The organism is Sphingomonas sp., from assembly GCF_050725575.1.
GTDB lineage: Bacteria > Pseudomonadota > Alphaproteobacteria > Sphingomonadales > Sphingomonadaceae > Sphingomonas.
Genome location: NZ_JBOHHW010000006.1, coordinates 111,824 through 166,316, shown reverse-complemented (window position 1 = coordinate 166,316; position 54,493 = coordinate 111,824). Strand labels below are relative to the sequence as shown.

Genomic DNA, 54,493 nt, shown 5'->3' with positions numbered 1-54,493 from the left:
GAGATCGAGCATGCCGCACGGCTCGCCAATGCCGATGCGTTCATCGCCCGGCTGCCGCGCGGCTATGCGACTTTGGTCGGCGAACGCGGCGTGAAGCTGTCGGGCGGCGAGCGGCAGCGCGTGGCGCTGGCGCGCGCATTCCTGGCCGATGCGCCGATCCTGATCCTCGACGAGGCGACCTCGAGCCTGGACTCGGAATCGGAAAGCCTGATCCAGCAGGCGATGGACCGGCTGATGACCGGGCGCACCGCGATCGTCATTGCCCACCGCCTGTCGACGGTGCGCACGCTCGACCGCATCCTGGTGTTCGACCAGGGGCGGGTGGTCGAGGATGGCGATCACGAGGCGCTGCTCGCCAACCCGGCCGGCATCTATCGCCGCTTGTTCGACCGGCAGTCGGGGCTGATCGGCGACGTGGCGGAAAGCAAGCGGGCGGATGATGATGCGGCGGACGAGTCGCTGTTCATCGACGCATAATGGCGTGATCCTCCTCTCCGGCATCGGGGAGGAGGATCATTGCCGCCATTCATGCTATGCTGCCGGCCTCGCTCGACGACCCTGGAGTCCTGTCATGCGCGGTGCCGCTATCCTGGCGCTTCTGCTCGCCCTGTGGGGGCTGGGCTATGGCTGGTTTGCGCTTGGCTGGGATGCGGGCACTGGCCGCGCCTTTGCCGATCATGTCCTGATGGGCGCGTCCGTGCTGCTCGGCATCGCGGCGTCCTGGATCATCGTGCGGCGCGGGTCGGGCAAGGCCGTGCCCGTGCTCGCCGGGGTGTTCGCCGCGCTGGTCCTGTTTATCCTGTTCTTCGGACAGCCCTGAAGACCCACCGCCCGACAATAGGCCTCCAGCGCGCCGATCTCAGCGGTCGAGACGATCGCTCCGACATAGCCGTCGGGACGGATCAGCACCCACTCCCCCGCCGCCAGCGCATAGGCATCGCGCAGATGACAGCCATCATCGATGATGTCGCCGCGTGAGCCGAGGCTATGGATGTGCAGACCGGCGCGCGGCGGCATGAGAGCGCGATCGACGTCATGGCCGATCAAGGTCCAGTGCGTGCCGCGAAGCAAGTCGAACAGCCGTAGCGGATGCCCGGCCGCCCCACGTATCGGGGCATCGGGCGCGCGGTCGCCGGCAACCAGATCGCCGCCGCGTACCGGTTTTTCCAACGCGAGCGACGAGTTGGGATAGCCGAGGTCGAGCTGCTGCACATCGCGACCGCGCCGGATGTCGCCGCGCTTGGCGGCGTCGAGCAGCCTGGTCGACAGGCCGAGCATTTCCGCCGCGATCGGCCGGCGTTCCTCCTCATAGCTGTCGAGCAAGGCATCGGGGGCGCCGGCGATGACCGCCGCCAGCTTCCAGCCAAGATTATAGGCATCCTGGATACTGGTATTGAGCCCCTGGCCGCCGGTCGGCGGATGGATATGCGCGGCGTCGCCGGCGAGGAACACGCGGCCGACCCGGTAGTGATCGGCAAGCCGTGCATTCATGCCATAGGCCGATGCCCAGGAGACCGAATGAACCCGGATATCGTCCCGGCCGGTGCGGTCCGCCACCATCGCCGACAGCCCTTCGGCCGACAGGTCGACCTCGCCCTCAAGCGGGATCGGCGCCTGGATCTGGAACAGCTCGGTCCCGGCGAGCGGGCAGATCGCGATCTGCCGCTCCATCGATCCTTCGCCGAAGCGATGCCACGCATCCCGGCCCAGGCCGGTCAGCATGACATCAGCGGCGACCGCGCGGATGCCCAGCGTCTTGCCCGGAAAGCCGATATCGAGCGCATGGCGCACCACGCTGCGGCCGCCATCCGTGCCGACCAGGTAGCGGACGCGGATCGTTTCCTCACCGCCGTGTCGGCGCAGTCGCGCGGTCACGCCGGTATCATCCTGGTCGAATCCGATCAGTTCGCAGCCGAATTCCGCCCGGTGCCCGAGTTCGGCGAGGCGATCGCGCATCACCGCTTCGGTCAGGAATTGCGGTACCATCAACGGGGCCTGCCAGGGCTCGGCGGGCGTAAGGCCATGCGTTTCGATGATGGGCGAATCTGCATGGCTGCCATCGGCACGGTATTGGCGTTGCGGCGGATAGGGATCGCCGATCGCGGCAATCCGGTCGATGATGCCGAGATCCTCGAAAATCTCCAGCGTGCGCGGCTGAACGCCTTTGCCGCGCGATCCCGGAAACGGGGCATCGATCTTGTCGATCAGGCGAAACGGAACGCCGCGGCGGGCCAGCTCGATCGCCAGCGTCAGACCGGCTGCGCCCGCGCCGCAGATCAGGATCCCGGTTGCGAATTCTTCTGTCATCACTGACTCCTTGTGTGTAATATGCACATAATTGGAGGGCAGGCATGGCGTCAAGAAAAAATGTGCAATATACACATAATTCCGGTCGGATCAGGATGCTGCATGGCGCGCTGATCGATATCGTCAGCGCGATGAACCGCCCGCAGCGCGATGAGCAGATGGTACGCGAAGCGGGCATTTCGCTCGACCGCGCGCTGTTTCCGCTGCTGGTCGGGATTGAGCGGCTCGGCCCGATCGGGGTGGTCGATATCGCCGACCGGGTTGGCCGCGATTACACCACGGTCAGCCGGCAGGTTGCCAGGCTGGAGAGCCTCGGCCTGGTCGCGCGCGAAGCCAGCGCTGCCGACCGCCGCGTGCGGGAGGCAGTGGTGACGCCAAAGGGCAAGGCGATGACCGACGCGGTGGACCTGGCGCGCGAACGCATCGGGGCGGCGATCTTCGCGCGCTGGGACGACCATGATGTCGAGGAACTGGTCCGGCTGATGCGCAAATTCGCCGATGCGGTGAATGAGGTGCCGGACGGGCCTGCTGCCGGCTCCTGAACCCTAGTCGCCGGCCTTGACCAGTTCGAGGTCGAACCCGCCTTCCTCCTTCACTGCGCCGTGCACCTGTTTGAGGAGCGTTGCGCGATCGGCGAAGAAGCAGCTCGCTCCCGTTTGCGGATCGCGAGTGACATGGCCGCCGCTGCGTTCCGCCGCATCCTTCGCATCGCCGTCGCAACGCGGCGAGGAAACGCGCCAATTGCCGCTGCGGGCGTCAAGCAGGACGAAGCCGGCGCTGGCCGCAGGGAGGGCGGAGGCTTCCTGCAGCTGCACCAGGAAGCGGCCCGGTTGCGCGGCATCGATCGGCACGATGATGGCCCGCCACGGCGTATCCGGACCCGTGATGCGCACGCTGTTGTCGGCCTGGCGGGTAAGAGTCAGTATATCGCCGCTATTCGGCGGACCACCCGTTTCGACGAGGCGGTAACGGCCATCGGGAATCGCCGCCACGCCATCCGATGCGGTGAACCAGGCAGGCCCCGACCAGCAGCCGGACAGGAGCAGTGCAGCGAATGCCGGGACGAGCCACGAAGCGCTGCGCCACATTGTCATATCGCCTTCTTCCCTTATCGACGGCCGGACGGTCCTAATAGCGTATCGTTGCAGGATGCGCATGGCCGGTTCCCGGCCGCCGCGCACGGATCGGCGGATCTATCGACCGGTTCGCGGCATGGGCCGGCGGCTATGCCTTCAGCCGAAGCGATACGGGTCGAAGCACGCGGCATCGGGATCGGGCGTGCCGGACAGCGCGGCGGCGATCAGTTCGGCACCGAGGGCGGCGAAGCTGACGCCGTTGCCGCCGAATCCGGCGGCCAGCCATAGCCGGTCATGATGCGCCGCGCGGCCGATTGCGGGCAGGCCGTCGGGCGAAGCGCCGAACGCCGCCGCCCAGGCGCAATCGACCGATACGTCCGCGACATCGATCATTGTCGCGAGCTTTGCCGCGATCGTGCCGCTCTTCGTACCGATCAGCGCGTCGCGCCGCCGGGCATCGGCGAAATCCTCATCCTCGCCGCCGGCGATGATCCGGCCGTCCGCCGTCGCGCGGGTATAGAGATAGGGTGACGAGGCTTCCCAGATCATCGCATTGTCGCGCCATAGCGGTGCGGTGCCCGGCGCAGTGGCGATGGCGTAGCTGGCGCCGACCGTGAACGCGGCCGGCAGGAACCAGGTCGCGCGTTCATAGCCCGAGGCGATGATCACGTCGCGCGCGCGCAGCGACCGGCCATCGGCAAGGTGCAGCGTCAGTGCCACGTCCCCGGGTTCGATCCGGATCACATCGGCGGGAAAACAGGCGCGCGCCCCGGCACCGCGTGCCCGGGCGAGCAGGCCGAGCGTCAGGCGTACCGGATCGACCTCGAAACAGCCTTCCGACAGCAGCGCGGATCGCGCGGCGATGCCGAACCGCGCTGCCACGTCGGCGGCGTCGATCCAGAGGGAGGGCAGGCCGGCGCGGCGCCGCGCCGCGCCCTCCGCGGCGAGCGCGGTATCGTCGAGCAAGGTGCCGGCGAGATAGAGCTCAGGCCGGTCGATCCGTCCGCAGTCGATGCCGCTCGCATCGATATGATCGGCGAGCCGCCGCACTGTGGCGAAGACCCGCGTCCAGCGCCGTGCGGCTTCATCGGCCCCAATCCGCGCGGCGAGGTGAGTCAGCGGCACATCCGCCCCCCACATCACCAACGCGGTCGAGGCGGCCGTGCTGCCATGCGCGGGCGGACGACGGTCAAGCAGCACCACTTGCCGTCCCGCCGCCGTGAGTCGGTCGGCGAGCATCGCCCCCATCACGCCCGCGCCGATGATCGCGATCTCCGCCTCGCCAGCGGGGAAGGAGTCAGGCGTGAGGGTGTTGTCGCCGGCGGCGACCCAGCAGGGTCGGCCGCCGCGCAGATCGCGGTGTTCGGTCAGTTCCATGGCTCGTTCCTGACGCGAAGCCCCGATACAGGGTGCGTGCTTTCAGGAGGGAGAACGCGTCGCGGTCCGGACGTGTCCCACCGCCGGATCAGTCCTGTGCGCCGCAATAGGTGCGCCAGGCCATCGCCACCGTGCCGGCCTCTTCGGCCAGCGCATCGCGGCGGTCATGTTTCTCGTCCGACCAGTTCCACGGCGCAAACCCCTCGGCCACCAATTGTTCATCGATCCACGCGTCGCGTTGCTCGGTAAGCAACTCCCACAGCGATGCCGCCGCACCGCCATTGGCCCGGGCCGTCCAGACGGTACGCATCGGTCCGCTGAAATCATTTTCGTAGACGCCGGTGACCGCGCCGATCTCGCCACGCACGCCCTCCAGCCCGGCGGCCGGGTCACCATAGCAATGCGCGGCGATGCGATCGTGCAGCGCGTTCAGGTCGCGCAGCATCGCGAACATCGCGGCGATGCGTGGCGCGGTGGTCCAATGATGCGCGGGCTCTCGCGAGTCGGGCTGGGGATCAGGGCTGGAGTCGGGGTGGGGGTCGGGCTGGGGATCAGGCCAGGGGTCAGCCTGGGGGACAGCGTGAAGAAGCGCCCTCGCGATGATCGCGGCGGGCCGGGGTGACTGTTGAGCGAGTGTTTGCAATCGCGCCTCCATAGGAAATTTCCTATACTGTTCTTGCAATGTAGGAAAGGAAATAAGAGAACAAAAGGGGAATATTGGAGTCGAATCACGATGAATCACACCATCATGTCGCCCCCGGGCGGCGACGCCGACCGGTCCGTCCGCACTAGGGTCGTTTCCCGCAGCAGTGAATCGGCCGCGATGCGCGGCGCGGCGCCGTTCTCCGGCGAGGAAGAGGCCGAGGCCGCGCGGGCGCAGGCGCTGCGCAGCGCCGCCGCGCTGTCGTGCCGGCAGCTTCATCAGGCGATCGTGCGACTGTTCGCGCGCACCGCGGCCGAGGCCGGCGTTTCAGTCGAAGGCGCGCGGCTGGCGGCACATTACAGCCCCGCACAATTGCGCCGCATGACGGGCGTGCGCTGGACGGGGGGCTTTAAACCCACGACGCCGGGAGCCGCGTCATGAACGCCCCGCTCTCTTTGTGGGAACGCCGCATCTTCGCGACGATCGTCGTGGCGGCCGAAGTGGGGCGGCTCGCGCCGACCGCCGACGAGCTGCAGGCGGTGTGCGGCTGCAATTCGGTCAGCACCACGGTCAACATCGTGCATCGGCTCGAGCGGCGCGGTCTGATCTGGGTCGAACGCTATCAGCGCTCCCGCCGTATGTTCGTCATCGCAACCGGAAAGGCGACCGCACCTGTGTCCAATAAGACCCCGCATTGGCGCACCCAGTCGCGCCCCAAATCGGTCCCGGCGCTGAGTCTCCAGCACGTGCGCCAGCGTCAACCTGACCTGGCGGCGGAGATCATCCGCGCCGCGCACCGCGAAGGCATGCGGATCGACGATTTCATCGCCGATCTGGTGTGGAGCGGATGGCAGCAACGGATCGCCGCGGCCGAGGTCAGGGGCGAGTTCAGGGACGAAGGCCGGGGCGAGAGCGGCTGAACACCGCGCCCCATCCCACCATCTCACTATTTTCATGAGGTATATATGACCAGCAAACCTACCCGTTCGCGCCGGACCACCCCCGATGGCCGGACCATCGCCGATATCGCGATCGGCCATACTGAAAAGGCGCTGACCGCGCTGACCGGCATTATCGACCGGGTTGAATCGTCCGACGCCGCGAAGGTGTCCGCCGCCAATGCCATCCTCGATCGCGCCTGGGGACGTCCCGGGCAGTTTATCGATGAGCCGAATGATGGGGATGACGATCTCGCCGCGCTGCTCACTGCCGCGCGGCAGCGCGTGCTGCAGGGGCGCGAGCCATGAGCGACGCACCCGAAATGATCCGTGAGATGGCGCGGCTGACGCATGATCCGCTTGGCCATGCGCTGTTCGCCTATCGCTGGGGGGAGGGCGTATTGAGCGGCGTTACCGGGCCGCGCGCCTGGCAGCGCGACGTGCTGACGGCGATCGGCGAGCATCTGCGCGATCCCGCGACACGCCACCTGCCATGTCGCATCGCGCGCGCGTCCGGCCATGGCATCGGCAAGTCCGCGCTGATTGCGATGGTGGTCAAATGGGCGCTCGACACTTGCGTCGACACGCGCATCATCCTGACCGCCAATACCGAAAGCCAGCTGCTCACCAAGACCGGGCCGGAGATCGCCAAATGGGCCAATCTGTCGGTCACCTCGAACTGGTTCACTGCGACCGCGACCGCCTTGTCCTCGACCCGGAAAGGGCATGAACGGTCATGGCGCGCCGATCTGGTCACCTGGTCGGCCAACAATAGCGAGGCGTTCGCCGGCCTGCACAATATGGGCAAGCGCATCGTGCTGGTCTTTGACGAGGCGAGCGGCATCGACGCGAAAGTGTGGGAAGTGGCGCTGGGCGCGCTGACCGATGCGGATACCGAGATCATCTTTCTCGCCTTCGGCAACCCGACCCAGGGCACCGGCACCTTTCGCAACCTGTTCGGCAAGCTGCGCGGCCTGTGGAACACCGCGCAGATCGACAGCCGCGATGTGGAGGGCACCAACAAAGCCTATCTCGATGAACTGGTCGCAACCTATGGCCTGGACAGCGACCTGGTGCGGGTGCGCGTGCTGGGGCAATTCCCCAGCGCCTCGTCGATGCAGTTCATCGATCGCGCGGCGGTGGTCGCGGCGCGGGACCGCGATCCGGCCCCGGCGCTGGGCAACGACCCGGTGATCTTCGGGGTCGATTGCGCGCGCTTCGGCGACGATCATTCGACGCTCGCGATCCGTTGCGGTCGCGACGCGCAATCGCGGCCATGGCGGCGCTGGCACCATATGGACAGCATGTCGCTTGCCGGCGACATCGCGATCGAGGCCGCACGGTGGAAACCCGATGCGATCTTCGTCGATGCCGGCAATATCGGCGCGGCGGTGATCGACCGGCTGCGCCAGCTCCTGCCCGACATGCTGATCAGTGAAGTCTGGTTCGGGTCGACCCGGGTGCGCGAGGCGAGCTGGATCGGGGGCAGCCGCATCCGCGTCGCCAACAAGCGTGCCGAGATGTGGAGCAATATGCGCCACTGGCTGGAAAGCGGCTGCATCCCCGATCACCAGGGGCTGGAGGATGATCTGACCGGCCCGGAATATAGCTTCGACGCCGAGCAGGCGGTGATGCTGGAAAAGAAGGAACATATGAAGGCGCGCGGGCTGGCGTCACCCGATGACGGCGATGCGCTGGCCTGCACCTTTGCCGAACCGGTGCAGCCGCGGGAGATGCCGGGGTGGCTCGACCCGGGGCGTTACGGGCAGGATCGCGGCGGGGATGATGAGGAGGATTTATATGCGGAGCTGTGGGAGTGAGGGGGCAATCAGGGCCGGCTGCCGCTCCGTCACATTTGCTGTGCGCTAGTCTGGCCGTGCTCGCGACCCGTATTTAGCTCTTGGGCTGCGGCAACGATCGGGTCTGGCTGTCCACGATGTCGACGATCTCCGACACGGTGATGGTGAAGACGCCGCCCTCGGCTTGTTTCCATGTCTCGATGCCGCGCTGTGTATCGGCCAGCGGGAAGTCCTGCTTTGTGTCCGACAATGTCGTCACGCTTGCGTCCAGCGTCTGATCGGACACGGGAATATGGGGCAGGCGGTCAGCAATGCCCTTTGCGCCCAGGTGCACGCCGGCGATGCTCAGGTGATAGACCTTGCCGGGGCCATAGGGTTCGATCTTCTGGATTTTCAGCAACGATCCGACATCCTGCGTGCGTGTGCGGTAATGCCAAATCTGACCCTCGACATATTTCGGCGCCGGTGCCTGTGCGGACAATAAGGACGCGGCGGCGGTCAGCATGATCAGATGCAACGGTCTCATCGCATTATCCCTTCGACTGCTATACCCAGGCCAGCACACTGCACCGGTTGGACCACTATCCCGCGACACGGACCAGGTTCAGGTCCACGTTCTGCCCGACCGGAGGAAGATCGACATGGGTGTCGGTGATCCAGATCAGCCGGCCCGTACCATCCGTGATCCGCGCTGACACCGCATAGCGGTTGCGCGGCACGATGCGTGCCGCATCATAGTCCAGCGTGAAGGCAAGCGGCGGCTGCCGTCCGGCGGTGGGGATATCGACCTTTGCGATGAGTGGTGCCGGCGCATCCATCAGGCTGACGTCACGGATCTCGACCGCCAGGCGGGCATCGGCCGGCAGGGCAATACGCTCGCGGTACGATGCGGTGCCGGACAGCGACACGCCCCGGGGCGGTTTTGCGCTCTCCGCCGACTTGTCCTTCGGGCTTGAGGTCTCGCACGCGGCAAGGCCGGCGAGCAGCGGCAGCAGGAGGACAGCATATCGCATGATCGGGCTCCAATTATCGGGTCGGCACCGGAGATCGCCCATGGCGCAGTGAAGCGTCGTCGAACAATCGAGTCATGGTACCCGACAAGTAGCGAACGGGTCCAGCGCAGGTGTGCGTCTTTCCTTCGTTTATAGTGCCTGAAGACCGCCAGTTCCCCTTGAGGCCAGACGCCAAGAGAGTAAAATCACCCGGAGTCGAAACATCGACGGATGGGAGAGAATGCGATGATCAGGATCATGGCCATTTTGGCAATAGCGATGGGTGCCGGCGTGGCGTTACCGGCACAGGCGAGCGGCACCGGCGCCTTCGCCTATTGCACCCTGAAGGATTACGACAAGGAGCAGATCCATTTCTCGTCAATCTATCAGGGCCCGAGCGACAAGGCGACCGCGGACGCCTATCAGAAATATCTGACCAAGACGGTGCCGGGGGTCAGCGGACAGGCGATCTGCTGGGCGAGCGCCACGGCCGCCGACGCCGCGGCGCATATGGCCGACAAGAAGGACAGCGAGTCGGGCTGGAAGATGGTCGACAATGACTGGAAGCCGGGCACGGAATAGGCCGATCCCGCCTTACCCCGGACACATGACGGCGAAGGCCGGCATGATTTTTTTGGCCGTCGATTCAACCTGACGATTGATCGTGGGAGAGCGGTAGCGGGCGCGAAGCCTTTCGGGTTTTCGCCCACGCTCTTTCTCATGACTGGAATACTTTCTGTTGCTGGCTGTTCCGCCCCGAACAGCCAGTGTGCTGGCTGTTCCGTTGGCTGTTCCGTTGGCTGTTATGCTGGCTGTTAACTGGCTGTTATTCGGGAACAGCCAGCACGGCCCAGATTACTGAAATACCTATATATTTTGTCCAGAAAATCCAACTTAACAGCCAGCAAAATTCATTTTTCGAAATAACAGCCAGGAACAGCCAGCAGGTCGCTACCTAACCCCGTCTCAGGGCACATCCTTGCGCGCTGCCGCCAACGGGTCGGCCTCCCCGGCAAAGGCGGCGCGCAGGAAGCCGAACATGCGGCGGCGCAGATCGACGCCGTGCCATGGCTCCTGGCTGACCAGTGCGCGGAAATTGCCGCCGGTCTCGCCATGGCCTTCGCGCGGATAGACGACCAGAGCGACCGGCACATTGCTCTGCTTCAAGGCGCGGTACATTTCGAGCGACTGGCCGAGCGGGTCGGTGACGTCCTTGTCGCCCTGCAGCAGCAGGAACGGCGTCTTTGCGGTGGCGACGGTCGACAAGGGGCTCTGGCGCCACGCATCGGCGAAGTTGAGCCAGGGCTTGCCGTAATACCAGCGGTCGTAGAAGCTGCTGTCCTCGGTGCCATATTCGCTGAACTGGTCGATCACTGGCGCGCCCGAGACGATCGCCTTGAACCGGTCGGTCTTGCCGACGACGAAGCCGGCCATTTCGCCGCCATAGCTATAGCCGATCAGCGCCATGCGACTGGCGTCGAGCGGATGGGCTTTCAGCACCGCGTCGACCCCGGTCATCACATCGCGGTAATCGGCCCCGCCCATGTCGTTCCTGTTCGCCGCGGTGAATGTTGCGCCATAGCCGGTGCTGCCGCGGATATTGGGCTGGAACACTGCCCAGCCCTCGGCGACCAGCATCTGGACGAGATTGTCATAACCGTCCTGGAAGCGCCCCGCCGGCCCGCCATGGATACTGACCACCAACGGCGCTTTCCGGCCCGGCGCGATACTGGGCAGATAGAGCAGCCCCTCGATCGTCAGCCCTTCATTCTGCCAGCTGACCAGTTGCGACGGCACTTTCGGCCAGCGCGCCGGGACCAGAGCGGGGGCGGTCAGTGCGACCGGCTTCGCGTCGAGCCCCTGCATCAGCATCGCGGTGGTCGGCTGGGTCGGCCCGGCGGCGAGGAAAGCCCAGCCGGTCTGGCGTGCGTTGGTCGCAGGGGCGAAGGCGATCGGCTGGCCGGTCTCGATCCAGCTCACCGCGCCGGTGCGGGTCGACAGGCGGGCCAGCCGGGTGCGCGTGTGCACGCCAATCGCCATGAGCAGATCGCCATCAGGCAGTATCTCATAATCGCCGGGAATCTCGCCGTCGAACCCGCGGGTCAGGTTCTTCACCTGCCCGCTGCCCAGGTCTTTCACGATCAGGTCGTTGCAACGCGGCGGGGCGTCGTCGGCGCATTGATCAGTATAGACCAGCCGGCTCCGGCCGGGGAGGAAAGCGACGCCCTTCGCGGTGCGCGGCACATCGATCGGCGTGGCGGCCAGCGTGGTCGGATTGACTCGCCAGAAGCGCGCATCGGGACCGGTTTCGTCGGAAGCGGGGTCGGTCGAGGCGACAAGATCGGCGCCGTCGAACGACCAGTCGACCGTGCTGAACACGCCGTCGATCGGCACCGCGCGCGCTGCACCGGTCGCGGCGTGGACCAGATAGAGATGCGTGCGGTGGTCGGGGATGTCATGGGCATAGCCATCGTCCTTGCGCTCGCGCCGCGCCTTGACCTCGGGCGTTTCGGGATCCTCGGCCCAGAGCGCAATGCTGCGGCCGTCAGGCGATACGGCGTAGCCGGAAATGGCGAGCGCATCCTTCATCACTGCGCCGTTCCACCGTGCCGTCAGCACCGTGCCGGCCTTGCCGAGCTTGTACTGGTCGGGCTCGCCGCCGCCGGCGGGCAGGCGGTAGAGCGCGCGGCTGCCGTCGCGCGTCGCCAGGAACAGGATCGATCCATCGGGCAGGAACCGCCCCTCGCTTTCGCCGCGTTCGCCGGTGCGGAAAGTCAGCTGGCGCGGCGCGGTGCCGGGCACGAGCAGCCAGAGATGCGGCAAACCGCCGTTCGCGGTGGTATCGGTGATGGTGGCCAGGACGCTGCGGCCGTCGGGCGCCACCGCGATCCCGCGCATCGCCCGCACCTCGGTGCGGACCTCCTCGTTCATGGCGAAGGGCGGCGGATCGGCGGCCACCACCGGCCACGCGGCGGTGGTGGCCAGCATGAACAGCGCCGCCACCCGCACGCGCCGCCAAGTCCCGTTCCGCAACCCCGTCGGCATCCCGCACGCTCCCCGCTTCTTTTCCGGCACTAGCAGACGAGTCCGGACGTGAAGTAAACCGCTATCGAAGCCCGAAATCATGAGAAATCAGCGTGCGGTATCATCGGTGACCAGTGCGTCGGCATGATCACACTCTCTTTCCTTCATATCCCGGTGCAAGCAGTGCGAGCAGCGCAACATAGAACAGGCAGACCGTCGGCAGCAGATAGCGTGCCGGATCTGCAACACCGAACACGAGCAGCATCCCAAAATTGCCCAGGCCGAGCGCGGCCGGGAGCAGCGCGCCGAGCCGGACGCCCGTACGTCGCCGCAGCCAGCCGAACAGCAGTATTGCCAGCGAACCGACCAGTGCGACCGACTGCACCCTGGGATAGCGCAGCAGATGCACCTCCAGCCATTGGAACGGCGCAGTCGCGGGGCCCGCCTGCCAGAGCTGGACCGGGTGGTTGGCATGGAGCCGTGCCATCATTTCGCGGCGTTCCGCCAATGCCGTCGCCGAGGCCGCAGCATTGACCGCGTCGCCGGCAATGCCCCAGCTCGCATGGTCCTGCGAGCGCACCAGATATCCCGCATAGGTCAGCCGATGCCCGCCATAGGCGAGCGGGTGGGCGAGGATTTCGAATGCCCAGCGGCGCTTGAGCGGCGCGTCGAGCGGGTCATAAGCAGCCGAATAGCCGGCACAAGGGCCCCATGGCGCGAACGGATCCCACATATTGGGCAGGAAGCAGGTGGCGATCGGCGGCAGCTGCGCTGTGGGCCAGGCGGGAACCTTAGCGAAGGCATTGGTCCCCGTGCGCAGCGAAATCGCCGCAAGGTCGAAGATCACCAGCTGCTTGTCGGGATGCACGTCTTTCGCGCCGAAGAGATGGGCGTCGACCGCACGGTTCAGCGGCACGGCGAGCACGCCGAGCAGTAGCGCGGCTGCGACGAAGGCAGCATAAAGCCTGAATGAGCGCAGGAAGAAGGGGAGCAGCAGGGCGAAGGCGAGTACGAAGGTCAGGAAGTTGGGCGATTTGATCAGCAGCACGAGCGCGGTCAGCGTTGCAAGTGCGGTCCCGAGTGCGTAGCCGGGCCGGACATGCAGGGCATGGCGGAGCAGCTGGACGAGGATCAGCAATGCGCCGAGGGTGACGATATCCTTGCCGATCGAGCCGAAACTCCCCGCCAGCACGACTCGCAGCAGCAGCTCGAGCGCAAGCGTCAGCCGGCCCCTGAATGTCGGGGACACGTGCGGCAGGAAACCAGCGAACAGGCCGAGCAGCAGCGACTGGACCAGCAACGCTCCGGCCGGCTGTCCGAGCGGTCCGCCGGGCAGGCTCCATAGCCAGCCAAGCGTCGGCGAGTGCCAATTGCCGAGCTCGCCGCGCGCGGTCATCGTGATGACAGCGTAGAGCGAATCCTGGTTGAGCCGTCCCGGATAGCTGACCGCGAAGCAGAGCGCGGCAAACGCGATACCGGCCGGCCAATGGAATGCGAGTGCCGGATCGGAGAAGCGGGGACTGGTGATGCGCTCGCCGATCGTGCGCGGCATGGCGGGGCTCCAGCCTATCGGTCGCACGGTGATGTCCGCACCCTGTGCGATCCGTCCATGACGATCCTTCCCCGCAATCCGATTGCCCGAGAAGGACCATATCCGCGGCAATGCAAAGGCGCCAGCAGCACCCTTAGGGAGTCGTTGCTGCGATGGTCAGACAATGGCGGGCGCGAGCCAGCCCGCCTCGCGCAACAGGCCGACACGGGCGCGTGACACCGGCGCCTCCAGGCCGCCGGTCAGCCGGAGCCGTAGTTTCCGTCCGTCCTCGACCACGCCGGTAATGGCTGATTGCGCGACCCACCATGAACGGTGCGTCTGCACGCCCTCGATATCCGTCAGCCCGGCCATTGCCTGGGATAGTGACATCAGAACCAGCGCCGAGCCATGCGGGGTGTGCACCCGGACATAATGATCCTCCATCTGCAGGCACTTTATGTCCCGGCCGAGATAAGCGGGCAGGCGATCGCGAAGATCGGCCGAAGCGGGGCCGGATGTCGGATCGGGTCCGGTCTCCGGGTTGGTGCTGAATGCTGCGGGACGCTTCACCGCCCGCGCACGCAAAAGCATGCCGATGGTGAGCAGCACGCTGAGCAGCAGGCATTGGCCATACCATTCGAACCAGCCGACCCGCGCGACCATCGGCCAGAGCCTGAGCGCGAGCATCCGGCTGGCGATGGCGGGCAGGATCGCGAGGATCGCGATGACCGGCGGCGCCCAGAGCCAGGCCGGGAGTGCGCGGCGTTGTGCCCAACCCGACAGCAGCGGCACACCGAGGCCGAACACCAGCCAGCCGATCCACAGGCAGGCAACCCAATAGGCGATCCGCACCGGCAGCGCTCCGTTGAGATAGCTGCCGAACGGCCCGATCGCGCCCAGCGTCACGCCGAGCAGCGTGGATATGACAAGGCCGGCCCCCACCTCCCGCCAGCCGTTCCGCATCATGCCCGCCGATTCCATAGCCTGACTCTAGCCGCGGATGCCGCGATGCGCAGCCGGAAGATGATAGCGACGATCGGGACCGTCCATTCGCCCGATCGCGAACCCGTTCGCCCATTCGCGCAGAACCGTTGGCTGGCAAGCGAACGCTGCGTCACGACTGGCCCCTCATCCTGTCAGCCATTGAAGAAGACCCCGATGCCCGCCCTGTCTTTATCCGTTCTTCCCGCGATCGCCGCGCTGACCGTGCTGTCTGCATCCGTCGCGCCGGCTGCCGTATCGGCCCAAATTGCCCCAGCCGCGGTGGCGCCGGTTGTGGTCTCGTTCACGCGGATCGTCGTGCCCGATGGCGATGGCCCGGGGATCGAGGCGGGCATCTGGGCGCCGCGCGATACATCGCCCGGAGCCCGGCCGCTGGTGGTCATTTCGCACGGCACCGGCGGGGATTTCCATAGCCATCACGATACGGCCGCAGCCCTGGCGCAGGCTGGGTTCGTCGTCGCCGCACTGACTCATACCGGCGACAACTGGCGCGACCGCAGGCGGGCGACGGACATGGCAGAGCGACCGCGTCAGCTTTCGGTTCTCATCGATTATATGCTGGGCAGGTGGGAGGGGCGCAGCGGAATCGATGCAAAGCGCATCGGCGCGTTCGGTTTTTCGTCCGGTGGTTTCACCGTGCTGGCGGCAGCCGGCGGTATACCCGACCTCTCTCGCATCGCCGAGCATTGTCGTGCCAATCCGGCATTCTACGATTGCACCCTGACAGCGGCTCACCCGCCGGGGAGCGGGGTGAGCCAGCGCTGGACTCATGATATGCGCATCAAGGCGGTTGTGGCGGCGGCGCCGGCGCTCGGGTTCACGTTCACCCGCGCCGGTCTTGCCGGGGTGAAGCAGCCGGTCCAGTTATGGCAGGCTGAAAAGGACCGTGTCCTGCCGTCGCCCTGGTATGCCGAGCCGGTGCGCGCGGCGCTCTCCCGAGCGCCGGAGTTCCACAACGTCACGGGTGCCGATCATTTCGACTTCCTGCCACCTTGTGCACCGGCGCTCGCGGTCGCGGCGCCCGCGATCTGCACCGCTACGCCGGGGTTTGACCGCGCGGCGTTTCACGAGCGTTTCAATCGCGAGGTAACACGCTTCCTGTTGGCCAGGCTGTAACCGAGCAGCCCATGGGCGTCAGCGGACTCGCGAATATTCCAGTCTGACGGTCAACATTTCCGGACCGCCATGGGCTTCGAAATATTCATAGGTAAAATGATCGCGGTCGATGATCGCCATCACCTCCCGCACCGGAATCTCGCTGCCGCCCGGTGTCGGCGCGGCCATGCTGCCGCGAAAAATATAGGTCCGGGTGCCCGCGTCGAAGCGACCGCGCGCGACCACCATGCCGGGGAAATTGACGTCCATCCAGGTGCTGAAGAACTCGCCGGTGCCGTTGTCATAGCCGATATAGCCCAGGCCCTCGAAATGGGTCCCGTCATCGATGCGCAATGTCTGCCGCAGATGCTGCCGGTTGAGTATCATCGCGAATTCGGCCGTGCCCCGATCGATCTTCGGCGCCGCACTGGCCTTGCTCCAGAAGCTCTGTCTGACCGACCAGGTACCGGCGAGGCTTGCCAGTTCGCGGTGGTGCGGATCGATCGGCGCAGCCGGCGATGCCGGTCGTGCCGCGACTGCGACAGGGACCATGATGGTTGCCGCCATGAGGGATATCAGCAGGGGATGGGTGAACTTCATCGGTGTTACTCCGCATGCGAGATTGAGCGAGTTCGCATCCGGGCCTACAGCTTTCAACTACCTCCCGGGTCGTTGCGCTGTGATCGTGCAATGCAGAACAAGGCAGGACAGATGTCGTCCCTGGACAGGAAGCTTTATCCGCCGATCGGCATGTTGTTGCGCGAATGGCGTGGCGTACGCCGGATGAGCCAGCTCGACATGGCGTTTGAGTGCGGCATGTCCGCGCGGCACCTGGGCTTTGTCGAGACGGGCAAGGCGCGGCCGTCGCGCGAGGCGGTCGGGCGTTTCGCTGACGCGCTGACGCTGTCGCTGCGCGAGCGCAACGCGTTTCTTCTCGCCGCCGGCTACGCGCCGCAATATGCGGAGCGGGATCTCGCAACACCCGCGCTGGAGCGCATGCGTCATGCGGTGGAGCTGATCCTGCATCACCAGAATCCCTATCCGGCCTTTGTCCTCAATCAGCATTTCGACGTGCTGATGACCAATGACGCGGCGCTGAACGTCAACCGGTTTGTCATGCAAGGGCGCGAAAGCCGTCATACCAACCTGCTCCGGCAGATCTTCGATCCGGACGATTTCAGGCCGGTGATCCTCAACTGGCCCGAGGTCGCGATCGGCTTTCTGCGGCGGCTGCACCACCATCTCGCCGCAACGCCCGGCGACGAACAGGGGCAGGCATTGCTGACGGAGCTGCTCAGCTATCCCGATGTGCCCGCCGCATGGCGCTTTAGCGGGATCGGCAGTGAAGCTGAACCGATCCTCACGCTCAATTTTCACAGCCCCGCCGGGCCGCTACGCTTCTTCGAGACGATCACGAGGTTCGCCGCGCCGTTCGATGTGACGCTCGACGAGCTGCAGATCGATTGCGCCTTTCCGATCGACGGGCCGACCGCTTCGATCTGCTCGTCGCTCGCGGCCGGCGAAACGCCGTAAGGGACTCACAAGGCGGGTGGGTCGAGCCGCTGGGCATTCACCCGCTGGATCAGGTCGGCCATCAGTGTGGCTGCGTCGTGCGCTTTCAGGTCATGGATGTCCGGGCCGTCGAACATGCCGGCGCCCGCCGTGTCGATCCGTACGCTGGCCAGGCCAAGCCGGCGCTGGATCCAGCCGCAACTGAGCGAGATCGACTGGATACGCGCCATCGGCACCAGCCACAGGGTGCGGCCGACCACACCGCGTTGGACCTGGAGCAGGTCGCCATTGAGCGCGTAGCGGTGATGCTTGCGCCGTAACAGCGCGACGGCAAGCAGCGGCAGGAGCAACGGCAGGGCGAACAGCGCGGCGACCTTCCACAGTGCTGCTGCAGCGATCACCACAGCTGGGAGAGCAATGTTGCGCAGCACTGCGCGCCAGACGTGCCGGTGCGACACTTGAATCATCTCGGCCGGATCGACCCGACTCAGCCGGAGCACGGCCAGCAACCGGTCGACTTCGTCGGGCCGCGCGAGCGGCGCGAGATCCTGGCGCCCGGTCGCCCCTTCACCGCCGAGCAGCTGGCCGCGCAGTTGCTGCCAGCCGAGCCGACGGCGGACCGGCCCGGAATCGATCGCGGCGAGCTGGATGCGCGGCAACGCGATGACTGCCTCGCTGCGCGTCAGCAGCCCGCGCACCCGGCGCAAACGCCCGCCATCACCCGACAGCGTGAAGCCATAATCGCGCAGCATGGTCCGGATCAGGCCCGCCACCACGCCGAGAACGACGACCAGCGCAGCACTGCTCGCAATGGCCGCCGCCAGCGAACCGTTGGAGCGCGAGGCGATCATGCCGGTGCGGGTGGCGATGGTGTGCAGCAGGGTTTCATTGTCGAGGCCCAGCAGCGGACCGAGGAATTGCAGCGCGCCCAGACCGACCGCGATCCAGACCAGCGAGAAGTTGAACAGGCCCCAGAGCAGCACGCGTCCCGTGTCCATCGCGAACAGGACTGGCGTCAACGAGGCTTGGGTGAGGTCCGTTTGATCCTTGGCCGTTTCCGCTCCGGACGGCGCCGCGCGCTCCCGGCGCAGCACCGCCCGCAGCTGTTCCGCCTCGGCCACCGACACGCTGTCGAGCTTGCCCTCATCCTGCCCCGATCCACCGGTTTCCAGCGACAAGGTGGCCAGCCCGAACAGCCGCTGCAACAGGCCTTGTTCGATCCCGGCATCGGCGATGCGTTCATAGGGAATGGTCCTGCGATTGCGGCTGAGCACGCCGCTTTCGATCACCACCGCGTCATCGGTCAGCACATAGGTAAAGCGCCGCCACGCGACCCAGCGCAGTGCTGCCGCACCCAGGAACGCGGTGGCGGCAATCGCGAGCACCAGCGCGAGGTTCATGCTCGACGTGACCGCCAGCACGGCCGGCAGGCCGAGCAGGGTCGAGGGCGCCCCCCGGATGATCGCCACCAATATGGTGGCCGGATGGAGGCGCTTGGGTTCCCCCTCCACGCCGGTGTCGCTCACCATTGTTCGGCCCTGATATGAGCGCGAATGGTGTCACGCAGGCTCTCGGCAGTCGCCCGGCTCACACCCGGAAGCGTAACGGTTGCATGCGCAGTGCCGGCGGTATGGAGGATGAGGCGCGCGACGCCGAGCGCGCGTTCGAGCGGCCCTTGTGCCACGTCGATATGCTGGACCCGGCCGAGTGGCACCACCGTATGGATGCTGGTCCAGACGCCGTGCGCGACATGCAGCTCATTCTCCTCCAGCGCCCAGCCCCATGCCGCCCAGCGTCGGCGCGGCGCGACCAGCAGTGACCAGAGCGCAATCAGGCCCAGCCCGAGCGCGAAGGGCCAGCCCGGCCAACCGAGTTCGGCATGTGCGGCATAACCCGCCGCCACGCCGCCGGCGATAAGCGCAAGAGACGGGGTCAGCGCGCCCACATGCATGACGATGCGCTGGCCGGTTTCGAGCGGGGTGAGGGGAACGTGGTTCATCGCGGCTTTGCTCTCGTTGCAGCGGCGCATAGCCGTCGCTGTCACTGAAGGAATTGACCTGCCCGTCAACCGGTCCGCCACGGTGTCCATGGGCGCTGGTCCGGTCAAGCCCGAACCCGCTCCGGACGATATCGGGAACAGCAAGTGTCGACAGAGAACGCCGGACCCGAAAACCGCTATTTGAAATCTTTCAACCGCTCGACCGCGCGAACCTGATCCTGCGCGCAGGATTCGACCATTACCCAGTCCGGAATCCCATCGCTTTCCCAGCGCGCGCGACACACCGAAAACGCGACGGCGATTGCCTTGTCCTGATATGCCTGTTTGAGCAACGCGAAGCTGCGATAGCCGATTGCCTGGTCCCGGACGCATTCCCCGGGCGCCTTGGGCAGGCGCTGGATGCCGGGGGTGGTTTCGGTTTCCTGGGCCTTGCACAGACGATCGGCAGCGGCGGCATCGAACGCGCCGGGAAGCCGCACGGCATCGGTCAGCGGCGTGCTTTCTTCCTCCAGGCAGGAGGCAGACATCTGCCAGTCGATCAGCTGATCCTCGGTCCATTTCGCTAGGCATCGCCGGCTGACCGGCTCGGCGTCGGCACCGAGATGCGCAGCGAGCAGGGCAAATCGCCGCTGGCCCTCCAGTTGGCGTTCCATGCAGGTCATCTGCTCGTTCAGATCGCCCTCGCGCGCATCTTTCAGGCAAACCTTGGTCGCCATGGCGGAATCGAAACCGGGCTGAGCCGTGGCGGCCGCCGCGAGAGCGATAAGGGACAAAAACATGAGGCCTCGCAAACGATCCGGGGATCGTGCGATTAGAACAACATTTAGGCGCGTGGAACTGCTTTCCCCCATCAACCCTGAATCCGATCCGGGCTTATCGACATGGTCCTGAAGCTACGCCATCCCGGAACAAGTCCGGGGTGACGATGAGGTGTTGCCCAACACCCAGGCCCGGGAGTGCGGGGCGCCGCCATAACGGCGCCCCTTAACTCTCACGCCGCCTGGGCTGCCTCCTGCGGCGCATCCTTGGCGCAGGCCGCGGCGTGCGCCGGGCGGTCGGCGATGCGCGCAAGATAGGCGTCGAGCACCGCATTCTCCGGCAAGACTTCGCGACCCCAGCCGATCGTCGCGCCGATCATCACGTCGACCGCAGTGAAGCGATCGCCCATCAGATACGGGCCGGCGGCCAGCGCCTGGTCGATCCGCTGCATCACCGCGACCAGCGAATCCGCCGTGCGCGGATTCTCCAGCGCATTGGGGACGAATTTGAGCATCGCCACCAGCGGTTCGAACTCGCTGGCGTTCCAGGCAAGCCAGGTCAGGAAAGCGCCGCGATCGGCGGTACCGACCGGCGCGCCGATCCCGGCGCCAGGATGGAGATCGGTGAGATGGATGGCGATCGCGATGCCCTCGGTCACCAACGTGCCGTTATCGACAATCGCCGGCACCTTGCCGTCGGGATGGGCATTGCCCGCGGCGCGCGATGCGGCGCCGCCATCGCCCGCGCCGCCGCCATAGACGATCGGCACATAACGCGTCTCATAAGGCACGCCGAGTTCCTCGATCAGCCACATGGTGCGGCCCGAACGGCTTTGCGGAGCGTGGTAGAATGTCAGCATGATCGGTCTCCATGGCCGCCGGCGGTGTGCCGGGGCGGTGAAGCTTGACTAGAACAGGGCTGCTGCCACCATGCTGTCAGCATCCTGCCATTATGCGGATTTTCATGAGACGCGCAGACCGCCTTTTCCAGATCATCCAGGTGTTGCGGCGAACCCGCCACCCAATCACCGCCGACGCCATCGCGCTTGAGCTCGAGACGTCGAAACGCACCATTTACCGCGATATCGCGACGCTGATGGGGCAACGCGTGCCGATCCGCGGCGAGGCAGGCGTTGGCTATGTGCTCGACGGCGGGTTCGACATGCCGCCATTGATGCTGACATCGGACGAGCTGGAGGCGGCCGTGCTCGGTGCGCAATGGGTGCGCACGCAGGGCGACCGTGCGCTGTCCAAAGCGGCCGACGATCTGATCGCAAAGCTCGCCGCGACAGTGCCGGAAGCGCTGCGTTCGCTGCTGCTCGAACCGGTCGTCGCCACGCCGCCGCGCTGGCGCACCGCGCCGCCCGAGAGCATCGATGTCGGGCAGCTGCGGCTATGGTGCCGGCGCGGCAGCAAGCTGGCATTGGTCTATGCCGACGATCAGGGCCGTGGCTCGACCCGCACGATCTGGCCGTTCCTGGTCGGCTATCGCGACGCGGTGCGGGTGATGATGGCGTGGTGCGAACTGCGCGAGGATTTCCGCACCTTCCGGCTCGACCGGGTGCAGGAGGCGGTGTTCCTGGAAGAACGCTATCGCGAGCGCCCTGCCGCGCTACGCGCGCGCTGGATGAAGCTCATGAAGGCACGTCATCAGGAGGTGATGGCGGCGCGGGGCGAGGGGGCTTAGGCTCTGCGGACGGTATTTCCGGCGGCATTCGTGAGAATAGGACTCGCCCGCCTCTCAAGCTACGTCACCCCGGACCTGTTCCGGGGTCCACCGCGCCGCGCGAGCCGCACTTGCCGTTTCTGCGGCCCAGTGGACCCCGGAACAAGTCCGGGGTGACGACGGGATTATTGGCCGGCTCCTCCATCAAGCCCGCAGTCGTATTGTACGAATAACCGAACAGCCTGTGCCGATTCGGACCAATTATCGCACGAGCTCCTGCTGTCTATATCGCCGCTCAGCATTCAGGAGACAGTAAATGACCGACATCCCGACCAATCCATCGCGCATCGCCATCGTCACCGGCGGCAGCCGCGGGCTGGGCCGCAATACCGTGCTCAACCTTGCGCAGCGCGGTATCCAGGTGATCTTCACCTATCATTCCAATCGCGCGGAAGCCGACAAGGTCGTCCGGGCGGCCGGGGAGGCGGGCGGACGCGCCGTCGCGCTGCAGCTCGACACCGGCAATGCCGGCAGCTTCGATGCTTTCGTCGCCGCGCTCCGGCCGGTCCTGGCCGGCTTCGGCACGGATCGCTTCGACTATCTCGTGAACAATGCCGGCATCGCGCACCATAACAGCTTCGCCGAGACGACCGAGGCCGAGCTCGATCATGTCTTCAACGTCAATTTCAAGGGCGTCTTCCTGCTGACGCAGAAGCTGTTGCCGCTGATCAATGATGGCGGGCGGATCGTGAATATCTCGACCGGCCTGACTCGCTTCACCACCCCGAACAGCATTCCCTATGCGTCGCTGAAGGGCGCGCTCGAGGTGTTCACCCGCTACCTTGCCAAGGAGCTCGGGCCGCGCGGAATCACCGTCAACACCGTCGCGCCGGGCGCGATCGCCACGGATTTCAGCGGCGGCGTGGTGCGCGACAATCCGGCGGTCAACAAGATGGTCGCGGACATCACCGCGCTTGGCCGGGTCGGCGAGCCCGACGATATCGGGCCGATGATCGCGTCCCTGCTTTCCAACGACAATCGCTGGGTCACCGGCCAGCGCATCGAGGTGTCGGGCGGCATGGTTCTCTGACCCGGGGCAGCCGCGATGCCATGGCAAGGGCCGCGAGGCGATCAGTTCGGGTCGTCTTGCGGCTTGCCCGCGTCACGTTTCGCCTTGAGGGAATAGGACGCGCCGATCGCCACGCCCACGGCGACACCCATCGCCAGGTTGCCGATGATCGCGCCAAAGACCAAGCCAATCGCCAATCCCACACCCAGGCCTCGATATGCCATCGTCCGACTCCAATCCACTGTGTTGGTCGGCTATAACACGGAGTGACGCCTGTGTCGCTCCTTTTCCAGACTGCCCTTTGCCGCTCGTGCCATTTGAACGCCAATGGCGATTGCATTCGTTCCGCCGGACCTTATCCAGCGGTGCAATGAAGATGATCGGCCTGATCGGGGGCATGAGCTGGGAAAGCTCGGCCGAATATTACCGCCTGCTCAACCAGGGGGTGCGCGACCGGCTTGGCCCGACCGCATCGGCGCGCTGCCTGTTATGGTCGTTCGATTTCGCGGAAATCGAACGGCTGCAGCATGCCGGCGACTGGCCGGCGCTGACCGGACTGATGACCGATGCCGCACGCCGGCTCGAAGGCGCGGGGGCGGAACTGCTGCTGATCTGCACCAACACCATGCATTTGATGGCGGATGCCGTGCAGCAAGCCGTGTCGGTGCCGCTGCTGCACATCGTCGATCCGGCGGCGGAGCAGGTCAAACAGGCCGGCTTTCGCCGCATCGGGCTGCTCGGCACCGCCTTCACCATGGAGCAGGATTTCTACACCGGGCGACTGGCCGAGCGGTATGGGCTCGACGTGCTGGTGCCCGATACGGACGACCGCGCGATCGTGCACCGCATCATCTATGACGAGCTGATCGCCGGTGTGGTTACGCCGGCATCGCGCGACGCATACCGCGCGGTGATCGCGCGGCTGGTGGCACGCGGGGCCGAGGCGATCGTCCTGGGCTGCACCGAGATCATGCTGCTGGTCCGGCCGGAGGACAGCGCCGTGCCGCTGTTCGACACCACAACGCTGCACGCCCGCGCGGCCGTCGTGCAGGCGCTTGGTTAGAATGTCGCCTATCCCGTCAAAGGCTTAGACAGCGCGTCGCGCAGCACGGTGATCAACCGGTCATCGTCCGACTGAGCGACGTTGAAGCGGATAAAGTCGCCGGCCGATTGCGCGACGCTGAACACATTGCCCGGCGCGATCACCACGCCGTGGTCCAGGCAATAGCGGGCGATATCGGCTGAATCCTGCCCCTCGGGCAGGCGGCACCAGAGATAGAAGCCGCCGCGCGGCATGAGCCACGGACTGATGCCGAGCGGGGCGAGCCGATCGGCAACCGCCTGGCGTGCATGGCTCAGCCGGCGGCGCAGTTCCTCGACATGTTTGCGATAGCTGCCGCCGGCGAGGATCGAGGCGATCACCTCGGTCGCGACCGGGCTGGGGCCGCCAAAGCTGGTGGCGACCTGCAGATCGACCAGTCCCTCGATCCAGTCGGTGCGTCCGGCGATATAGCCGCAGCGCACCGAGGCCGAGAGCGTCTTGGAAAAGCTGCCGATGCGAATCACGCGCTCGAGCCCGTCGAGAATGGCAAGCCGCGGTGCGGGCGACGGTTCGAAATCGGCGAAGATGTCGTCCTCGATGATCGTCGTTCCGTGCGCGGCGGCAAGGCCGAGCAGGCGGTGCGCGGTCTGCGGCGACAGGCTGGCGCCGGTCGGGTTATGCAGCGCGGAATTGGTGATGTAGAGCCGTGGATGCTCCGCGGCCAGCGCGGCCTCGAACGCGACAAGGTCCGGGCCATGGGGCGTGAAGGGTACGCTGATCAGCCGCACCTGATGCGCGCGGAGCAAGGCCTGGAAATTGAAATAGCATGGGTCGTCGACCAGCACTGTGTCGCCGGGCCGCAACAGGAAGCGGCAGATCAGGTCGATCGCCTGGGTGCCCGATCCGGTCAGCATCAGCTGGTCGGGGGCTGCTTCCAGCCCTTCCTCGGCAAAGCGCGCCAGCAACAGCCGGCGCAACGCGGCCGACCCGCGCGTGCTGCCATAATGCGAGAGCAGGGCGCTGTCGGTCCGGGCGAGCGCGCGCAGGGCGCGGCGTAGCGCCGCCTGCGGCATCCAGTCCGCCGGCAGCCAGCCGCATCCCGGCATCAGCGCCGATGGATCGGCGTCGAGCGACTGGCGCGACACCCAGAAGGGATCCAACGCCGGATCGCGCCGCGCGCCCATATCGGCCAGCGCCATGGGCGGTGCCTTGTTGCCCGAGACATAGAAGCCGGCACCGCGCCGGGCATGGATCAATCCCTGAGCGGCAAGCCGGTCATAAGCCTCGACCACCGTCGAGGGCGAGACGTGCATCGTCTCGGCGAAGCGGCGCACTGAAGGCAGGCGCTCGCCCGCGCCAAGCGCGCGATTGGCGATCCGCGCAGTGATCGCCGCCATCAGCGCCTCGGTGCGCGTCGTGGCTGCTTCTGTCATGCCGGACTCCACATTGTATCGGTCAATGAACCCATACAGTTTTATCGAACTGTACCATAGTGTCCCTGTCGATATCACCTGTACAGGCCTAGCCGGGTCGCGAAAGCGAGGACTTATGGAACGGACGACGGCAGGCTGGGGCAGCGGATTTCTGGGCGTGCTCATCTTCAGCGGGTCGCTGCCGGCGACGCGTGTCGCGGTAGCCGATCTATCGCCTTTGTTCCTGACTTCCGCGCGTGCCGTGATCGCGGCGCTGCTTGGCGCGCTGTTTCTCCGCCTGCTGCACCAGTCGCGGCCGGCCCGGAGCGATCTGGTGCCGCTGGCGATCGTCGCGATCGGCGTCGTGCTCGGCTTCCCGCTGCTCACCGGGCTTGCGCTGCGCCATATCACCGCTGCGCATTCGATCGTGTTTGTCGGGCTGTTGCCGCTGGCGACTGCGATCTTCGGCGTGGTGCGCGGGGGCGAGCGGCCACAGCCGGCTTTCTGGCTGTTCTCGACCATCGGCGCGGCGACCGTCGCAGGTTTCGCTTTGTATCGCAGGGATGGTGGAGAACTGGCCGGTGACTTGCTGATGATCGCGGCGATCCTGCTTTGCGGCCTTGGTTATGCCGAAGGCGCAACGCTCTCGCGCCGGCTTGGCGGGTGGCAGGTGATCAGCTGGGCATTGCTGCTTGCGCTGCCGCCGATGATGCTGATTGCGCTGCTCACCGTACCGGCGAGCTGGGCCGGGGTTGGCGTGCCGGCATGGATTGGTCTCGCCTATGTCTCGATCTTCTCGATGCTGATCGGGTTCGTCTTCTGGTATCGCGGACTGGCGCTGGGCGGCATTGCCGGGGTCGGCCAGTTGCAGCTGCTGCAGCCCTTTTTCGGACTGGTGCTGGCGGCGCTGCTGCTGCACGAGCCGGTCGCCTGGACGATGATCGCGTCGACCGTCGTCGTGGTATTATGCGTGGCGGGGGCGAAGCGCTTCGCCTGATGGTCAGTGCAGCGCCATAATGCGTTCGGCGACGATCGCGACGGCGGCGCGCTGATCAGTCTCGGCAGTGCAGAGATAATGATGCGCCGGATTGTCCAGCGCCTGGCCGTCCGGCAACAGCACCAGCGCGCCGCTGTCGAGCGATGCCTGGGCGGTCGGCAGGCGGAGCAGGGCGATGCCGAGCCCGGCGGCGGCGGCGATCAGCAGCGTGTCGTAATCCTCGAAGCGGCGGTCCTGCCAGCGCGGGTGATAGCTCAGCCCGGCGGTGCCGAACCATGACCGCCACTGCGCGGTGTCGGAATCATGCAGCAATGGATGGTGCAACAGATCGGATGCGCGCCATGCCGGCCCGAGCTTCGCGGCCAGCGCCGGGGAGGCCGCCGGGACCAGCCGCTCGCTGAGCAGCAACCGGGCGGTCAGCCCCTGCCAGTTTCCGCGGCCATAGCGGATCGCCACATCTGCCTCGCGCGCGCCGAGATCATTAGGGCGGTGGTCGGTCAGCAGGTCGATATGGATATCGCCGCGCTCGATCTCTGCCAGGCGCGGGATCAGCCAGAGCCGGGCGAAGGACGGCACTGCGCTCAGCCGCAAGGTCTGGCGTCCGCGCCATGGTCGCCATTGCTGCGCACTGCGCGACAGCGCGCCGAGGCTCGTGCGGGTCTCGGCGGCGAAGCGCCGGCCGGCCGGGGTCAGCGTCACGCCGCGACCGTGTCGTTCGAACAATGCGGTGCCGAGCCACGCCTCAAGCCCGGCGATCCGCCGGCTGACCGAGCCATGGGTGATGCCAAGCGCCTCTGCCGCGCCGCTGAACGATCCGGCATCGGCGGCGGCGAGCAGCGCAGTCAGGCCATCAAGCGGCGGCAAGGCAGCATCGCTGTGCATTCCATGCACATCTCACCATCGATTGGTGCGCTATGTCAACGCCTCGCGCCGCCTAGTCTGGGGGCATGACACTGCATTCCTCCTGTCTCGCCCTGACGTCGCTGGTCCTCGCGATCGCCGGACTCTTCCCTGCGTCGGCGCTGGCGCAGCGTGTGCAGGACAATGCCGTCACCGATGCCGAGGACGCGTTCGGGTCCAATGACGGCGGGGAGGAACTGGGCATTTACGGCCCGACCGACGTGCGCGGCTTTTCGCCGATCGATGCCGGCAATGTTCGGCTCGAGGGACTGTATATCGACCGACAGGGCGATCTCAGTCCGCGGCTGGTCGAGGGCAACCGGATCCGCATCGGGCCGTCCGCGATCGGCTATCCTTTTCCCTCGCCCTCGGGGATTGTCGATTATCGGCTGCGCACGCCCGGCGCGCGGCTGGCGGTGAGTGCGGTGACTCAGCTTCACAGTTTCGGCGGCGCATTGATCGAGGTCGATGCGCAGGTGCCGCTGACCGGCGAAACGCTCGGCCTGGGGATCGGGGTGAGCCAGGCGCACAATGAATATGCCTCGGGCAATAATGCCGATATCCTCAGCACCGCGCTGATCGGCGTGTGGCGGCCCGCGCCGTCGATCACGATCAAGCCGTTCTGGAGCCGGGTGCGGATCGTCGACGAGGACATCTTTCCGATCATCATCGGCAATGGCGCCACCCCGCCGCCGCGGATGCGTCGTCGCCAGTTCGTCGGACAGCACTGGGCCGATGTCGAGACCGAGCGCTTCAACTACGGCGTGATCGGGCAAGGCCGGATCGGCGATTTCAATGTTCGTGCGGGGGCGTTCCGGTCGGTCACGCGGATCCTGGAATCGCACAGCGTGCTGCTTGATGCGGCAGCGCCCGGCGCGCTGGCGGCGCGTCGCGTGGTGGGCGCGCCGCCACGCTCCAACGCCTCGACCAGCGGCGAGATCGGCGTGTCGCGTGTTTTCGGGACCAAGGTCGCGCAACACGAGCTGATGCTGACGGTGCGAGCCCGGTCGCAACAGCGCCGCTATGGCGGGTCGGACTCAGTGTCGATCGGCGCCGCGCCATTCGACACGCCGCTCTATGTGCCGCGCCCCGCGTTCGACTTTGGCCGCAGCAGCGACGACCGGGTGCGGCAATGGACCGTCGGGATCGGCTATCTCGGCCGTGTCGCCGGGCTGGGGCAAGTCAGCCTCGGGCTGCAGCGCAGCAACTACCGCAAGGCCGTGATCGCGCCAAGCGGGCCGTTGCCGGTCTCGCGCGATACGCCCTGGCTGTTCAATATCGCCGCGACCGTCGACATCACTCCCGCCATCGCGCTCTATGGCGGCTATACCCGCGGGCTGGAGGAAAGCGACGTCGCGCCGGAGACCGCGTCGAACCGCGACGAGGCGCCGCCGGCGATCCGCACCCGCCAGATCGATGCCGGGGTGCGCCTGCGGCTTGGCCCGATGACATTGATCGCGGGCGGGTTCGACATCGCCAAGCCCTATTACGGCCTCGACAGCGCCAATCTGTTCCGCGACCTCGGCACCGTCACGCATCGCGGGGTCGAACTGTCGCTGAACGGGTCGCCGGTGCGCGGCCTGACCATCGTCGGCGGCGGGGTGCTGCTTGATGCGCGCGTCTCTGGCGTGGAGGTCGCCAGCGGCGTGATCGGCAAGCGGCCGATCGGCACGGCGAAGCACACGCTGATCGGCAGCCTGGACTGGCGCCCGGTGCACTTCGACGCCTTCTCCATCGATCTGGGCGTTGAGTATCGCGGAGCAAGCCTGGGCGATGCCGCCAATCTGGTGAAGGTGCGGCCCTACACCACGGTCGACCTGGGTATACGCTATCGCTTCCGGCTCGGCGGACGGGCGGCGATGGCGCGGCTGCGCGCGACGAACCTGTTCAACAGCGATGGCTGGGACGTCAACGGCAACAACGCCTTCACCTATATCCAGTCACGCCAGCTCATCGCGCGGCTCGCCGTCGATTTCTAACCCAGCCCGGCGAGCGCATCGACCAGCCGGTCCACCCCCGTTTCGGCGGCGGCGATCGAGGCGGCGAGGCGGTCGTCGGCGAACTCGTCATATTCGATCGCGACCGTGTCGGCGTTATGCAGCCCGAGATAGGCGAGCGGCACTCTCAGCCCGGCCTCGACCAGGTTCATCGCCGCCAGCCGCTGACCCGCGTCATAGCCATAATCACCCCGCGAAGTCAGGATCACCAGCCGCTTGCCGGCCGGCAGCATCGGCCAATAGGGTTCGCCCGACCGCGCCCGATCGAACCCGAAAGTGACGCCGACCCGCACCACATTGTCGATCCACGCCTTGAGCGGGGCGGGCACGCCGAAATTATACATTGGCGCGCCGATCACGATCAGGTCGGCGGCGACCAGCTCGGCGGTGAGCCGATCGCTCTCCGCCAGCACGTCGCGCTGCGCGGCTGTACGACAGTCCGGCGGAGAGAAGGCGGCGGCGATCCAGTCGCCGCTGACCGGGGCCGGGGACAGGGCGCCGACATCGCGATAGGCGACCTGGTCCCGCGGGCGCAGCGCCGACCAGCGATCGACGAACCGCCGGCTCAGTCGCCTGGTGTGCGAGCCATGCCGGTCGCGGCCCGACAGGCCGGATCGTGCGCTGGCGTCGATATGGAGAATGCGGCGACGTTCGGGAATATGCATGTAAAATCCAGCTCATCTGTTATACGGTGTGAGCCGCAGATAGGGATCCCGCACGGCTGATGACGAATGCGAATTACTCAGCCGATGGATGATCTGGATTCATCCATGGCGCGGCATCGCCGACTCCCGCCTCTGGTTGCCTTGCGTGCGTTCGAGGCGGCGGCGCGGCATGAGAGTTTCCGCAAGGCGGCGGATGAACTGGCGGTCACGCCGACCGCGATCAGCCATCAGATCCGCCTGCTCGAAGAGATATTGGGGCTGGCGCTGTTCGTCCGTCGCACACGACAGGTCGCGCTGACCGAGGCGGGGTTGCGGCTCTACCCGACGCTGCGCGACGGCTTTGATGGTTTTGCCCGCACGATCGCCGCGCTGCGCCCGCACGCCGGGCGCAGCGCGGTGACGTTGAGCGCGACAACCCTGTTCACCGCGCGCGTCCTGCTCCCGGCGCTGGGTACATTCCAGGCGCTGCATCCCGATTGCAATCTGCGTCTGCATGCTTCTGACGAAGTGGCCGATCTTGGTGCGGGCGTGGCCGATATCGCGGTGCGCTATGGCGCGGGGCCCTTTGCCGGGCCAGTGGCGGAGGCGTTGCTGACCGATCGCTTCGGCATATTGTGCAGCCCACGGCTCGGCCTGTCGGCCCCGGCCGATCTGCGTCATGTCACCTTGCTCCACACCGAATGGAAACGCCGCGCCGGCGCGCCCGACTGGCGGCAATGGGCGGGCCTCGCCGGCATGGACGATCTCCACGTCGCGGAAGGGCCACGCTTCACTGAGGATGGCCATGCGCTGCAGGCCGCGATCGCCGGGCATGGTGCGGCGATCGCCAGCCTGGTGCTCGCTCGCGCGGAGATCGAGGCCGGGCTGCTGGTCAATCCCTTCGGTCCGGTGATCGAGGGCGCGACTTATCATGTCGTCGCGATGCCGGAGGCGCTGGCGAGTGCCGATGTCAGCGCCGTGCGCGACTGGCTGAAAGCGATCGTCGCGCCGGTCTGACCGCCGGTCCGATCAGGCGCGCATCACGCGCAGCCGCTCGCCAATCCCAATATCCCCGTGACCAGGAACAGGGTGGTGGAGGGAAAGCGCCACGGCCGGATGCCGCCCTTCAGCGCGACCGCGGCGCTGAGCACGCTGCACGCCAGGGCGAACACGGCGAGCGCGCAGGTCAGGCCGGGGCCGACATGGCCGAGCGCCGCCGCCGCGAACAGCAGCGCCATCGCCGCGATCATCAGCGTGGCGAGATGCCAGCAATAATAGGCCAGCCATTTCGCCACTCGCGGTAGCGAGGTGTCGGCGAGCAGCGGGCGCGCGACATGCACGCCACCGACAAAAGTGTGCGTCGCCCAGGTGACGGCGGCGACCAGGCTTGCGGCCCAGAGGAGGATCTCATGCATCGCCGCGTCGTCCCTTTCCCGATCCTGCCGCGCCGCCCCGCCTGTGTGCCTCCTTATAGCGGAGTCAGCGTCGCCAGGCCGTGGAGATAATAAAGCGCGGTATGGCCTTCATAGCCGGAATCGGTGCCGATGAAGAGCCATAGCCGCCCGTTCGCGTCGGACCTGGCCTCGAACCCGGCGGCATTGGTGGCGAGCGTCTTGGTTTCATAATCGGTCGGGCCGCATGGACCGGCCTGTTTCGCGATATTGCCGATCACGACCGAATCCGCGCCGGCCTGCGACTGCGCCCCGATATCGAAGGCGGGGCGCACCATCGTGCCGCCGACGATCCGGTTGGCCGGCGGGGTGGCGAGCAACCCGGTCTTCACCACCACCGCTTCGCCCGGCGGCCCGCCCGCCCCGGGGCATCCCGGCGGCGCGTCGGTCGCCAGCGTCACCGACAGGGTCAGGCGATAGCGCGTGGCAGGCCGCAGCCCGTCGATCGCACGGTGGATGTACATGAACAGATCGTCGGACACGTTGCGGCTTTGATGGCGCAGACCGCGCAGCGTCTGCAGCGGCACGGGCAATTCCTCATAGCGCGTGGCGAAGCCGATCGAGCCCTCCTGGCCGAGCGAATAATCGGCATAGGATGAAGTCCAGCTGGCGTCCGGCGCGGCAAAGGAAAAGGCGATGGTGGTCGGGGTGGGCGTCGGCGCCGGCGTTGGGGTTGGCGTTGGGGTCGGCCCCGGTGACGGGCCCTGCACGTAATTGCCGTCCCCGCACCCTGCCAGCACCATACACGCGGCGAGCAGGACGGGCAGGCCGGCGCGGTGCCGGATAGCTGGACGGGCCGGGCGGACGGGGTCGGCCATGATCACGGGCTCCTTCGACGCGGAACATCGAAAGGACGGAGTCAGGGCGGTGAACCCGTCGTCCGATCCCGGGCCTCTCCCGCTGCTCTCCGCTGTTTTTGGCAGAAAAAAAGCGACCCCTGTTATGTTGGATTTTTCCGGTTGATTATCGGTGTTTTTTCAAAGGGTTGGAAGGATCCACCCCTGTTACTGCAACAGCGGTGGAACAGGGGTGGGAACAGCGGAAAACAGGGGTGGGTTTTCGCCGGAACAGGGGGGTCAGTTTCATGATGAGAAAGAGCGGTCGGGATACGCATGGCGTCCCCGATCGCTCTCACTTTGGCATGATGGACGGCCAGGTTGAATCGGTAACGGCAATCATATGCGGTCTCGCCCCTTTCACCGGAAGGGGTACGGCACCGAAGCCCGCACCCCCTCCCTCCGGCCTCAAAAGGCGGCCGTCACCGAGAACACCACCTGGCCCGCGGCGATCGGACCATTGTCCTTGGTCGAGCTGAAATTGGGCAGCAGATAGGCCGATTCCGCCTTGCCGATATCAGTGTCGACATAGGCGACGCCCAACGTGAGCGGACCGACCACGGCATCGACGCCAAGCAGCCAGTCGACATATTTGCCGGTCGGCGCGACGCTGGTGCCGTTCGGGCCAAGGCCGGGATTGCCGTCCGAATAGCCGATATGCGCCTTGGCGGTCAGCGGCGTCTTGGGGATACCGATGGTGGCGTCGCCCCACAGATAGAGATTGTCCTCCGACTGGCCGCGGCTGAACGGCGTGTTGGAGAAATTGCCCAGCGCTTCCTGCTTCGGTGCATAAGCGACGCCGGCGAGCAGGCCGACCGGGCCGATCGTGCCGGACAATTTGGCGTAAGGCTCGAAGAAGTCGGTCTTGTCCGCGCCGCCGGGGTACATGTACCAGGTGACGCCGACATCGAGCGTCCCGCCGCCGACCGGTCGCTTGTACCCGGCGACCAGATCGAGTTCGAGATTGGCGCCGCCGAACGTGCCCCAGCCAGCGAGGTTCGACCCCCAGGCGCTGACATAGAAACCGGATTCATGCGCCACGGTCACGCCGCCCTGCAGCGCGATTTCCTCGTCCGATTGCGAGACGCCGCGGAAGCGGTAATCGGATACGAGCGCGACCGAGCCCGACACGGTGATCGGCTTGGTCGGCTCGGTATCCTGGGCCAGGGCCGGCTGGGCAAGCAGCGCGGCGGACAGCAATGCGGCTGGGCCGATAAGCGACAGTCTGGTTTTCAATGGAACCTCCCGAATTCGGTTTAGGTTCCTCCTGCATCCGGATCGCCGGACCGCTCAGTCACGAGGGCACGGAAAGGGGCATCGGTCGGCCCGGACGGGACGAACCCTAGCCGGGCTTCATTGCCGCTGTTTTGTGGGTTTGTAATGAAAGATTGCCGGCGAGGAGGGAGGGTGGACGGTTTCGAGCCGGTTCCCGGCGCTCAATCATCCAAGTTCACGCGTCAGGCCGTGCGCGATCATGCGGCATCGCAATCCGGCGAATCCGGGGAGATCACGTCCCATTTTCCAAACAGCATCAAGCCGGACGCCCCCGCCAGGCGGATCGAGGCCGCATTATCCAGCTGGCATCGGTATTGGGGTTCATAACCCTGGTCCCGGGCGAACTGACTGATCGACCGCACCACGGTTCGCGCATATCCCCTGCCCCGAAACTCCGGCAGGGTCAGCACGCCAAGATCGGCGATCGGTGCATTGTCCCAGGGGTATATACTTGCCACACTCGCCAATCGGTCTTGATCGAAGGCGCCGAACACTGCCCAATGATCCAGTTCGACATAGGCGTCCTCCAGATCCTGTTCCGACGCTGCCGATTGAAACGCGGCGAACGCATCATGGTCGTGTTCGGTCAGCCGGCGAGGCGCAGTCGACGGCTCCGTCAATATCCTCTGGTCGATGAGCTCGGGAAAGTAGAACACACAGTCCGCTCCATGCAGGACCACGCCGGCTTCCATCAGGCGCTGACGGAAGCCGGAGACCGACATATCTTGCCCCCGTTCGAGGCCGGCCTTTCGCGCCAGTGCGGGGGTGAGGACCGCTCTTGCCTGTCCGCCGGCGATTTCCAGCAACATGACCCGGCGCTCTCGGCTCAGCGCCGGGTTCAGCGTGATCGATAAGCTGCTATCATCCCGGATGACGTCGCCGGTGGTGAAGAGTTCGTTCCAATAAGTCAGGATCGTCCGCGAAAAATCAGTCATGAATGCGGGATAGCATTGGCCGTGCGGCCGAGACAGGAGGGAGGATCATGATCGGAAAGATACTTATCGCCTGGGCGGTGGTGCCGGCGATTGCCGCAGTTCAGTCGGCCCCGCCTGTCCCCAAATATTTCCCGCCGTCATTCGCGAAGCCGTCGCTCCCATGTGGTCCGGGATCGAGGAAGGATCTTCCGATCGTCAGCGACTTCGAGAACAAATGGTATTCGGGCCAGCTATCGGCCGCGCAGGAGCCATCGCTCTACGAGGCCGCGAAAGGCAGCGCGCGACCGAAGGGCAGGACAGTGCGGTTCACCTGGCTGCGGACTTTCCATCCGCCTGTCGTCGTTCGAGTGGAAGGCCTGGGAACGGCGACGCCGCGCCTGATCGCGAAGCAGCTTTCCGGTGCGGGCGGCTATGAGCCGGGCACGATCAGCAAGCGCGTGGAGCGGCGCCTGTCGTCGCGGGAAGCGGACACGCTCGCGGCAGACGTCGTGCGCACGGGCGTGTTTAAATTGCCGGCGGTTGAATGCCAAACGGGCGGTACGGACGGCGCGGAGTGGTTGGTTGAAGGTGTCGACGAGGGCGGTTATCATTTCGTGAACAGATGGACCCCCAGGCAAGGCAAAGTTCGCGACCTCGGCCTGGCAATGCTCGCATTGACCGGCTGGCAATTCGAAGAAATATACTGACGTCCGCCGCCCATCCGTTGCGAACATCCGGATCATGGTTCAAGCCACGGGCCATGTCTCCAGCCCCGCCAGCGCCACCCTATCAGCGATCCGTCCGGATGAGCCTGGAGCAGCTCTCCGCCTTTCTCGACAACGCCTTTCCGGCGGCGGCGCGCCCGGGTCTTGGCCGCGTCGTCAGTATCGAACTCGATCATGTCCGCATGGCGCTCGACCCCGGCCCCCAGATGCTGCGCCCGGGCAATATCGTGTCTGGCCCGACCCTGATGGGGCTGGCCGATGTCGCCGCCTATGCGGCTATTCTCGCCCATGTCGGACCGGTGGCGATGGCCGTGACCAACAATCTCAACATCACTTTCCTGCGCCCGTGCCGGGTCGAGACGGTGGTGGTCGATGCGCGGCTGCTGCGGCTGGGGCGACGGCTCGCCACGATCGACATCAGGCTGTGGCAGGGATCCGAGGCTGGACTGGTGGCGCAGGCAACGGTTGGATATGTCCTGCCGCAGGCCGAGGGCAGCTAGCGAGGGGAGCGATAATGATCATCCTCTGGATCATGATATTGGTACCGGTCTTCCTCGCCGCTTGCTGGTGGGATCAGCTGCTTGCCATGGTGCTTGAAAGACGTCTGCGCCGTCATGATCACAAACCGGCCCGGCGCAGAGCGGATGGCGGTCGCTGATCGCTCGTACCGCATTGCCTATCCGCCCCGCCGACTGCGTGAAGTGTTGACAGGCCGCACATCATGTAACATGTAAAAGTACATGAAGCATGACGATCACCTCCCGGACGCCGTTGACACGTCCGACAACCCCTTCGTGAAGCATTTCTCCGATCCCGAGGCGGTCGCACACTATGCCGAGGGTCCGCGGCGGGTCGTGCCGGGGCTGGAGGCCTTGCATCGGATGACCGCGATCCTGCTGGCCGAGCGGGTGCCGGCCGATGCGCGGGTGCTGGTGCTGGGCGCGGGCGGCGGGATGGAGCTGCAGGTGTTGGCTGAGGCGCATCCCGGCTGGACCTTTGTCGGTGTCGATCCGGCAGCCGCAATGCTGCGCCTGGCGGAACGCGCGGTCGGGCCCGATATGATGCGGGTCGCGCTGATCGAGGGTTATATCGACGATGCGCCGCCCGGGCCGTTCGATGCCGCGGTGTGCCTGTTGACCCTGCATTTTCTCGACGCAGCGGAACGCGAACGGACGGTCAGCGAAATCCATCGCCGGCTTCGGCCGGGCGCGCCGTTCGTCGCGGCGCATCTCAGCTTTCCGCAAGGGGACGGGCGCGAGCTGTGGCTTGACCGCCATGTGGCCTATCCCGTCGCGATGGGCGCCGATCCGGCGCAGATGCGCGGTGCCCGCGATGCGATCGCCACACGGCTCGCCACGTTCAGCCCCGATCAGGATGAGGCGATCCTGCGCGCCGGAGGGTTCGCGGAGGTCAGTCTGTTCTTCGCGGCATTCGCCTGGCGCGGCTGGATCGCCCAGGCCTGAGGTCAAAAAAAAGCCCCTCCCGGTGAGGCAAACCGGGAGGGGCAAAACGCAGCGCTGGTAACAGGGGTGTCAGGCGAGCGCCGCGATGCGGTTGTTGTTGCCGGTCAGCTCGATCGCCGCACCGCCCGCACGGCGGCGGTTGAGCCATTCGCGGATCATTTCCACGCTGGTATGGTCGGCCGCCGACAGGCGTGACACGTCGAGCTGGATCGCGGTGCCGTGCGGCGCACGGTCAAGCGAGTCCGACAGGCGCGGCAGCGAGACGAAGGTCGCCGCACCATCGAGCGCGATGCGATAGCCGTCGCTGCCGTCCTGCTCCTCGTCGATCTTCAGGCGCAGGCGCTTCAGATGCGGGAGGAGTTCAAGCATGGAAAGGCCGATACCGATCAGCACGCCGCTGAGCAGATCGACCGCGACCACCGTCACCAAGGTCGCCGCCCAGATACCGGCGGGCAGCAGGCCATAGTCGCGGAACAGGTGGCGGACATGCTGCAGGCTGACCAGCCGCCAGCCGGTCACCACCAGCACCGCGGCCAGCGCGACCATCGGGATCTCGCGCAGCAGCCAGGGCAGCAGCGCGATGAAGGCGAGGATCCACACGCCGTGCAGGATCGCCGACAACCGCGTCGCCGCACCGGCCTGGACGTTGGCCGAGCTACGCACGATCACGCCGGTCATCGGCAGCGCCCCGGCCGCGCCGCACAGCAGATTGCCGATGCCCTGCGCACGCAGCTCCTTGTTGTAATCGGTGCGCACGCCGTCATGCATGCGGTCGACCGCGGCGGCCGACAGCAATGTCTCGGCGCTGGCGATGAACGCGATGGCGAGCGCGGCGGTGAGGATCGCCGGATCGACCAGCCGCGCGAGCAAGCCGCTTTCCGGCGGCACGATCGCGCCGAGGATCGATGCCGGCACTTCGACCCGGACCACGCCGAGCCCAAGGCCCGATGCGACCAGGGTCGCGACCAGCACGCCGATCAGCGCGGCGGGGACGAGGCGCATCGATTGCGGACGGAATTTCTCCCATGCCAGCATCACGCCGATGGTCAGCAGGCCGACGGCAAAGGCGGTTTCGGCACCGGCCCATGTCATCGACAGGCCAAGCAGCCGCGCCGGCATGGCGGCGAGGTTATCAAGTCCGCTGGGGAGGGGCTTGGCGTCGAACAGCACATGGAACTGCGCCACGACGATCAGCACGCCGATGCCGGCGAGCATGCCGTGCACCACCGCGGGCGAGATCGCGCGGAACCAGCCGCCGAGCTTGAACACGCCCGCCGCGACCTGGATCAGGCCGGCGATGAGCAGGATCGGGCCGAGTGCGGACAGGCCCTGGTCGCGGACGATCTCGAATACGATGACGGCCAGGCCCGCGGCCGGACCGCTGACCTGGAACGGCGATCCGGCCAGCGCACCGACGACGATGCCGCCGATGATGCCGGTGATCAGCCCGCGCTCCGGCGGCACGCCGGAGGCGATCGCGATGCCCATGCACAACGGCATCGCGACCAGGAACACCACGATCGAGGCGGTCAGGTCACGCGGCAGTCCCGCCATGCTCGGCCAGGACACGCCTGGCTTGGCAACAGCCTTTACGTCGCTCATGCGGCTTCCCCGAGCGGCGCGGAAGCGGACTCGGTCGCGCGGCGATCGGCGGCGCGCAGCGCGACCGGCATCGGGTGATCCTCATGGATCGGCACGAAGCGGCCGGTATCGCCGTCAAGGCCAAGCATCACGCCGTCATGAATGTCGAAGAACCATCCGTGCATCGCGATCTGGCCGCTCGCCACAGCGGCGGCGACCGACGGGTGCGTGCGCAGATGGGCGAGCTGGATCACGACATTCTCCATGCTCGCGATGCGCACCGCGTCATGGCTTTCGAGATCGTGATAGGAGCTGCTGACCACGCTGTGCGCGGCGCTGCTGTGACGCAGCCAGGCCGCGACATTGGGCATGCCGACAAGCATTTCGGGGTTCATCAGCGCCTTCATCGCGCCGCAATCGGAATGGCCGCAGACGATGATGTCGCGCACGCCAAGCGCCGCGACGGCATATTCGACGGTCGACGACACGCCGCCATTGGCGGTCGAGAAGGGCGGCACGATGTTGCCGGCATTGCGGCACACGAACAGGTCGCCCGGCTGCGCCTGCATGATATGTTCGGGCGCCACGCGCGAATCCGCGCAGGAGATCATCAGCGCCTTGGGGCTTTGCCCGTCGGTCGCCAGTCTGGCGTAAAGTGCACTCTGGTTCGGAAAGACCTGCTTTTCGAAACTGATCACACGGCCGATCAAGTCGTTCACGGTAATACTCCTGGGTCCGCCGTGCCGGGTGGCACGGTTCGGATCAGGATATGGCGTCGCTCCTTTGCTGCGGTGCGGCATGTTCGTGACGAATTGTTTCCAGGCCTTTTTTTGGAGGAAAGCGGCACCAGTCAGTGCCCGACCGACGCTCCTACCCGCTCAACGATGCTGTAATTTGCGACTGGCCGCCTGGGGGAGCGGGCTGGTGCCGTCGTTCAACAGAGATAGGCAGGGCAATGCGTGCGCAAAGTCCGCCGGATGGGCGGTTCTTGAGGCTGAACCGCCCGCCGAGCATGTCGACCGTGCGCGTAACGATCGCCAGACCGAGCCCGAAACCGACCGTGTCGCGGGTCCGCGCATCGTCGAGCCGCACGAACGGTTCGAGCACGCGGGCGAGCGATGCCTCGGGGATGCCGGGGCCGTCATCCTCAATATCGATCGTCACGATATTCCCACCGCGCTGCAGCACGACATCGACCCGGGTGCCATAGCGCAGCGCATTGTCGACCAGATTGCCGATCGCGCGGCGCAGCGCGAGCGGGCGCGTGACCAGGTCGAGATGTTCGGGACCGCGATAGGCGATGATGCGCCCGGCATCGCTGCCGGTATCGACGATCGTCGTGCACAAGACCGCCAGGTCGGTCGCGACCGGCCGTTCGGGCTCATCCTCGCCGCCGAGAAAGGCGAGCAAGGAGGCGACCATCGCCTCCATCTCTGCCACGTCGCCGGCCACCGCATCGCCGATCTCGCGGTCGTCGATCATGTCGGCGCGCAGCGACAGCCGGGCAAGCGGGGTGCGCAGGTCATGGCCGACCGCCGCGAGCGCCTGAGTCCGGTCCGTGATCAGATGGCGGATGCGCGCCTGCATGCGGTTGAACGCCACGGTCACGCGGCGCACCTCGCTTGGCCCGGCTTCGGCCACGATATGGTCGCCGGCGCCGTCGAACCGGTCGGCCGCTTCGGCCAGGCCATGCAGCGGCGCCAGCATACGGCGCAGCAAGGCGCTGCCCAGCACCATCAGCACCACTGCCGGGATCAGCGCGAGCAGGATGCGGTCGAATGAGGAGCTGAGCCGCGCGACCGGCTGCAGCGTGCGGAAATACAGCCAGTCGCCATCGGGCAGCACCAGCCCGCCGGCGACCATCGCGTGATGGCCCGGCGCGACGAGGCGCAACCGCAAATTGCTTTTCGCCAGCGCCGGTTCCCAGCCGATCACCTGGCGCCGCATCGTGTCGAGCGCGGGCGCATTGGCCGGTGGCGGGGGCAGCTGCGCACGCCAGCGCAGCGCATAGCGGTCGGTCGACAATTCGGTCGCCAGCGCGGCACGTTCTTCGGGCGGGGCGGCGGCGATCAGCCGCTTGCAGATGACGAGATGTTCGGCGAGGCGGTGCGCCTCATCCTCGCGCACCGCGAACTGGCTGGCGCGTTCGTACAGCAAGGTGCTCGCGCCGAATTCGATCACCATGGCAAGCAGCAGGATGGCAACCACGCGGCCGGCAACGCCGATCGACGGGCGCACGAAGCGCCTCAAGTGCGAGTGACCGCCGTATTGAACATATAGCCGACACCGCGCACCGTGACGATCGGCGCGGGCTGGCTGCCGTGCGACAATTTGCGCCGCAGCCGGCTGATCAGCACGTCGACGCTGCGATCCGAACTGTCGCCGAGCCGGGTGCGTGACAATTCAAGCAGCCGTTCGCGCGCGATGATCCGCCCGGCATGGTCAAGCAGGCTCATCAGCAAGTCGAATTCCGCGCCGGTCAGCTCGACCCCGGCGCCGCTTGGCGATTGCAGCTGGCGGCGCGACACATTGACGGTCCAGCCGTCGAATTCGACCAGCCCCTGTTCGGGCTTGCCGTGCCGCCGGTCGAGCCCGCCGCGGCGCAGCACCGCACGGACGCGCGCGAGCAGTTCGGCGGTGCCGAACGGCTTGGCCAGATAATCGTCGGCGCCCATTTCCAGGCCGACGACCCGGTCGGTCTCACTGCCCTTGGCACTGACGAAGATGATCGGCACATCGCTCTGCTGGCGCAACGCGCGGCACAGGTCGAGGCCACTGGTCTGCGGCAGCATCACGTCGAGCAGCACGAGATCGGCCGGCCCGGCCTCCAGCGCGCGCCACATTTCCGGTGCCGAGGCAGCGGGGCGGACGAGATAGCCATTCTGCTGCAAGGCGCGCGTGGTCAGGGTGCGCAGCGCCGGATCATCCTCGACCAGAACGATCGAGGGCGCGGTGTTGCTGGTTTCGATGGGGTCGGTCTGGTGGTGTTTCATGACACCGCGCACCTAGGGAGCGACCCCCGGCGGGTCAATGCGAGCGACCTTGAACAGGCGTTCCGGGAAACACTTTGTCACAGTGGGGCGAATGGCCAGACATGCAGGCTTCCTAGATGGCACGGCAAGACAAACGCCATAGTCATACACGGAGTTCCTTTCATGCGTCTTCCCCTGATCTTCACTGCGGCCGCCATCGTCATCGGCGCGACCGCTCCTGCCGCCGCCACCGAAAATCCGCGCGGGCCGCTGACCCCGGCGCAGCGCGAGGCCGGCTGCACGATGCGCTTCGACCACACCCCGGCGGGCAAGACCCCGCGTTTGCCGGCGGTGGTGCATTGCCCCGCCAAGGCGGTCGCGGCGCTCGACCAGGCGAAGCGCGCCGAGCTCAAGGACACGGTCCGGCGCGACTGATCCGGTTGAACGGCCAATCCCGATAAAGCACAAATCAAAATGACGTGAACGCGGCGCGTGCCTGATGGCGCGCGCCGCTTTGCGTTGAGCGCCCGCCGTCCGGCGCGCTCTCCCGATTCAAACTGTCGGCCCAGTCGCTACAGCGCATAGGAGCGGCGGAATGTCATCCGTTCCTCCTAACCGCACGATGTCGGGAAACCATGCAGATCTTGAGGGGGTTCGACACGCCCGCTGCCGGTTGGCACGCCCGGTTCGCTTTGGCATGGAGCGGCGCATGGCATCCGACATCTCCATTTCTCCGGCGACCCGTGCGGCCGATCTGGCGGCGGTCGCCGCGCTGTTCGGCGATTATGCGGCATCGCTCGACATCGACCTGGCCTATCAGGATTTCGCTGCCGAGCTGGCGGGACTGCCGGGCCATTATGCGCCGCCCCGTGGTGCGCTGCTGCTGGCGCGGTCCGGCGATGGCGAGCCGATAGGGTGCGTCGCGCTGAGGCCAATGGTGGCCGCCGGCCGCTGCGAAATGAAGCGGCTTTATGTTGCGCCCGCCGGACGCGGCACGGGGCTGGGCCGCGCCTTGATGACCGCGCTGATCACCGAAGCCCGGCAGCTCGGTTATGCCGAGATGTGGCTGGACACGCTGCCGACCATGGCCGCCGCGCAGGGGCTGTACCGCGCGGCGGGGTTCGAGCTGGCCGAGCCCTATTACGACACGCCGGTTGCGGGCACGGTGTTCATGCGGCTCGTGCTCGGCGCGTAACGCGCTTATTCCTCCGGCGGTGGCGTGGTGCCGGCGGGGTCCGTGCCGCCATATTGCCCGCCGCCACGATTGCCGCCCTGACCGTTCCAGCGCCGGTCGCCCCGGTGCTCGCCCCGCTCACCGCCCCGGTTGCCGCCCTGTTCGCCTCTGCCGAACGTGATGCGGGGAAGCTCGCTCTTCTCGAGCTTGCCGTCGCCATTCTTGTCGAGCTGGGCGAAGCGCTGCCGCGCGGCGGTGTCGAATTCGCGCGGATCGACGCCGCGGTTGAAATTGGTATCGGCGATCGTGACGGGTTCAGGGAAGTCGAAATAGCTGAATCGCGCGGCGCCCTGCTTGCCATAGGTGACGCGCGCTTCGCCGCTACCGGAGGAAGCCCCGCCGCCGTCACCACCACCGCCGCCGCCGCGCATACCGCCGCCGCCATGGCGACCGCCCCCACCGCCACCGCCGCCCCGGTGACCGCCCCCGCCGCCGCCGCCACCGCGGCGGGCGCCGCCACCGCCGCCGCCGGCATCGCGCACGCGGATCTCGGGGGCGATCGCGGTCTCGTAATTCTCGATATCGTCGGGGTCGATCTCCCCGTCATGGCTGCGATCGAGCACCGCGAAGAAGCGCTGCTCGTCATGGGTGAATTCCGCCAGGTCGAGCGCGCCGTCATGATTGGTATCGGCACCGTCGAACCAGGTATCGACCGGCTTGTCGCCGCGAAACGGCTCGCCCATCGGGCTGATGAACAGACGGCCCCTCGGATGGTCGCCGGCCATGCCCGGGGGTCTGGTGTCCGGCGCACCGGGTGGGGGTGCGCCAGGCGGGCGCGCGCCGGGTGGGGGTGCATCCTGCGCCGACAGCGGTGCGATGATCATGGTGGTGGTCAGCAGGGTCAGGCAAGTCAGCAATTTTTTGCGCATCGATCGGGTCTCCATCGATTCGCCCCCGCCGCACCAAGCGCAGTGCTTCGCGGCAATTTGATGTCGGCCGCGACATTATAATGCGGAAAGGATCATCCCCGCCGCCGAAAGCGCGCTTCGTCCTCTGTCCCGGCGATCAGCGCCTGGGCGCGGCCGATCGCGGTATTGATATCGTCGGCGCTCTTCATCCCGCGCGCCTGGCGATAGAGGGTCAGCGCGACCGGATAGTCGCCGCGCTGTTCGGCGCAAAGGCCGCGATTGAACACGATCGACAGCTGTCCGGGCTGCTCGCGATCGATCGACTCCCATCCCTCGCAGGCGCTGCGGCTGTCGCTCTTCGATACTCTGAGCACATCCTTGAAGCGGGCGGCGAGCGGCTTGGACAGGCCGGCGCGATCCTCGCGGTAGCGGATCTTGTAGGTATCGCCGTGCGGCGCGATGTCGCCGCGCGTTTCGCCGGCAACGCTGTCGATCATGTCCGCGATCACCGCTTCGGCGGCGCGGGGCAGGGTGTCGCGTGGGCACCAGCTGACCGTCTCGCTGCGCGGTTTGCTGGCGGTGTAGACGATCGCGCCGTCGGCGATGCGCACCAGGCGCAACGAGGCGGTCAGGCTGGTGGTGCGCTGCATGCAGGGCACCGGAACATCGGCATATTTGAGGCATTCGCCATCATCCTCGTCGCGGCGTTTCTTGCCGTCCTTCGGTGCGGCGCGCTCGACGCAGCGGCGGCGCCGCAGCGTCACGCGGTGCTCTTCCCAGTCCGACGTTGCCGACCCGCTGAGCACGCCGTCGGCGCGCGGCTGTCGTCCGCCGGTATCGCCGAGCAGGGTGAAGTGCGGGCCGCTCGCATTCTCCGCGCGCGACAAGGCAGCGGCGATGGCATTGGCCAGCGGCTCGCCGTCACGCCCGGCGAAGCGGTCGATCGCCAGCCGCTGCAAATAGCTTGCCTCGCGATTCTGCGCGGGAAAGCGCCCGCTGATCGTGATGGTCTCGGCATTCGCTGCGGTCGTGGTCACGGCAACCGCGAGCGCGACAAGACGCACAGCGCTGCGGTGGATGATTGGAGTGGCCATGGCGATATCCTTCCGGATCGAATCGATCGCGGAACGATATCGCCTATCGGCCCGGTATGGGCAACGCGTCGCCGCGGTCAGTCCGGCGCGCCCTTCCACTTGCCGTCGCTGCCCTTGGTCAGCTTGACGATGAACGGCTGGCTTGCCTTGGCGGCGGTGCCCGGCATCTGGATATTCACATCGACGGCGCAGACCTGCACGCCGGGTTCGGCCTGGCCATTGCACATCCCCTTGGGCGTGATCGTCGCATCAGCCAGCGCCTTTTCAAGCGCAGCCTTGGCGGCCGGGTTGGCGTTCGGATCCTGGAGCGATGCCGCCATCTGCTCGCGCGCGACGCGCTCGATATCGCCATTGCCTGGACCGCCGGTCAGGGCGCTGCATCCGGACAGCGCGGCGATGCCAGCCAGTGCTGCGATCAGGGTCGTCGATGGTCGTGTCATTCAGCCTCCTGTTGGTCGTCAGTCGAACCGGGATAATGATCGACGCGCGTTTCGGTTCATTTTTGATCGAATAATGCGTAAAATGACGCTGCTCGATGAATTCCGCGATTTGCTTACCTGTGAGGTAATCGACTTCGGATTTCACCCTGCGCATTGTCGCCCGGCAACACAGGCCAGGAGGCAGATCATGCACGGATCATTCGCAGCTCATTCCATCCACGCCGACGCAGTCGCGCCGCGGATCGACACGGTCGAGACGGCCGACGGCGCACGCCTCGCGGTACGCGACTGGGGGAGCGGCGAGCCGATCCTGTTCCTTTCCGGCTGGACGCTGCCGTCCGATTTCTGGACGCCGCAAATGGTCGGCTTCGCCGCACGCGGGCATCGCTGCCTGTCGTTCGACCGGCGCGGGCATGGGCGCTCGTCCGACCCGGGCTGCGGTTACGATCACGACACGCTGGCCGACGATATCGCCGCGGTGATCGACGCGCTCGGGCTGCGCCGGCTGACCGTGGTCGCGCATTCGATGGCGGCGATGGAGGTCGCGCGCTATTTTGCGCGCCATGACGGGGCCGGGATCGAGCGCGTCGTGCTGGTCGGTGCGATCACGCCGTTCCTGCTGCGCACCGATGACAATCCCGATGGGATCGATGGCGCGGTGCTGGCGGCGGGCAATGACATGCTGATGGCCGACTTCCCGGGCTGGATCGCGGCCAATACCGACCCCTTCTTCGTCGCCGGGACCAGCGACGCGATGAAGCAATGGGGGCAGCGCATGATGCTCGGCACATCGCTGCTCGCTGCGGTCCAGCTCGCTCAGGCCAATGTCGCGACCGACTTCCGCGCCGACCTGGCGCGCATCTATGTCCCGGCGCTGGTGGTGCATGGCGATTGCGATGCGTCCGCACCGCTTGCCCTCACTGGTGTGCCGACCGCGGCGCTGATCCCCGATGCGCGGCTGATCGTCTATGAAGGCGCGCCGCACGGCCTGCCGCTCACCCATGCCGACCGGTTGGCGCAGGACATTGCCGCGTTCATGGTGGAGGGGTCAGGCGAGCGTGACTAGGGAGCGCGCTCGCGTGCCGCGATATAAGCGGCCAGCGCGGCTTCGTCGATGAAGGGCGGATCCTCGTTCCCGGGCGCGTTCGGTCCGTTGCGCTCGAAGGCGCTGAAAAGTGTGGCGCCGCTGCCTCTGGGTGCCGGGCCGCTGGCCAGGCCGCGATTTCGCGCCCCGTCGCTCCACTGGGCACGGATATCGCCGCGGCCGGCAATCTCGCTCAGGTCGCGCACCCGCACCACGCCCGATCGCGGGACGCGGATCACCGCGCTCTTGCCGGAAAAGGGCAGTTCCACGCCCTGCCAGGCGACGGCGGTGGGGGCGTTGTGATCCTCGAGCAGGATCACCCAATGCGGCGCAAAGCCCGGCGGCACGTCGAAGCGGATCATCGGCGGCGGCGACCAGGTGCTTTCGAAGAAGGTCGCAATGACAATCAGCGCGCCGATGCAAAGCCCGGCCGCACCTGTGCCGAGTGCGGCGAGCGCCCGCTTGCAGTCCCGCCAGCCCAATCTGCCGGCGATGAAGCGACCGAGGAAGAAACCGATGCCGAACCCTGCAAGCAGGATGAGGATCATCGCGCCGAAGATGACCGCGGCCAGTGCGCCCATGCTGTCCCCGCCCATGGCGTGATCCTTTCAGCCCGGTTGTGCAGCGAGGATGCCCGATCGCCGGATGGAATGCCAGACGGGCGCCATCACGCCGGGCGCTGAGTGCGCTCTCGTGCATGCAGCTCGACCTGCCGGAACAGCAGTTCGAGATCGGCCTTTCCGACATCGAACGTTTCGCCCAGATCGGCGAGCGCGCGATCGACATCTTCGGGATGGAACATGGGTGCCGATTGAGGGGGCAGGACGTGGCCGGCCACAGGCACGGCGCGATGCGGATAGGAATGGCCGGACAGTCGGTGGAACAGGATGCCGGTCAGCACGAGCAATGCCGAATTGAGCCCGACCGGCACCAGCGCGAACAAAAATCCCGCCGAGGTGACCATCGGACCGCCAATCACTGCGGTCAGCGCCACCGCACCGCCCGGCGGATGCAGGCAGCGCAGCAGCGACATGGCGAGGATCGCGCCGCCAACGGCGAGACCTGCGGCAAGTGCCGGCGACGATATCGTCTGTGCCACCGCGACGCCGGCCAAGGCGGAGGCGACGTTCCCGCCGATGATCGACCAGGGCTGTGCCAGCGGGCTGGCCGGCACGGCGAAGAGCAGCACGGCGGACGCGCCGATCGGCGCGACCAGCATGGCAAAAGCCGCGGGCGGCAGCACGAGCGAGCAGAGCAGGCCGGTCAGCGCAATGCCGACCAGCGCGCCGAGACAGGCCCAGAGCCGGTCGCGCAAGCTGCCGCCCGCCAGGATCGGGACGAACAGGCGCATGGCATGGCGGCGAAACATCGGACCTCCCGGCAAATGGAGGCGTGCCTTCGCGCGAACGGTAGCAGTGCCGCAACGTAATTTCGGCTCACCGCGATCAATGACAGCTTCGCGGGCGCGGGGTGGATATCATGTCGCGCTGGCATCCGGTGGCGATCGATGCTTTGATCTGTCCTAAGTATAAAGGGCCGCCCTATGACCATTGTCTTCGTGATCCTGATCGTTCTGGCCGTACTGGTCGCTGCGGGGCTGTTCTATACTCAGGCACGCACGCGCTTCGTCGAGCGGGAAGTGCCGGCGCAGGGAAGCTTTATCGAGATTGACGGGCAGCGGCTCCATTATGTCGACAAGGGGTCCGTCGAGCAGGGGAAGGGCGGCGCGATCGTGCTGATTCACGGCTTGGCCGGGAACAGTCATAACTTCACCTATTCACTGACCGAATTGCTGGCGCAGCGGCACCGCGTGGTGGTAGTTGACCGACCGGGATCGGGCTATTCCGCGGCGCGGCCGGGCGCTTTCTCGCTTGTCGTGCAGGCCGATCTGGTCGCTGCGCTGATCAAACGGCTTGGGCTCGATCGGCCGTTGGTGGTTGGTCATTCGCTGGGCGGGGCGGTCGCGCTGACCCTGGCAGTAACTCACCCGGCGTCACTCAGCGGCGTCGCCCTGCTTGCCGCGCTGACCCGGGTGATCGACACGCCGCCGGCAGCGTTCAAGGGACTGAATATCCGGTCACGCGGCGTGCGACGTTTCGTCGCTTCGGTCGTCGCGGTGCCGATGTCGGTACTGGCAGGAGCGAAATCGGCCGAGCAGGTCTTCGCGCCTGAACCGATCCCCGCCGATTTCGCGCTTCGTGGCGGTGGCCTGCTGGTGCAGCGGCCGGTCGCGGTGTTCACCGCCTCGACCGAATTGACCCAGACCCCGGACTCGCTGGCGCCGATCGTCGCGCGCTATGGCGAGATCAGCATGCCCGTCGCGATTCTCTATGGTCGCGGCGATGCGATCCTCGATCCGGTCCTGCACGGCGAGCGGCTGCCGGAAGTGATCGCGCATGCCGATGTCACGCTGATCGACGGCGGCCACATGATCCCGCTGACCGCACCGGGCGAGGTCGCCGCCTGGATCGAGCGCGCAGTGGAGCGCTCGCGCGAAGTTCAGGCTGCCTGAGCCGTCTTATGCCTTGCGCGTCGCGACGATGAACAGGCGCGGGAAGGGGAGCAGCACCATGCCATCGGCAAGAGCTGGATAGGCGGTTGCGATCCGGCTACCGTAGCGCTCGAGAAACGCGGCCTGTTGCGCATTATCGAGCCGGTCGAGGAAGGGGCGCAAGCCGGTTCCCTTGAACCATTCGACCACCGCGCCGGGGCCGCCTGCGAGCTGATGATAATAGGTGGTGCGCCAGATATCGATGCCGGCGACGCGGCCGTGTAGCGCGCGGTAATACCAGTCGGCCGGGTAGCGGTTGGCATGGGCTGCACCCGCCCCGGCCAGCGTCGCGGCCCAGGGTTCCTCGGCTGCCACATCGCGCATCAGTTGATGAGCGGGTTCGTCGAGATTGTCGGGGATCTGCACGGCGAGGCTGCCGCCCGGCGCGAGTTTTGCGATTAGCTTGGGGAGCAGCGCCGCATGGTCCGGCACCCATTGCAGTGCGGCATTGGCCAGGATCAGGTCGAATGGACCCGGGTCGGTCCAGGCGGCGATATCCTCGACCGCAAAATGCACCGCGGATAGCCGCTTTTGTGCCGCCGCGATCATATCGGCGGAATTGTCGATGCCGTTTAGCGCGGCATCCGGGAAACGGGCCTGGAGGAGTTCGGTTGAATTCCCCGGACCGCAGCCGATATCGATCGCGCGGCGGACATTGGTGGTCGGGATCCGGGCGAGCAGGTCGTGGATCGGACGGTTTCGCTCCGCTTCGAACTGGACATATTGCGCAGCGGACCAGCTCATCGGGTTTCCTTTGCCATTCGAATATTTCGGTCCGTCAGATTGAATAGGCCAGTTCGAAATCGCCCCAGCGCTTCCCGGCGAAGGAGAGTGGCACCAGGACCAGCCGCACGATGATGAACCCGCCGCTATAATCGTCCATGCGGTAGATGGTCGCAGTGAAGTCGGCCGCATTCTCCTTATACTGGCGCAGCCGATCATCATACATGATGCGACCATTGCGGCAGTTGCCGATATCGTGTGCCGGATCGCCGGTCGGCCGCTGCGAACGGGAGGAGAGATGCGTCGGCAGGAACCCGCTCATGTCGCTACACACCGCCGAACGAATTTGCGGCGCTCGCGTAAGGGCTGCGTCGAGGAAAGGCCGCCATTTCGCGTCAGCCCACTCAGTCAGTGAGGTTCGGAAACGTTCGGGCAGGCTGCCGAGGATCGGCTGATAATCATTGTCGAACAATTGTTCGAGGCTGAGCGATCCTTGCTTGAGCGCAGCTTGGGTCAACACCTGCAACTCGTCGCGCAGGTCGAGTGCCAGCGTCACATAGCCCTTGTCCTCCTCGTTCAGGCCTAGTGCTGCGGCGCGCTCGAATGCGACCCGCCCGACCTGTTCAAGCCGTGTCGTGCGTGCCTGGGTCTGGCGGAGTAGCACCCGTGCCTGGCCCAGGGCCCGCGCAGCGCCGGCGATCAACTGGAACAGGTTCGAGGATACGGTATTCGCTTCGTTGAAGATCTCAGCGACCATCCTGCCGCCTTCAATACCTGCCGACAACAGTTCATCCACCTCGCGCAGCGCGGCGAGTGGTTCGTTCAGGCCGCTGATGAAGTCTTCGACATCATCCGCAACCCCGGCCGCGTTTCGCGCCCAGCGGGCATGACCGATCCCGACCCGATCCCGTTCGACCGCGAGATCGCCGGCGATCGTCATAAGATCCCCGCTCAGTATATGCAGCGCAGCGGCGACCCCCAGTGACTGCTTGTCGCGCGCTTGCTCGGCAGTGGTGTCGAGCGTGCCGGCGAGCGTCTTCGCCGTCGCCGAAAGGGAGTGGAGTCGGATCATCGCATCGGTGAGTGAACTCCCATGGTGGGTCTGCTGGTCAAACCCCAGGTCGAGCAGCCCGCGGATCGTGGTGCCCTTGCCCGGCGCGTCGCGCGCCATCGCATCGAGCCGGACAGTCGCGTTGGCCAGCCGAACATTTGCCTGGGTCGTCACCGCGCGCACGCCATCGAGCGCGGAAGCGATCAGCGCGTTCGACTGATCGAGCGTCCGCGCGGTTTCGCCGAAATCATACAGGTCATCATAGTGATGAGCGATGACACGGTCGAGCTCGGCAAGCTGGCCGACGACCGTCGAGACTTCCTCGGCGTGGCGGCCGATGGAGACTGTTCCACCATGATCATCAACATTGTTTGATTGCACCATTGGGTATGCCCCCCCAATTTATACAAATGCGGTTGCGACCCGCGTCGGCAGCTTACGCATCAGCGGAACACATGCAACGCGCTCTTTATCGTAGGGCTCGAAGCAAAGGAATTGTGACAGCAGTGCAATGATTGCCGATCGTTCGCGGTAGCGAAAGGCCAGGATCCGCCTTCGCGTGGAAAGTCATGACTATTAACAGTCGCATCGCGGTCATTGTTCCAGACGGCGCAACTTCGACGTGAGCGCTGGTCGACAATTTATCGATACGAAAATGCAACGACCCCGTCCCGGTCATGGACTCCGGTCATATTGAAGGCACGTAATATTGCGAACCGAGAGTGCGTTGCCGCGATCCCGCGCGGGCATGGCGGGATCGCAATCCGTCCCCCGCTTTCGTCTTGGAAAGCGGGGGAAATCTCGATTTGGTTGAGAGTAGCCTAGAAGCTCGCGTCGAGGCGCACGCCGGCATAACGGAACGAGTCCCGGGCCGGTTGCCAGTTGGTGCCGGAGGCGACCACGCCCGGTGCGCTGAAGCCCGAGGTCGTATTGCCAAGCCCGACCGCATAATGCTTGTTGAAGGCATTGTTGACGAACAGGCTGAGCTTGTACTTGCCGTCACCTGCGGTCGCGCCGACCGAGGCGTCGAACACGCCGTAAGGTTTTTGCACCGTGACCGGATCCTGATTGAGCGCGAAGTTGATCTTGCTCTGCCAGCGATAGGAGAAGGTGAGGAAGCCACCCAGTGAATCGCCGAGCGGGAAGTCGTACTGGCTGCCCAGGTTGAACTTGAATTCCGGTGCATTGTTGAGCCGCTTGCCGCTCAGATTCTGCACCTTGCCGGGATTCACCGTCACGCGCGGGTCGAGGATGCAGCCCTGCGCCACCGTCTGGTTGGAAAAACAGGGACCAAAGGGGAAATCGATGATCTTGGCGTCGGTATAGGCGGCCGAGCCATTGAGGCTCAGGCCCTTGAACGGCTTGGCCAGAACTTCGAGTTCGACGCCGCGCGTGCGCAGCTTGCCGATCGAATTGAGGAAGGTGAGATAGGTGCCGTCAGGCAGGAAGGACTGAACCGAGGTCTGAAACCCCTTGTACTCGGTCGAGAACAGGGTCGCATTAAGGATCAGGTGGCGGTTGAACAGGCTGTTCTTGAAGCCGATCTCATAGTTCTTCGCGGTTTCCGGCGGCACGGGGCCGGCCGCGGCGAAGCGCGCGCTGAACGTGCTGACCAGATCATAGGCCTGACCCTTGTACCCGGTCGAATAGGTCGCATAGGTCATGATATCGGGCGTGAAATGATATTGCAGACCCGCCTTGCCGGTGACGGCATTGTCGGAATCCGCGCCGCGCAGCGTGAAGGGCACCGCCGCGGTATAGTTCGAGAAGCGATAGTCGATCTTTTGCCGGTTGACGCGCAGGCCGCCGACTGCGGTCAGCTTATCGGTGATGTCGAATGCGAGATCGGTATAGGCGGAATAGTTGCGGTTGTTGCTCTGCGCCAGATAGCGGACGAATTGCAGCACCGGCCCGCGATCGAGGAAGCGGTCGAGCGAATTGCGCGCGTACCACAGGCCGACGATGTAGCGGAACCGCTTGTCGCCGGGCGAGGTGATACGCAGTTCCTGCGTCGCGGAATTCGCATGGAAATTGCCGTTGATGCGCGCGCCGCTGTTGATGCCGGAGGGCGATGCAGCGGGGAAGTTGAGCAGGAAGGGCTGATCGGTGCCGTCAATATCCTGATAGTCGAACATGCGGTAGCGGTCAGCCGACAGGATATAGCCGATCGTCGCGCCGCCGAGGAATGAATCTTCCGGCGTCGTATAGGTGGCGTGGAAGGTCGCGCCGTACATGCGTGAATCGCCGCCGGCGCGGTCGTCGTTGCGGATGCGGACATTGTAGCGATCATTGATCGGAATGCCGGCAAGGACCGAACTGGCGGGGAATTGCGGCAGGCCCTGATAGAACAGGCCCGGGGTCAGCGAGGTGATCGGGCTGACGCAGCAGGTCGCTTCGGTCTTGTTGTAGCGCGGTTGGATCGACGCGGTGAAGTTGTCGGTCGGGGTCCAGACCAGTTTGCCGGTGACGGTCAGGCCCTTGCTGCCATTCTGGCGATTGCCGGTGGTCAGGTTGATGATGTTGCCGTCATAGACGTTGCGCGACGCGGTGACGCGGAAACTCAGCGTGTCGCTGATCGGTCCGGACACGGTGCCGCCAACGCGCCATTCATGATCGGTGGTGACCAGCCCGGTGACCCGGCCAGTGAAGGTGTCGGTCGGCGCCTGGGTGGTGATGTTGAGCACGCCGGCGATCGCGCTCTTGCCGAACAGGGTCGATTGCGGCCCCTTCAGCGCCTCGATCCGTTCCACATCGATCAGATCCTTGAAGGCCGAGGCCTGCAGCCCGATCGGTACGTCGTCGATCACCACGGCAACGTCGGATTCCACCGCAATGCCGTTGGAGAAGGTGCCGATGCCGCGCATGTTGATGCTGAAATTGCCCGGTTGCGAGCCATAGGTGACGGTCAGGCCGGGGACGAGTTTGGGCAGGTCGGATATGTCACGCACATTCTGACGCTCGATCACGTCCGAGGTCAGTGCGGTTACCGACACAGGAACATCCTGCAGGCGTTCGACGCGCTTGGTCGCGGTCACGACGATATCGGCGATACCGTCATCGACCGGCGCTGCGCTTTGCGGCGTGGCGGCGGGAGGCCTGTCCTGCGCCAATACCGGGTTCGCCACGATCAGCGCCAGCGCGGATGTCGCGCCTTTCAACAGCACAGAGCCTCTCGACATGATTCCATCCCCTCTCGGATCATCTTGTTCGTTATCGCCGAGCCCCGCCGCCATGGTGCGACGATCGGGAAACCGCGATGCGGCCAGCCGATCGATCGCGCTCAAGGGCACGGAACGACGCCGGTCGTCCGAGTCTCTATCAGCATCCTAAATGTATGACAACTATTTGTATGACAACTTGACGATGGTCGGCGTTATTCGTCGCGCAGAATGATCATCTGACGGTGCCGTTCGAGGCTTTTCTCGAGATGGCGGCGCGCGGCGCGGCGGGCGCGGATCGGGTCACCGGCCGCGATCGCGGTGAAGATCGCCTCATGATCGCGCAGAATCGTGCCGGCATAGGCACGGTCCGCCGCCTCGCTCTCATCGCGCAGATAAAGCGCGCGGCGCGGCACCAGCCGGACGCCGAGAAAGCCCATGAAGCGCAAATAATATTCGTTGTGAGCGGCGGCCGCGATCGCGGAATGAAAGGCCGCATCGGCATCGACTGCTGTATCGCGGTCCGGGCTCTGCGCCATACGCTCAAGACAGTCGCGCAGCGCGGCGATGTCGTGGTCGGTGCGGCGCCGAGCAGCGAGATCGGCCATCTCGGCCTCAATCGCCATGCGCATCTCGAGCAATTTGATGACGTCCTCAATCTCCTCCATTTCCTCCGGCGCGACCTGGAACGCGCGATAGCGGGCATTTTCGGAGACATAGGCGCCCGAGCCGCGCCGCGAGACCAGCAGCCCACGCGCGGCGAGCCTGGCATAAGCCTCGCGCACCACCGTTCGGCTGACTCCGGCGGTATCAGTGATCGCTTTCTCGGTCGGGAAACGAGCGCCGGGCGGCAGTTCGCCCGAATCGATGCTGCGTTCCAGTTGATCGACAAGCTGGTCGGCGAGCGAGGCGGCCTTGGTCTTGATCATATCGGCATCGTAACGCCGATGCGCCATCATGCCAGCATTTTTGCGTCAGTTGTCATACAACATGAGTCTGGCCAGGCAGAAAAGGTGTTCGGCTATCGTCCCAATAGTCGTTGCCAGAGCCCCTTTCCGGTGGCCCGGCCGGCTGGCGGCAGCCAGACTTCGCCTTCGTCCGAGCTCACATCGAAAAACCCCACAAGATGCTTCCCGGCAAGTTGCCGCACCGCCTGATACGCATCCTCGGCCACGGACCAGCGAAAGGCGATATAGATGACCGACTGGCCGATGCTGTAATCGGTGATCTTCGGGTTGTCGAAATCATCATCGTCATCGACCTTGTTCATGTCCGGATAGTCGCCGATCATCGCATCGTACCAGGCGCGAAGC

At 66.0% G+C, this 54,493-nt stretch carries 59 protein-coding genes (2 of these 59 cut by a window edge); 23 read left to right on the top strand and 36 right to left on the bottom strand.

The window, feature by feature from the left end; all coding sequences use genetic code 11:
* Positions 1–477 carry the 3' portion of an ABC transporter ATP-binding protein gene (locus ACRECS_RS06780; protein ID WP_431582203.1) on the top strand. It extends 1,359 nt beyond the left edge of the window, so only the last 477 of its 1,836 coding nucleotides appear in the window; its start codon lies beyond the left edge, outside the window; the stop codon is at positions 475–477.
* Positions 478–675: 198 nt separating this feature from the next.
* On the opposite strand, the gene ACRECS_RS06775 is transcribed toward ACRECS_RS06780, so the two are convergent.
* Positions 676–2,307 carry an FAD-dependent oxidoreductase gene (locus ACRECS_RS06775; RefSeq protein ID WP_431582202.1) on the bottom strand — a complete coding sequence of 544 codons (1,632 nt, stop codon included), beginning with the start codon at positions 2,305–2,307 and terminating at the stop codon, positions 676–678.
* A 44-nt stretch (positions 2,308–2,351) separates the two neighbouring features.
* Here ACRECS_RS06775 and ACRECS_RS06770 point away from each other — a divergent pair, with 44 nt between their 5' ends.
* The gene (locus ACRECS_RS06770) at positions 2,352–2,849 is read left to right on the top strand and encodes a MarR family winged helix-turn-helix transcriptional regulator (RefSeq protein WP_431582201.1); all 498 of its coding nucleotides are present in this window, start codon (positions 2,352–2,354) and stop codon (positions 2,847–2,849) included.
* A gap of 3 nt (positions 2,850–2,852) precedes the next feature.
* On the opposite strand, the gene ACRECS_RS06765 is transcribed toward ACRECS_RS06770, so the two are convergent.
* From ACRECS_RS06765 to ACRECS_RS06755, 3 genes are all read right to left on the bottom strand, one after another.
* Positions 2,853–3,395 (bottom strand): hypothetical protein, encoded by a 543-nt coding sequence (locus tag ACRECS_RS06765; RefSeq protein ID WP_431582200.1) that lies wholly within the window; start codon positions 3,393–3,395, stop codon positions 2,853–2,855.
* A 144-nt stretch (positions 3,396–3,539) separates the two neighbouring features.
* Positions 3,540–4,760 (bottom strand): NAD(P)/FAD-dependent oxidoreductase, encoded by a 1,221-nt coding sequence (locus ACRECS_RS06760; protein ID WP_431582199.1) that lies wholly within the window; start codon positions 4,758–4,760, stop codon positions 3,540–3,542.
* An 88-nt stretch (positions 4,761–4,848) separates the two neighbouring features.
* Positions 4,849–5,214 carry a hypothetical protein gene (locus ACRECS_RS06755; RefSeq protein WP_431582198.1) on the bottom strand — a complete coding sequence of 122 codons (366 nt, stop codon included), beginning with the start codon at positions 5,212–5,214 and terminating at the stop codon, positions 4,849–4,851.
* A gap of 279 nt (positions 5,215–5,493) precedes the next feature.
* Between ACRECS_RS06755 and ACRECS_RS06750 the strand changes: the two genes are divergently transcribed.
* The 4 genes from ACRECS_RS06750 to ACRECS_RS06735 are packed head-to-tail and all read left to right on the top strand — an operon-like array spanning position 5,494 to position 8,161.
* Positions 5,494–5,844 (top strand): hypothetical protein, encoded by a 351-nt coding sequence (locus ACRECS_RS06750; RefSeq protein ID WP_431582197.1) that lies wholly within the window; start codon positions 5,494–5,496, stop codon positions 5,842–5,844.
* On the top strand, positions 5,841–6,323 hold the full coding sequence (locus ACRECS_RS06745; protein WP_431582196.1) for a hypothetical protein: 483 nt from the start codon (positions 5,841–5,843) through the stop codon (positions 6,321–6,323). Before ACRECS_RS06750 ends, ACRECS_RS06745 begins: the two co-directional genes overlap by 4 nt.
* A 45-nt stretch (positions 6,324–6,368) precedes the next feature.
* Positions 6,369–6,650 carry a hypothetical protein gene (locus tag ACRECS_RS06740; protein ID WP_431582195.1) on the top strand — a complete coding sequence of 94 codons (282 nt, stop codon included), beginning with the start codon at positions 6,369–6,371 and terminating at the stop codon, positions 6,648–6,650.
* Positions 6,647–8,161, top strand: coding sequence for a terminase (locus ACRECS_RS06735; protein WP_431582194.1), 1,515 nt, complete (start codon positions 6,647–6,649; stop codon positions 8,159–8,161). Before ACRECS_RS06740 ends, ACRECS_RS06735 begins: the two co-directional genes overlap by 4 nt.
* A 73-nt stretch (positions 8,162–8,234) precedes the next feature.
* On the opposite strand, the gene ACRECS_RS06730 is transcribed toward ACRECS_RS06735, so the two are convergent.
* Together ACRECS_RS06730 and ACRECS_RS06725 are read right to left on the bottom strand one after the other, a co-directional pair.
* A complete protein-coding gene (locus ACRECS_RS06730; protein ID WP_431582193.1) occupies positions 8,235–8,666 on the bottom strand; it encodes a hypothetical protein in 432 nt (143 codons plus the stop codon).
* Between the two features lie 55 nt (positions 8,667–8,721).
* A complete protein-coding gene (locus ACRECS_RS06725; protein ID WP_431582192.1) occupies positions 8,722–9,153 on the bottom strand; it encodes a YbaY family lipoprotein in 432 nt (143 codons plus the stop codon).
* Positions 9,154–9,390: 237 nt separating this feature from the next.
* Between ACRECS_RS06725 and ACRECS_RS06720 the strand changes: the two genes are divergently transcribed.
* A complete protein-coding gene (locus ACRECS_RS06720; RefSeq protein ID WP_431582191.1) occupies positions 9,391–9,714 on the top strand; it encodes a hypothetical protein in 324 nt (107 codons plus the stop codon).
* A 384-nt stretch (positions 9,715–10,098) separates the two neighbouring features.
* Here ACRECS_RS06720 and ACRECS_RS06715 read toward each other — a convergent pair whose 3' ends face one another.
* The 3 genes from ACRECS_RS06715 to ACRECS_RS06705 all read right to left on the bottom strand — a co-directional run bounded on the left by ACRECS_RS06715 (position 10,099) and on the right by ACRECS_RS06705 (position 14,653).
* A complete protein-coding gene (locus ACRECS_RS06715; protein ID WP_431582190.1) occupies positions 10,099–12,177 on the bottom strand; it encodes a prolyl oligopeptidase family serine peptidase in 2,079 nt (692 codons plus the stop codon).
* A 127-nt stretch (positions 12,178–12,304) separates the two neighbouring features.
* Complete coding sequence (locus ACRECS_RS06710) at positions 12,305–13,708, bottom strand: hypothetical protein (RefSeq protein WP_431582189.1); 1,404 nt, start codon at positions 13,706–13,708, stop codon at positions 12,305–12,307.
* A gap of 156 nt (positions 13,709–13,864) precedes the next feature.
* Positions 13,865–14,653: a LytTR family DNA-binding domain-containing protein gene (locus ACRECS_RS06705; RefSeq protein ID WP_431582188.1), complete on the bottom strand. Its 789-nt coding sequence runs from the start codon at positions 14,651–14,653 to the stop codon at positions 13,865–13,867.
* A 42-nt stretch (positions 14,654–14,695) separates the two neighbouring features.
* Between ACRECS_RS06705 and ACRECS_RS06700 the strand changes: the two genes are divergently transcribed.
* On the top strand, positions 14,696–15,805 hold the full coding sequence (locus ACRECS_RS06700) for an alpha/beta hydrolase family protein (RefSeq protein WP_431582187.1): 1,110 nt from the start codon (positions 14,696–14,698) through the stop codon (positions 15,803–15,805).
* An 18-nt stretch (positions 15,806–15,823) separates the two neighbouring features.
* Here the strand turns inward: ACRECS_RS06700 and ACRECS_RS06695 are convergent, their stop codons facing one another.
* Positions 15,824–16,384 (bottom strand): DUF1579 family protein, encoded by a 561-nt coding sequence (locus ACRECS_RS06695; RefSeq protein WP_431582186.1) that lies wholly within the window; start codon positions 16,382–16,384, stop codon positions 15,824–15,826.
* 111 nt (positions 16,385–16,495) lie between these two features.
* On the opposite strand from ACRECS_RS06695, the gene ACRECS_RS06690 reads away from it, so the two are divergent.
* Complete coding sequence (locus ACRECS_RS06690) at positions 16,496–17,317, top strand: helix-turn-helix domain-containing protein (protein ID WP_431582185.1); 822 nt, start codon at positions 16,496–16,498, stop codon at positions 17,315–17,317.
* 5 nt (positions 17,318–17,322) lie between these two features.
* On the opposite strand, the gene ACRECS_RS06685 is transcribed toward ACRECS_RS06690, so the two are convergent.
* From ACRECS_RS06685 to ACRECS_RS06670, 4 genes are all read right to left on the bottom strand, one after another.
* Entirely contained in the window at positions 17,323–18,825 is a 1,503-nt protein-coding gene (locus ACRECS_RS06685) for a PH domain-containing protein (RefSeq protein WP_431582184.1), read from the bottom strand.
* Positions 18,819–19,295, bottom strand: a complete 477-nt coding sequence (locus ACRECS_RS06680) for a PH domain-containing protein (RefSeq protein ID WP_431582183.1) — start codon at positions 19,293–19,295, stop codon at positions 18,819–18,821. The genes ACRECS_RS06685 and ACRECS_RS06680 overlap by 7 nt, the downstream gene beginning before the upstream one ends.
* Before the next feature lie 176 nt (positions 19,296–19,471).
* On the bottom strand, positions 19,472–20,149 hold the full coding sequence (locus ACRECS_RS06675; protein WP_431582182.1) for a hypothetical protein: 678 nt from the start codon (positions 20,147–20,149) through the stop codon (positions 19,472–19,474).
* A 137-nt stretch (positions 20,150–20,286) separates the two neighbouring features.
* Positions 20,287–20,913, bottom strand: coding sequence for a glutathione S-transferase family protein (locus tag ACRECS_RS06670; protein WP_431582181.1), 627 nt, complete (start codon positions 20,911–20,913; stop codon positions 20,287–20,289).
* A gap of 104 nt (positions 20,914–21,017) precedes the next feature.
* On the opposite strand from ACRECS_RS06670, the gene ACRECS_RS06665 reads away from it, so the two are divergent.
* Positions 21,018–21,740 (top strand): helix-turn-helix transcriptional regulator, encoded by a 723-nt coding sequence (locus ACRECS_RS06665; protein WP_431582180.1) that lies wholly within the window; start codon positions 21,018–21,020, stop codon positions 21,738–21,740.
* Between the two features lie 295 nt (positions 21,741–22,035).
* Positions 22,036–22,809 carry an SDR family NAD(P)-dependent oxidoreductase gene (locus tag ACRECS_RS06660; RefSeq protein WP_431582179.1) on the top strand — a complete coding sequence of 258 codons (774 nt, stop codon included), beginning with the start codon at positions 22,036–22,038 and terminating at the stop codon, positions 22,807–22,809.
* Positions 22,810–22,850: 41 nt separating this feature from the next.
* On the opposite strand, the gene ACRECS_RS06655 is transcribed toward ACRECS_RS06660, so the two are convergent.
* Complete coding sequence (locus ACRECS_RS06655; protein WP_431582178.1) at positions 22,851–23,012, bottom strand: hypothetical protein; 162 nt, start codon at positions 23,010–23,012, stop codon at positions 22,851–22,853.
* A 146-nt stretch (positions 23,013–23,158) separates the two neighbouring features.
* Between ACRECS_RS06655 and ACRECS_RS06650 the strand changes: the two genes are divergently transcribed.
* On the top strand, positions 23,159–23,851 hold the full coding sequence (locus tag ACRECS_RS06650; protein ID WP_431582177.1) for an aspartate/glutamate racemase family protein: 693 nt from the start codon (positions 23,159–23,161) through the stop codon (positions 23,849–23,851).
* A gap of 8 nt (positions 23,852–23,859) precedes the next feature.
* Here the strand turns inward: ACRECS_RS06650 and ACRECS_RS06645 are convergent, their stop codons facing one another.
* Entirely contained in the window at positions 23,860–25,263 is a 1,404-nt protein-coding gene (locus tag ACRECS_RS06645; protein ID WP_431582176.1) for a PLP-dependent aminotransferase family protein, read from the bottom strand.
* Positions 25,264–25,378: 115 nt separating this feature from the next.
* Here ACRECS_RS06645 and ACRECS_RS06640 point away from each other — a divergent pair, with 115 nt between their 5' ends.
* Entirely contained in the window at positions 25,379–26,239 is an 861-nt protein-coding gene (locus tag ACRECS_RS06640; protein ID WP_431582175.1) for a DMT family transporter, read from the top strand.
* Between the two features lie 3 nt (positions 26,240–26,242).
* On the opposite strand, the gene ACRECS_RS06635 is transcribed toward ACRECS_RS06640, so the two are convergent.
* The gene (locus ACRECS_RS06635; protein WP_431582174.1) at positions 26,243–27,121 is read right to left on the bottom strand and encodes a LysR substrate-binding domain-containing protein; all 879 of its coding nucleotides are present in this window, start codon (positions 27,119–27,121) and stop codon (positions 26,243–26,245) included.
* Positions 27,122–27,186: 65 nt separating this feature from the next.
* Here ACRECS_RS06635 and ACRECS_RS06630 point away from each other — a divergent pair, with 65 nt between their 5' ends.
* Positions 27,187–29,118, top strand: a complete 1,932-nt coding sequence (locus ACRECS_RS06630) for a TonB-dependent receptor domain-containing protein (RefSeq protein ID WP_431582173.1) — start codon at positions 27,187–27,189, stop codon at positions 29,116–29,118.
* Here ACRECS_RS06630 and ACRECS_RS06625 read toward each other — a convergent pair.
* Entirely contained in the window at positions 29,115–29,801 is a 687-nt protein-coding gene (locus ACRECS_RS06625) for an FMN-dependent NADH-azoreductase (RefSeq protein WP_431582172.1), read from the bottom strand. The two genes, ACRECS_RS06630 and ACRECS_RS06625, sit on opposite strands and share 4 nt — an antisense overlap.
* A gap of 105 nt (positions 29,802–29,906) precedes the next feature.
* Here ACRECS_RS06625 and ACRECS_RS06620 point away from each other — a divergent pair, with 105 nt between their 5' ends.
* Positions 29,907–30,797, top strand: a complete 891-nt coding sequence (locus ACRECS_RS06620; RefSeq protein WP_431582171.1) for a LysR substrate-binding domain-containing protein — start codon at positions 29,907–29,909, stop codon at positions 30,795–30,797.
* 23 nt (positions 30,798–30,820) lie between these two features.
* Here ACRECS_RS06620 and ACRECS_RS06615 read toward each other — a convergent pair whose 3' ends face one another.
* From ACRECS_RS06615 to ACRECS_RS06600, 4 genes are all read right to left on the bottom strand, one after another.
* Entirely contained in the window at positions 30,821–31,195 is a 375-nt protein-coding gene (locus ACRECS_RS06615) for a hypothetical protein (protein WP_431582170.1), read from the bottom strand.
* 53 nt (positions 31,196–31,248) lie between these two features.
* On the bottom strand, positions 31,249–32,049 hold the full coding sequence (locus ACRECS_RS06610) for a hypothetical protein (RefSeq protein WP_431582169.1): 801 nt from the start codon (positions 32,047–32,049) through the stop codon (positions 31,249–31,251).
* Positions 32,050–32,475: 426 nt separating this feature from the next.
* Positions 32,476–33,303 carry a TorF family putative porin gene (locus tag ACRECS_RS06605; protein WP_431582168.1) on the bottom strand — a complete coding sequence of 276 codons (828 nt, stop codon included), beginning with the start codon at positions 33,301–33,303 and terminating at the stop codon, positions 32,476–32,478.
* Between the two features lie 236 nt (positions 33,304–33,539).
* Positions 33,540–34,277: a GNAT family N-acetyltransferase gene (locus tag ACRECS_RS06600; protein WP_431582167.1), complete on the bottom strand. Its 738-nt coding sequence runs from the start codon at positions 34,275–34,277 to the stop codon at positions 33,540–33,542.
* A gap of 80 nt (positions 34,278–34,357) precedes the next feature.
* Here ACRECS_RS06600 and ACRECS_RS06595 point away from each other — a divergent pair, with 80 nt between their 5' ends.
* The 4 genes from ACRECS_RS06595 (at position 34,358) to ACRECS_RS06580 (ending at position 36,444) form a co-directional block, all read left to right on the top strand.
* Positions 34,358–34,963 (top strand): hypothetical protein, encoded by a 606-nt coding sequence (locus ACRECS_RS06595; RefSeq protein WP_431582166.1) that lies wholly within the window; start codon positions 34,358–34,360, stop codon positions 34,961–34,963.
* A 98-nt stretch (positions 34,964–35,061) separates the two neighbouring features.
* Positions 35,062–35,481, top strand: coding sequence for a PaaI family thioesterase (locus ACRECS_RS06590; protein WP_431582165.1), 420 nt, complete (start codon positions 35,062–35,064; stop codon positions 35,479–35,481).
* Between the two features lie 14 nt (positions 35,482–35,495).
* Entirely contained in the window at positions 35,496–35,639 is a 144-nt protein-coding gene (locus ACRECS_RS06585; RefSeq protein WP_431582164.1) for a hypothetical protein, read from the top strand.
* An 82-nt stretch (positions 35,640–35,721) separates the two neighbouring features.
* Entirely contained in the window at positions 35,722–36,444 is a 723-nt protein-coding gene (locus ACRECS_RS06580) for a class I SAM-dependent methyltransferase (RefSeq protein ID WP_431582163.1), read from the top strand.
* A 69-nt stretch (positions 36,445–36,513) separates the two neighbouring features.
* Here the strand turns inward: ACRECS_RS06580 and ACRECS_RS06575 are convergent, their stop codons facing one another.
* The 4 genes from ACRECS_RS06575 to ACRECS_RS06560 all read right to left on the bottom strand — a co-directional run bounded on the left by ACRECS_RS06575 (position 36,514) and on the right by ACRECS_RS06560 (position 41,018).
* Complete coding sequence (locus ACRECS_RS06575; protein ID WP_431582220.1) at positions 36,514–37,998, bottom strand: SulP family inorganic anion transporter; 1,485 nt, start codon at positions 37,996–37,998, stop codon at positions 36,514–36,516.
* 44 nt (positions 37,999–38,042) lie between these two features.
* On the bottom strand, positions 38,043–38,744 hold the full coding sequence (locus ACRECS_RS06570; protein ID WP_431582162.1) for a carbonic anhydrase: 702 nt from the start codon (positions 38,742–38,744) through the stop codon (positions 38,043–38,045).
* 151 nt (positions 38,745–38,895) lie between these two features.
* Entirely contained in the window at positions 38,896–40,275 is a 1,380-nt protein-coding gene (locus ACRECS_RS06565; protein ID WP_431582161.1) for an ATP-binding protein, read from the bottom strand.
* On the bottom strand, positions 40,272–41,018 hold the full coding sequence (locus tag ACRECS_RS06560; protein ID WP_431582160.1) for a response regulator: 747 nt from the start codon (positions 41,016–41,018) through the stop codon (positions 40,272–40,274). Before ACRECS_RS06560 ends, ACRECS_RS06565 begins: the two co-directional genes overlap by 4 nt.
* Before the next feature lie 162 nt (positions 41,019–41,180).
* Between ACRECS_RS06560 and ACRECS_RS06555 the strand changes: the two genes are divergently transcribed.
* Complete coding sequence (locus ACRECS_RS06555; protein ID WP_431582159.1) at positions 41,181–41,432, top strand: hypothetical protein; 252 nt, start codon at positions 41,181–41,183, stop codon at positions 41,430–41,432.
* 274 nt (positions 41,433–41,706) lie between these two features.
* On the top strand, positions 41,707–42,192 hold the full coding sequence (locus tag ACRECS_RS06550; RefSeq protein ID WP_431582158.1) for a GNAT family N-acetyltransferase: 486 nt from the start codon (positions 41,707–41,709) through the stop codon (positions 42,190–42,192).
* A 5-nt stretch (positions 42,193–42,197) separates the two neighbouring features.
* Here the strand turns inward: ACRECS_RS06550 and ACRECS_RS06545 are convergent, their stop codons facing one another.
* From ACRECS_RS06545 to ACRECS_RS06535, 3 genes are all read right to left on the bottom strand, one after another.
* Positions 42,198–43,100: an EF-hand domain-containing protein gene (locus ACRECS_RS06545; RefSeq protein WP_431582157.1), complete on the bottom strand. Its 903-nt coding sequence runs from the start codon at positions 43,098–43,100 to the stop codon at positions 42,198–42,200.
* Between the two features lie 92 nt (positions 43,101–43,192).
* Positions 43,193–44,173: a hypothetical protein gene (locus ACRECS_RS06540; RefSeq protein ID WP_431582156.1), complete on the bottom strand. Its 981-nt coding sequence runs from the start codon at positions 44,171–44,173 to the stop codon at positions 43,193–43,195.
* 77 nt (positions 44,174–44,250) lie between these two features.
* Entirely contained in the window at positions 44,251–44,613 is a 363-nt protein-coding gene (locus ACRECS_RS06535; protein ID WP_431582155.1) for a hypothetical protein, read from the bottom strand.
* A 187-nt stretch (positions 44,614–44,800) separates the two neighbouring features.
* On the opposite strand from ACRECS_RS06535, the gene ACRECS_RS06530 reads away from it, so the two are divergent.
* Positions 44,801–45,679, top strand: a complete 879-nt coding sequence (locus ACRECS_RS06530; RefSeq protein ID WP_431582154.1) for an alpha/beta fold hydrolase — start codon at positions 44,801–44,803, stop codon at positions 45,677–45,679.
* Here the strand turns inward: ACRECS_RS06530 and ACRECS_RS06525 are convergent.
* Both ACRECS_RS06525 and ACRECS_RS06520 read right to left on the bottom strand, forming a co-directional pair.
* Complete coding sequence (locus ACRECS_RS06525; protein ID WP_431582153.1) at positions 45,676–46,293, bottom strand: hypothetical protein; 618 nt, start codon at positions 46,291–46,293, stop codon at positions 45,676–45,678. The genes ACRECS_RS06530 and ACRECS_RS06525 overlap by 4 nt on opposite strands.
* A gap of 71 nt (positions 46,294–46,364) precedes the next feature.
* Complete coding sequence (locus tag ACRECS_RS06520; protein ID WP_431582152.1) at positions 46,365–47,066, bottom strand: HPP family protein; 702 nt, start codon at positions 47,064–47,066, stop codon at positions 46,365–46,367.
* A 174-nt stretch (positions 47,067–47,240) separates the two neighbouring features.
* Between ACRECS_RS06520 and ACRECS_RS06515 the strand changes: the two genes are divergently transcribed.
* Positions 47,241–48,209, top strand: coding sequence for an alpha/beta fold hydrolase (locus tag ACRECS_RS06515; RefSeq protein WP_431582151.1), 969 nt, complete (start codon positions 47,241–47,243; stop codon positions 48,207–48,209).
* Positions 48,210–48,215: 6 nt separating this feature from the next.
* Here the strand turns inward: ACRECS_RS06515 and tam are convergent, their stop codons facing one another.
* From tam to ACRECS_RS06490, 5 genes are all read right to left on the bottom strand, one after another.
* On the bottom strand, positions 48,216–48,992 hold the full coding sequence (tam, locus tag ACRECS_RS06510; protein WP_431582150.1) for a trans-aconitate 2-methyltransferase: 777 nt from the start codon (positions 48,990–48,992) through the stop codon (positions 48,216–48,218).
* Between the two features lie 34 nt (positions 48,993–49,026).
* Positions 49,027–50,406 (bottom strand): hypothetical protein, encoded by a 1,380-nt coding sequence (locus tag ACRECS_RS06505; protein WP_431582149.1) that lies wholly within the window; start codon positions 50,404–50,406, stop codon positions 49,027–49,029.
* A 437-nt stretch (positions 50,407–50,843) separates the two neighbouring features.
* Positions 50,844–53,201 carry a TonB-dependent receptor gene (locus ACRECS_RS06500; protein WP_431582148.1) on the bottom strand — a complete coding sequence of 786 codons (2,358 nt, stop codon included), beginning with the start codon at positions 53,199–53,201 and terminating at the stop codon, positions 50,844–50,846.
* 194 nt (positions 53,202–53,395) lie between these two features.
* Positions 53,396–54,139, bottom strand: a complete 744-nt coding sequence (locus ACRECS_RS06495) for a FadR/GntR family transcriptional regulator (protein ID WP_431582147.1) — start codon at positions 54,137–54,139, stop codon at positions 53,396–53,398.
* Positions 54,140–54,201: 62 nt separating this feature from the next.
* On the bottom strand, positions 54,202–54,493 hold the 3' portion of the coding sequence (locus ACRECS_RS06490; RefSeq protein ID WP_431582146.1) for a hypothetical protein. The gene runs 134 nt beyond the window's last position; only the last 292 of its 426 coding nucleotides appear in the window; the start codon falls outside the window, past its right edge; the stop codon is at positions 54,202–54,204.

Excerpts from the sequence above, each read along its gene's own strand:
- ACRECS_RS06775 (WP_431582202.1), bottom strand. The coding sequence starts at position 2,307 with ATGACAGAAGAATTCGCAACCGGGATCCTGATCTGCGGCGCGGGCGCA.
- ACRECS_RS06770 (WP_431582201.1), top strand. The coding sequence starts at position 2,352 with ATGGCGTCAAGAAAAAATGTGCAATATACACATAATTCCGGTCGGATC.
- ACRECS_RS06765 (WP_431582200.1), bottom strand. The coding sequence starts at position 3,395 with ATGTGGCGCAGCGCTTCGTGGCTCGTCCCGGCATTCGCTGCACTGCTC.
- ACRECS_RS06760 (WP_431582199.1), bottom strand. The coding sequence starts at position 4,760 with ATGGAACTGACCGAACACCGCGATCTGCGCGGCGGCCGACCCTGCTGG.
- ACRECS_RS06755 (WP_431582198.1), bottom strand. The coding sequence starts at position 5,214 with ATGTTCGCGATGCTGCGCGACCTGAACGCGCTGCACGATCGCATCGCC.
- ACRECS_RS06750 (WP_431582197.1), top strand. The coding sequence starts at position 5,494 with ATGAATCACACCATCATGTCGCCCCCGGGCGGCGACGCCGACCGGTCC.
- ACRECS_RS06745 (WP_431582196.1), top strand. The coding sequence starts at position 5,841 with ATGAACGCCCCGCTCTCTTTGTGGGAACGCCGCATCTTCGCGACGATC.
- ACRECS_RS06740 (WP_431582195.1), top strand. The coding sequence starts at position 6,369 with ATGACCAGCAAACCTACCCGTTCGCGCCGGACCACCCCCGATGGCCGG.
- ACRECS_RS06735 (WP_431582194.1), top strand. The coding sequence starts at position 6,647 with ATGAGCGACGCACCCGAAATGATCCGTGAGATGGCGCGGCTGACGCAT.
- ACRECS_RS06730 (WP_431582193.1), bottom strand. The coding sequence starts at position 8,666 with ATGAGACCGTTGCATCTGATCATGCTGACCGCCGCCGCGTCCTTATTG.
- ACRECS_RS06725 (WP_431582192.1), bottom strand. The coding sequence starts at position 9,153 with ATGCGATATGCTGTCCTCCTGCTGCCGCTGCTCGCCGGCCTTGCCGCG.
- ACRECS_RS06720 (WP_431582191.1), top strand. The coding sequence starts at position 9,391 with ATGGCCATTTTGGCAATAGCGATGGGTGCCGGCGTGGCGTTACCGGCA.
- ACRECS_RS06715 (WP_431582190.1), bottom strand. The coding sequence starts at position 12,177 with ATGCCGACGGGGTTGCGGAACGGGACTTGGCGGCGCGTGCGGGTGGCG.
- ACRECS_RS06710 (WP_431582189.1), bottom strand. The coding sequence starts at position 13,708 with ATGCCGCGCACGATCGGCGAGCGCATCACCAGTCCCCGCTTCTCCGAT.
- ACRECS_RS06705 (WP_431582188.1), bottom strand. The coding sequence starts at position 14,653 with ATGATGCGGAACGGCTGGCGGGAGGTGGGGGCCGGCCTTGTCATATCC.
- ACRECS_RS06700 (WP_431582187.1), top strand. The coding sequence starts at position 14,696 with ATGCGCAGCCGGAAGATGATAGCGACGATCGGGACCGTCCATTCGCCC.
- ACRECS_RS06695 (WP_431582186.1), bottom strand. The coding sequence starts at position 16,384 with ATGAAGTTCACCCATCCCCTGCTGATATCCCTCATGGCGGCAACCATC.
- ACRECS_RS06690 (WP_431582185.1), top strand. The coding sequence starts at position 16,496 with ATGTCGTCCCTGGACAGGAAGCTTTATCCGCCGATCGGCATGTTGTTG.
- ACRECS_RS06685 (WP_431582184.1), bottom strand. The coding sequence starts at position 18,825 with ATGGTGAGCGACACCGGCGTGGAGGGGGAACCCAAGCGCCTCCATCCG.
- ACRECS_RS06680 (WP_431582183.1), bottom strand. The coding sequence starts at position 19,295 with ATGAACCACGTTCCCCTCACCCCGCTCGAAACCGGCCAGCGCATCGTC.
- ACRECS_RS06670 (WP_431582181.1), bottom strand. The coding sequence starts at position 20,913 with ATGCTGACATTCTACCACGCTCCGCAAAGCCGTTCGGGCCGCACCATG.
- ACRECS_RS06665 (WP_431582180.1), top strand. The coding sequence starts at position 21,018 with ATGAGACGCGCAGACCGCCTTTTCCAGATCATCCAGGTGTTGCGGCGA.
- ACRECS_RS06660 (WP_431582179.1), top strand. The coding sequence starts at position 22,036 with ATGACCGACATCCCGACCAATCCATCGCGCATCGCCATCGTCACCGGC.
- ACRECS_RS06655 (WP_431582178.1), bottom strand. The coding sequence starts at position 23,012 with ATGGCATATCGAGGCCTGGGTGTGGGATTGGCGATTGGCTTGGTCTTT.
- ACRECS_RS06650 (WP_431582177.1), top strand. The coding sequence starts at position 23,159 with ATGAAGATGATCGGCCTGATCGGGGGCATGAGCTGGGAAAGCTCGGCC.
- ACRECS_RS06645 (WP_431582176.1), bottom strand. The coding sequence starts at position 25,263 with ATGACAGAAGCAGCCACGACGCGCACCGAGGCGCTGATGGCGGCGATC.
- ACRECS_RS06640 (WP_431582175.1), top strand. The coding sequence starts at position 25,379 with ATGGAACGGACGACGGCAGGCTGGGGCAGCGGATTTCTGGGCGTGCTC.
- ACRECS_RS06635 (WP_431582174.1), bottom strand. The coding sequence starts at position 27,121 with ATGCACAGCGATGCTGCCTTGCCGCCGCTTGATGGCCTGACTGCGCTG.
- ACRECS_RS06630 (WP_431582173.1), top strand. The coding sequence starts at position 27,187 with ATGACACTGCATTCCTCCTGTCTCGCCCTGACGTCGCTGGTCCTCGCG.
- ACRECS_RS06625 (WP_431582172.1), bottom strand. The coding sequence starts at position 29,801 with ATGCATATTCCCGAACGTCGCCGCATTCTCCATATCGACGCCAGCGCA.
- ACRECS_RS06620 (WP_431582171.1), top strand. The coding sequence starts at position 29,907 with ATGGCGCGGCATCGCCGACTCCCGCCTCTGGTTGCCTTGCGTGCGTTC.
- ACRECS_RS06615 (WP_431582170.1), bottom strand. The coding sequence starts at position 31,195 with ATGCATGAGATCCTCCTCTGGGCCGCAAGCCTGGTCGCCGCCGTCACC.
- ACRECS_RS06610 (WP_431582169.1), bottom strand. The coding sequence starts at position 32,049 with ATGGCCGACCCCGTCCGCCCGGCCCGTCCAGCTATCCGGCACCGCGCC.
- ACRECS_RS06600 (WP_431582167.1), bottom strand. The coding sequence starts at position 34,277 with ATGACTGATTTTTCGCGGACGATCCTGACTTATTGGAACGAACTCTTC.
- ACRECS_RS06590 (WP_431582165.1), top strand. The coding sequence starts at position 35,062 with ATGAGCCTGGAGCAGCTCTCCGCCTTTCTCGACAACGCCTTTCCGGCG.
- ACRECS_RS06585 (WP_431582164.1), top strand. The coding sequence starts at position 35,496 with ATGATCATCCTCTGGATCATGATATTGGTACCGGTCTTCCTCGCCGCT.
- ACRECS_RS06580 (WP_431582163.1), top strand. The coding sequence starts at position 35,722 with ATGAAGCATGACGATCACCTCCCGGACGCCGTTGACACGTCCGACAAC.
- ACRECS_RS06575 (WP_431582220.1), bottom strand. The coding sequence starts at position 37,998 with ATGGCGGGACTGCCGCGTGACCTGACCGCCTCGATCGTGGTGTTCCTG.
- ACRECS_RS06560 (WP_431582160.1), bottom strand. The coding sequence starts at position 41,018 with ATGAAACACCACCAGACCGACCCCATCGAAACCAGCAACACCGCGCCC.
- ACRECS_RS06555 (WP_431582159.1), top strand. The coding sequence starts at position 41,181 with ATGCGTCTTCCCCTGATCTTCACTGCGGCCGCCATCGTCATCGGCGCG.
- ACRECS_RS06550 (WP_431582158.1), top strand. The coding sequence starts at position 41,707 with ATGGCATCCGACATCTCCATTTCTCCGGCGACCCGTGCGGCCGATCTG.
- ACRECS_RS06545 (WP_431582157.1), bottom strand. The coding sequence starts at position 43,100 with ATGCGCAAAAAATTGCTGACTTGCCTGACCCTGCTGACCACCACCATG.
- ACRECS_RS06540 (WP_431582156.1), bottom strand. The coding sequence starts at position 44,173 with ATGGCCACTCCAATCATCCACCGCAGCGCTGTGCGTCTTGTCGCGCTC.
- ACRECS_RS06535 (WP_431582155.1), bottom strand. The coding sequence starts at position 44,613 with ATGACACGACCATCGACGACCCTGATCGCAGCACTGGCTGGCATCGCC.
- ACRECS_RS06530 (WP_431582154.1), top strand. The coding sequence starts at position 44,801 with ATGCACGGATCATTCGCAGCTCATTCCATCCACGCCGACGCAGTCGCG.
- ACRECS_RS06525 (WP_431582153.1), bottom strand. The coding sequence starts at position 46,293 with ATGGGCGGGGACAGCATGGGCGCACTGGCCGCGGTCATCTTCGGCGCG.
- ACRECS_RS06520 (WP_431582152.1), bottom strand. The coding sequence starts at position 47,066 with ATGTTTCGCCGCCATGCCATGCGCCTGTTCGTCCCGATCCTGGCGGGC.
- ACRECS_RS06515 (WP_431582151.1), top strand. The coding sequence starts at position 47,241 with ATGACCATTGTCTTCGTGATCCTGATCGTTCTGGCCGTACTGGTCGCT.
- tam (WP_431582150.1), bottom strand. The coding sequence starts at position 48,992 with ATGAGCTGGTCCGCTGCGCAATATGTCCAGTTCGAAGCGGAGCGAAAC.
- ACRECS_RS06505 (WP_431582149.1), bottom strand. The coding sequence starts at position 50,406 with ATGGTGCAATCAAACAATGTTGATGATCATGGTGGAACAGTCTCCATC.
- ACRECS_RS06500 (WP_431582148.1), bottom strand. The coding sequence starts at position 53,201 with ATGTCGAGAGGCTCTGTGCTGTTGAAAGGCGCGACATCCGCGCTGGCG.
- ACRECS_RS06495 (WP_431582147.1), bottom strand. The coding sequence starts at position 54,139 with ATGATGGCGCATCGGCGTTACGATGCCGATATGATCAAGACCAAGGCC.